This is a genomic window from Methylobacterium sp. Leaf85, from assembly GCF_001422125.1.
Classification (GTDB): Bacteria; Pseudomonadota; Alphaproteobacteria; order Rhizobiales; family Beijerinckiaceae; genus Methylobacterium; species Methylobacterium bullatum.
The window spans coordinates 1-57,671 of sequence record NZ_LMME01000033.1; the positions used below are offsets into that span (position 1 = coordinate 1).

The following is a 57,671-nucleotide window of genomic DNA, read 5'->3' on the forward strand; positions in this document are numbered from 1 at the left end:
CCCTCCCCCCTCTGCGGGGGAGGGTGGCCCTCGCGTGAGCGAGGGTCGGGCCCTCCCCCCTCTGCGGGGGAGGGTGGCCCTCGCGTGAGCGAGGGTCGGGAGAGGGGAGCGCCATCTCCGGAGAGGTCGCCCCCTCTCCCGCCTGCTCCGCAGGCACCCTCCCCCGCAGAGGGGGGAGGGTTCATGATCGGCGTCGCGTCAGGCGCGGAATCGGCCCGCAACATCGGGGCAAGCCCCGCTCACGCCAATTCCCGCGCCAGGCTCGCCGGCAGGAACAGGCGCGTCTGCGCCTCGATCTCGGCGCGGAGTTGATCGGCGCCGGGGCAGGCGGGGATCACGTCCACGGCTTCGCGCACGAGGCGCTTGAGGCGCGCGAGCGCGCCGGCCATGCCGAGCAGGGCGGCGGCGTTGGGCCGGCCCAGCGTGGCGTCGCGGCCCACCGGCTTGCCGATCTCTTCCTGGCGGCAGGCGACGTCCCGCAGGTCGTCGGCGACCTGATAGGCCTCGCCGAGGCATTCCCCCAGAAGCCGCCACGGGAGCGCCTGAGCGCCCGCCGCCGCCGCGCCGGTGACGGTGGCCGCCGCGAACAGCGCGCCGGTCTTGGCCTGCTGGTACTCGGTGAGCCCCACATGGCGCTCCGATTCCCAGGCCTGCCCCGCGGCGATGCCGTTGGGCGAACCGGCCGCGCGGGCGACGAGGCCGACGAGGGCGGCGAGCCGGGCCGGCGAGCGCGCAGCACCCCGCGCCAGGGTCTCGAAAGCGGAGACGATGAGCGCATCCCCGGTCAGCACCGCCAGGGGCTCGCCGAAGGCGGCATGGACCGAGGGTTTCTGCCGCCGCATCGGCGCATCGTCGAAACAGGGCAGGTCGTCATGGACCAGGGAGGCGCAGTGGATGAGTTCGATCGCCGCCGCCGCCGCGTCGGAGGCCGCCGGATCGTCGTCGCCGCAGGCCCTCGCCACCGAGAGGCAGAGCCGGGGCCGGATGCGGTGGCCACCGGGAAAGACCGCGTAGCGGATGGCCTCGGCCAGGAGCGGCGGCGCGCCGGGCGCCTCCGCATGGGCGACGGCAGCGTCGAGAGCCTGCTCGATCCGGCGGTTGGCATCCATGGCGCCACTCCCTGGTGTCTTTTCGTATTGCCATTGCAAAGTGTCAGATAATATTGACACTCGTCAAGGCAGAAACGGGTGACACAGTGGCGGCACAGCGGGTTGCGGTGATCGGAGCGGGGATCGGCGGGCTGGTGGCGGCCCTGCGCCTCGCCCATGCGGGGCTCGACGTCACCGTGCTCGAACGCGCGGCCGCGCCCGGCGGCAAGATGCGCAGCGTCCCGGCGGACGGGGCGCAGGTGGAGGCCGGTCCCACCGTCTTCACCATGCGCTGGGTCTTCGAGGAGATCTTTTCGGAATGCGGCGCCGACCTGGCGGACCGCGTGGAGCTCAGCCCGGCCTCCATCCTCGCCCGCCATGCCTGGGGGGCCGACCAGCGCCTCGACCTGTTCGCCGATCCCGAAGCCTCGGCAGCGGCGATCCGGGCCTTCGCCGGCCCCCGCGAGGAGGACGGCTACCGGCGCTTCCGCGCCCGCGCTGCGGAGGTCTACGGCACGCTGGAAGGGCCGTTCATCCGGGGCGAGCGGCCGAGCCCGGTCGATCTCGGCCGCCGCGTCGGCCTGTCGGGCCTCGGCGGTCTGCTGCGCATCCAGCCCTTCACCACCCTGTGGGGGGCGCTCGGCGAATACTTTCGCGATCCCCGCCTGCGCCAGTTATTCGGGCGCTACGCCACCTATTGCGGCTCCTCGCCCTTCGAGGCCCCGGCGACGCTGATGCTGGTGGCGCATGTGGAGAGCCAGGGCGTCTGGCACGTGGAGGGCGGTCTCAGTCGCCTCGCCGCCATCATCGCCGATCTCGCCGAGGAGCGTGGCGCCCGCATCCGCTATCGCGCCGAGGTGGCCGCCATCGCGGTGGAGAACGGGCGCGGCATCGTCGGTGTCGACCTCGCCGATGGCGAGCGGATCGCGGCCGATCTCGTGGTGGCCAATGCCGATGCGGCGGCCCTCGGCGCGGGCCTGTTCGGATCGCGTGCGGCGCGGGCCGTGGAGGCTGTGCCGTCGAAAGCCCGCTCGCTCTCGGCGGTGACGCTCTGCGCGAAGGCCAAAACTTCCGGCTTCCCGCTGGTGCGGCACAATGTGTTCTTCTCGGGCGATTACGCGAACGAATTCGCGGAGCTCCGCGCCGGTCGGCTCCCGTCCGACCCCACAATCTATGTCTGCGCGCAGGACCGCGCCGACGACGATTCGGCCCTCGACCGACCCGAGCGCCTGCTCTGCCTCGTCAACGCCCCGGCCCTCGGCCTCGAACGCCCCCTCGCCCCCACGGAGATCGCCACATGCGAGACCAATCTGCGTCGCAAGCTGACGGAATGCGGGCTGACGATCGAGGCGACGCCCGGGACGGTGACCACCGATCCGGCGGGGTTCGAGCGGCTGTTTCCGGCGACGGGGGGCGCCCTCTACGGCAGGGCCTCGCACGGCTGGATGGCCTCGTTCAAGCGTCCGGGCGCCAGGACGGCGCTGCCGGGGCTGTATCTCGCGGGGGGCAGCGTCCATCCGGGGCCTGGGGTGCCGATGGCGGCGCAATCGGGGCGGATCGCGGCGGACAGCCTGCTGGCCGATCTCGCCGCGAAGGGCCGCGCTTCGACACGCCGGTTGCCCGGGACGGTTACGTCTGGTGGTATGTCGACGCCCTGAGCGAGGACGGCCGCCAGGGGCTCACGATCATCGCCTTCATCGGCAGCGTGTTCTCGCCCTATTACGCCCTGGACCTCAGCCGCGACCCGTTCGACCACTGCACCATGAACGTCGTGCTCTACGGGGAGCGCGCCAACCGCTTCTGCATGACCGAGCGCGGCCGGGATTCGCTGAGGCGGGACGCGTCGCAGATCCGCATCGGCCCGAGCGGTCTCGCCTGGGACGGCACCACCCTCACCATCACCCTCGACGAGGTGACGGCGCCGATCCCCTCGCGGGTGCGCGGCACGATCCGCCTGCGCCCCAACGGCTTCACGCGGGACACCTTCACCCTCGACGCCGACGGCCGGCACCGCTGGTGGCCGATGGCGCCCTCCTCCCCCGTGGAGGTGACCCTCGACGCCCCGAGCCTGTCCTGGCGCGGCACCGCCTATTTCGACACCAACCACGGCGACACCGCTTTGGGCCGGGATTTCAGCGATTGGACCTGGTGCCGGGCCGACCTCAAGGACGGGTCGGCGATCCTCTACGACGTGCGCCGCCGCGACGGCAGCCTCCAGAACCTCTCCCTGCGCTTTGCCGCCGACGGCGCCCGCCGCGACATCCGCCCGCCCCTCCCCGCCGCTCTGCCGCCGACGCGGTTCTGGCGCATGCCCCGCGCCACCCGCAGCGACGACGGGGCGTCGAGCGTTGTCCGCACCTTCGAGGACACCCCGTTCTACGCCCGCTCACTCCTCGCCTCGACCCTCGACGGCGAGAGCGTGCGCCCGGTCCACGAGAGCCTGTCCCTCGACCGATTCCGCAACCCGCTGGTGCAGTTCATGCTGCCGTTCCGGATGCCGCGGCGGGTGGGGTGATGGGGGAGGCCGTACGCATTGGGTTGGCCTCGAACATTGTCCCCATCGGAGAGGTCTCTCAGGCGACGGCCACCCCGCCATCCGCCATTCGGGTCACCGGCCGGACTGTGTCATCCAGGCAACATGCGCCTTGCTATGATACATGTCTGGAATGTTTCCAGGATTAAAATCGGAAACAATTTTTCCAAATGTTAAGAGAGCATTGGCTGCTTGTTTCGATTCATTCTTAGAATCAATAAAAAATAAAGACCAGGAAAGGTTAGTTCGCCCGCTTGCTATTCCGTCGACCGGTCATGAAGGGACTGTGCATGCCCATAATCTGAATTGAGGGCATAAAATCAGTACAACACGAACCCTCGATCGGGCGACACGACAATGAACACCGGAGCAGCATCGCGGTTCCTTGCAACCCTCCTGTGTAGCACGGTGCTGGCACCGGCCGCGCGGTCGCAACCGGCCGTCCCCGCAGGTGACACCGCGGTGACCCTCGACCAGCTCAGCGTCGAGGGCCTGCGCGGCAACACGGTGGGCTACCTGAGCCGTTCCAGCCGCAGCGCGACCAAGACCGACACGCCGCTCATCGACACGCCGCAATCCGTGACGGTGATCTCGCAGCAGCAGATCCGCGATCAGGGCATGCAGTCCATCGGGGAGGCCGTCCGCTACGTTCCGGGCGTCATCCCGCACCAGGGTGAGGGCAACCGCGACGACGTCGTCATCCGCGGGCAGCGCTCCAACGCCGATTTCTACGTCAATGGCGTGCGCGACGACGTGCAGTACTTCCGCGACCTTTACAACACGCAGCGCATCGAGGTGCTGAAGGGCCCGAACGCCCTCGTGTTCGGCCGTGGCGGCGGTGGCGGCGTCATCAATCGCGTCCTGAAGGAGGCCGACGGCGTTCCGGTCCGCGAGATCGTGGCCCAGGGTGGTCAGTTCGGCAACAAGCGCGTCGCAGTCGATGTGGGCGACCGGGTCAACGAGAACGTCTTCTTCCGCCTGAACGGCATGGTCGAGGATACAGGCACTTACCGCGACTTCGTCGACGTCCGGCGCTACGGCGTCAACCCGACCATGACCTTCCTCCTGAGCCCGGTCACGACGCTCAAGCTGTCCTACGAGTATTTCCACGACGAGCGGAACACGGATCGCGGTATTCCCTCCCAATTCGGGCGCCCATACCGCTACAAGCAGAACGTGTCGACGTATTTCGGCAATCCGGACCTGAGCTACGCCCACATCGAAGCCAATATCGCCACCGCGACCCTCGACCACCTGTTCGAATCCGGCGTGGCGCTCCACAGCACCCTGCGCTTCGCCGATTATCAGAAGTTCTATCAAAATGTGTTTCCGGGCGGCTCGGTCAATGCCGCGGGCACGGCCGTCAACATCACGGCGTACAACAACGCGACGCCGCGGACGAACTACTTCAGCCAGAACGACTTCACCTACAAGTTCGAAACCGCGGGCTTGCGGCATACGCTGCTGGCCGGGTTCGAACTCGGTTATCAGGAGGGCCGCGCCTTCCGCGAGGAGGGGTTCTTCGCCAACGGGACGCAGACCCTCGTGGTCAACCCGCTCAGCCCCGTCACCCGCGCACCGGTCAGCTTCCGCAACACCACCGGCAACAACACGCGCTACGACCTCGGGCTGGCGGCGGTCTACGCCCAGGACCAGATCGAGATCGGACCGCACCTGCAGTTCATCGGCGGCCTGCGCTACGACCATTTCGACTTCACGTCGAACAACCTGAACGCGCGGGCTCCGGTCCCGGTGCAGACCAACCGCATCGACGACCTGCTATCGCCGCGCGCCGGCGTGGTGGTGAAGCCCTTCGAAAATCTCGCCATCTACGGCAGCTACAGCGTCTCCTACCTGCCCTCGGCGGGGGACCAATTCGGTTCCCTGTCCCCGGGCCTCGCCATCGCGCAGCCCGAGCGGTTCGAAAACGCCGAATTCGGCGTCAAGTACGATGTCTCCCCGGTGCTCCAGCTCACGGGCGCCTTGTACAACCTGGACCGCTACAACCAGCGCATCGCCGATCCGAACCGGCCCGGCTTCTTCCTCACGTCAGGGCAGACGAACACGCAGGGCGCGGAGATCGGCGCCAACGGCTTCGTTACGGATTGGTGGCAGGTCGCGGGCGGCTACGCCTTCACCGATGCCCGCATCGTCAGCAACGTCTCGAGCACCATCGTGTCGGGCAACACCGTCGGCCTGGTGCCCTTCAACGCCTTCACGCTCTGGAACAAGTTCGAGGTCTCGCCGGAATTCTCCTTCGGCATCGGCTACATCCAGACCGGGCACGCCTTCGCCTCGTCGGACAACAGCGTGCGGCTTCCGGGCATCACGCGGTTCGACCTCGGCCTGTTCTACCGGGTGAACGAGTTCTGGCGGGCGCAGATCAACATCGAGAACCTGTTCGACCGGCACTACATCGCCACCGCCGACGGCAACAATAACATCAGCCCCGGCGCGCCGCGCCTGATCCGGGCGCAGATCATCGCGCGGTTCTGAGCGGACATAGCGTCGTCGACCGATGTCTTCGACGCTATGCGCTCGCAGGTCCGCGTGTAACGTGCGATTCCGCCGTATCCGGTAAGGTCCCCGGTGCGGTGGCAGGCGAGAGACCCTCGTTCCCGAAGGCCCTGAGTTCGTATGAGAGCTCGGGTCTTCGCCGGCCGTTCCGTCGCATCCGAACAATCGCTTGGGCCGCGCTTCGCGAAGCCCATTTGGCGAGGATGAACGGTATCGTCGTCGGGATCGACGAATTCAAGAATCGGCTGGATGGGATGTTGGGGGGCCCTGCAGCGCGAGCGCGCCGGTCGCTTCGACGTCGCGACAGAGCGTCTCGCCTGCGCCGCCAGCCTCATGGGCGCCAATGCCCTCAACAATCCGGGACGAGGATAGGATCTCAAACAGGCTTCGACATAATGACGACCCAGCGTTCCGGGTTCTGGTTGGCCTTCGGGCCGTCGTTCTTGCCATTCTCATGGTGAACCGACCCACCGAAAGACGGGCCGTCGCTCACGGCCCCGCCAGCGAGGCCGGCCCACTCACCCCTTCCCCATCGAACCGCACCCGCGCCGCCTCGATCTCCGCATGGCTCCGTTCCGCCCAGCGGACGAGGGCCGCCAGGGGCTCCATGAGTGTGCCGCCGAGAGCGGTCAGGCGATACTCCACGCTGGGCGGCTTGGTCGGGTAGACCGTGCGGGCGATGTAGCCGTCGCGTTCGAGGTCGCGCAGGGTCTGGGTCAGCATCCGTTTCGAGAGGTCGGGGATCAGCCGGAGGATCGCGCTGAACCGGTGCGGGCCGCCGGCCAGCGCGGTGAGGATCAGGATCGACCATTTGTCGCCGGTCCGGTCCAGCACGTTGCGGACGGGGCAGCGGGCGGCCTCGAACGCTTTCGTCCGCCAGCCCGCGAAGGTCTGCGCCAATTCGGCCTGAGCCGGTGCGGGGGCGGTTCCCTCGGCGTCACCTTGTCCCAAAATCCTGCCTCCTTCACAGCCGATGCGGTCTCAACTAGTTCCCTTGTACCGAAAGTGAACCCTGGGTAAGCCCGCCATGTCCGACACCCCTCATCCGACGATCTTCGTCACCGGCGCCTCCGGTCAATTGGGGCGCTTCGTCATCGCGGCTCTGCTGGAGCGTGTGCCGGCCGGCGCCGTCGTGGCGGGTGTGCGGTCCCTGGAGAGCGAGGCCGCCCAGGCCCTGCGAGACCGGGGCGTCGCCGTGCGGGTGGCCGATTACGCGCGGCCCGAGACCCTGGTCGAGGCTTTCCGGGGCATCGAGCGCCTGCTGCTGATCTCCTCGAGCGAGGTCGGCCGGCGCGTCGCCCAGCATGGGAACGTCGTCGCGGCGGCGAAGGCGGCCGGGATCGGCCGGCTCGTCTATACCAGCCTCCTTCATGCCGACACCTCGCCGATCAATCTGGCCGGGGAGCATCGCGCCACGGAGGCCGCCATCGCCGCCTCAGGCCTGCCGGCGACGATCCTGCGGAACGGCTGGTACACGGAGAACTACACCGCCTCGATCCCCGGCGCGCTCGCCGGCGGCGCGTTCCTCGGCAGCGCCGGGGCGGGCCGGATCGCCTCCGCCGCGCGGGCCGACTTCGCCGAGGCCGCCGCCCTCGTGCTCACCGGCGACGGCCATGAGGGGCGGACCTACGAACTGGCGGGCGACGCGGCCTATACCCTGGCCGATCTCGCCGCCGAACTCTCGCGCCAGACGGGCCGCGACATCCCCTACCGGGACCTGCCGCAGTCGGACTATGCGTCGCTGCTCAAGAGCTTCGGCCTGCCGGACGTCCTGGCCGATTCCCTCGCCGCGTGGGATGTGGACGCCGCGCACGGCGCCCTGTTCGACGAGGGCCGCCAGCTCTCGACGCTCATCGGCCGCCCGACGACGCCATTGTCCGCCAGCATCGCCGCCGCGCTGGGGTGAGGCCGGCGCCTCGGATCATGCCGTCTCCGGACGATCCATGTGGTCTCGGATGAGCGCGGGTCCCCTCTCCTAGTGGTGAAAATCCGACGTTTGGTACCCGCTGCCGGGGCTGCTTTCGACCCATCTCGGACGTTAGGGATGGGTACCATCCGTCAGATCTGGACCACTAGGAGGAGAGGGACAGGGTGAGGTGCGAGACCTCTCCGGAGATGGACCACACCTCACCCCAGCCCTCTCCTTCCAGGAGAGGGAGCCCGTCGCGCCTCGAGTTGAAACTTCTTGGATAGAGGAACGGCTGTCGAGCGGATGTGTGAATCCGGTAGCCCCAAAGGGGATGGGAACGCCCTCAACCGGCGGGATCGTCCGGGGGGCGGCGGGCGGCGGCGTCCCGGTCCTTGGCGATGCTGCGCCGGACGACGATGAGCTGCCACAGGGCCAGGCCCAGCGCGAGGGCGAAGACGAGGCCGATGTCGAAGGCGGCGAAGAGCCGGTCGCTCACGAGGGGGCGGGCGCGCGGCCGAGCGCCTCGCGCTCGCGCAGGGTCTCCACCAGGTCGAGCACCTGCGCCACCTGCGCCGGCACGTTCCACCAGGGCGGAATCCGGGGCGCCATCGACGGAAGCGCGGCCACCGCCTCGATCAGGAACAGGATTTCCGGCAGGGGTGTTTCACGCAAGGCAGCCCTGTCGTCCGTCGAGACCAGGGCGCGGGCGAGGAGTGTGAGTTTCCTGCGCCCGTCCACGCGGGCGCGGCGGGAGACCGAATCGTAGCCGGCCCGCTCCACCTCGCGGCCGATCTCGGCATAGATCAGCCGCGCCGCGCGGATCGCCGGGCGGCAGGCGGGGGGCAGGCCGGCGATGCCGGATTCCGAGCGCGCGTAGAGAAGCTCCGCCGCCGCCAGCAGGCGCGCCACGACGCCGCCGAGGGCGGGCGTGAATGCGGGGGCGCGCAGGAACGCGTCCGGGTCGATCCCCGCCTCCCTCAGCCAGGCGCGCGGCAGGTAGAGCCGGCCCGCCCGCGCGTCCTCGCCGACATCGCGGGCGATGTTGGTGAATTGCATGGCGATGCCGAGGTCGCAGGCGCGGGCGAGCACGTCGGGATCGCGCACGCCCATGACCAGAGTCATCATCGCCCCCACCGAGGCGGCCACCCGCGCCGCATAGGCGGTGAGGTCGGCAAGCGTCTCGTAGCGCTGCCCGGCCGCGTCCCAGGCGAGGCCCTCGATCAAGGCGGCGGGCAGCGCCTGGGGGATGGCGTGATCGGCAACGATGTCGGCCAGCGCCCGGTCCGCCGGGGCGTCGCAGGGCTGTCCGTCATAGGCGCGGGCGAGGCGCATCCGCAGCCGCGCCACGGCGGGGCGGCGCCCGCTTTCGGCGACGTCGTCCACCGCATCGTCGGAGAGGCGGCAGAAGGCGTAGAGCCCGTAGGCCGGCCGGCGGATGGAGGGCGGCAGCAGGGCGGAGGCGGCAAAGAAGCTGCGCGACCCGGTGCGGATCGCCGCCCGGCAGGCGGCATGATCGGCCGCCTCCGCATGGGGGATCGCCCAGAGGGGCGGCCGAAGTAAGTCAAGCGAAGACGCGCGCATCCGGCACCACGGTATCGAGAATTCGGGCGGAGGAGAGGACGCCGGGCAGGCCGGCGCCGGGATGGGTGCCGGCCCCCACGAGGAAGAGCCGCGCCACGTCCTCGGAGGCGTTGTGCGGCCGGAACCAGGCCGATTGGGTCAGCACCGGTTCGAGGCCGAAGCCCGAGCCGCGAAAGCTCAGGAAATCGGCCGCGAAATCCCCCGGATGGGTCACTTTCGAGGTCACGATGCTCTCCGACAGGCCCGGCATCACGGTGGCCTCGAGATGGCGTTCGATGGCGCGGCGATAGGGCTCCCCCTCCGCCGTCCAGTCCTGGCCGCCGGCGAGGTTGGGCACCGGGGAGAGCACGTAGAACGCATCGCAGCCGGGCGGCGCCAGCAGCGGATCGGTGGCGGTGGGGCGGTGCAGGTAGAGGCTGAAATCCTTCGACAGCACCTTGCGCCGGAAGATGTCGTCGATGAGCCCGCGATAGCGCGGCCCCATCAGGATGGTGTGGTGGGCGATATCCGGGAAGGTCCGGTTCGTGCCGAAATACCAGACGAACAGGCCCATGGAGGAATGCGACCGGTCGAGCCGGCGGTCGGTCCAGCGCCGCCGCACCCCGTCGGGCAGGAGGGTGCGGTGGGTGAAGGCGGAATCGGCGTTGGAGACGACGATGTCGGCGGCGATGCGCTCGCCCGAGGCGAGGGCGACGCCGGTGGCGGCCCCGTTCTCCACCAGGATGCGCGAGACCTCCGCGCCGCAGCGGAGCGCCCCGCCCTGCCCCCGGATCAGCCCGGCGAGCCCGTCCACCAGGCGGCCGGTGCCGCCGAGCGCGAAATGCACGCCCCAGCGCCGTTCGAGATGGGCGATGAGGCAGTAGATCGCGCTCGCCCGGAACGGGCTGCCGCCGATGAGGAGCGGGTGGAAGCTGAAGATCGTCCGCAGGCGCTCGTCGCGGATGTAACTCGCCACCACGTCGTAGACGCTGCGATGCCCGCCCAGCCGCACCAGATCGGGCATGATCCGCAGCATGTCCGAGACCGACGTGAAGGGCACGTGGCCGAGCCGCTCGAACCCGACCTCGCAGATCGCCCGCGAGCGCTCCATGAAGCGCTCGTAGCCGGCCACATCCCCGGGCGAGAACCGCGCGACCTCCTCGCGCATGGCGTCGAGATCGCCGCTGTAATCGAAGGTCGCGCCGTCTTCGAAGCGGATGCGGTAGAACGGCAGCATCGGCGCGAGGACGACATCGTCCTCCATGCGCCGCCCGCACAGGGTCCAGAGTTCCTCGAACAGGAACGGCGCGGTGACGATGGTCGGCCCGGCATCGAAGGTGAAGCCGTCCTGCCGATGCACCCGCGCCCGCCCGCCGGGCTGGTCCAGCCGTTCCAGCACCGTGACCCGGTAGCCCCGCGCCCCGAGCCGGATCGCGGCGGCCAGCCCCCCGAAGCCACTGCCGATCACCACCGCATGGGGGCGCTTGGCCGGCCGGGACGAGGAGGTCGGCACATCGCAGAGTGTCAACATAGGGTGACACTATCAGGGGAAATTGGGGAGGCAAGGGGTGATTTGTGGGGGGCGTGTGGATGTGTTTGGTTGGGTCTTGGTCTACAGTTTAATTTTGGCCACTGATCACTCCCGACCTTTCTCGGCCATCCAACAAATCCGTGCGGCGCCGTCGAAGCTGGTGTTGCAAAGCGAAGTGCTAAAATCTGTTTATAGGTCATTGTGGTGACTTGAAGGTTGATTAAATCAAATCATATTTTGCATAAATTCAGTCGTCAGGCCATTTCAAAGTAAAAATATTAGTGATATTGAATGCGATTGCTTTTTTATAGATCGAAAATTGTTTAATATCTAGAAACCTAACACCTTTCCAATGCTTCGAACGCCCCCCTCAAGCGCTCTGCCCGCCTTTACCGCCTCGTTGTTTGGTCCGGGACCGTTTCTTAGGTCGTTCAGCCCATTATTAATGTGGCGGATCACTTCATGATTTGGGCCCGGTGCCAGAACGTTGTTCTGCCAAAACTCATAGGCATGGTAGGCAACGCTGTTTTCGCCGAGGGAGCGCCGCATCTGATCATCAACGCTTCGCAAGAAACGGCGGTACTCATTATTTGGGCCAAAGCAGCCCTGATTTGTGGCGATGCCGTGCTCCCAGCACTTGGTTAGCTCTCGCTCAAGCAGACGTCCACCGGTGCAGACTGCAAAAGCTTTGGGATTGCCGCCAGTGGACATCGCACACGACAGGGCAATCTGCTGTTCTGGAGTAAGGTCTTTAGCGAGAGCACATACAACCGCCGTTTTAGGGTCGCCCTTGTTCTTTGTTACGCATCCCATGTAATATCGCTCGTTTTGCCCAAGCGTATTATTGCCGATACACTGAGTGATATCCCACTCGTCATTGTCATCTTGCTTAGCGCAGTCGCTTACCTCTTTAAAGCGGTCGTAACTGCGAGCGAGGTCTTGATTACCCGTCGAGCACACCAGCGCACGCCCACTGTCGTCAGCATGATCTTCCAAGCACTGCTTTGTCAGCCGGTATTCCCGAGGCATCGCACGATCAACGAGGCACTCGAAGAACGCATCTTGCTGATCGCTTTGGGCATAGCACTGCCGTAACTGCTGTTCGTCAGGAAGTGGGGGCCGGGCGAGCTGAATGCCAGGATGGAGGCCTGCGGGTAACGAGCCGCCTGGTGCGCGAGGGATATTAACTTGAAGGGTTGGATTTAACTGCCCAAAACCGGCCTGTGCGGGATCCATCGGCGGGAGCGCGGGGCCGGCGATGATCGGTGGGCAGGTGAGGGCACCCGGCGAGCCACAAGGGAGGCCGGCTATACACGCAGGGAACGGCGGAGCACCGCAGGCTGGGGCCACTGGGAAAGGTGGCCAAGGATATCCAGGGGGAGGCGGGCACTGAATCGTTCCCGGCTGTCCGCATGCGCGTGCTTGTGGGCAGGGGGCCTGCCCGGAGCCACCGCAAAATGGCATGCCCGAGGACGCAGAACTTGATCCGCCTCCTCCTAGCGCTGTCATGCCGCCCGGCTCGCCAAGGCATGGGCCACCCTGCATGCACGTGATGAATGTTGTCGTGTCGACAACGAGGCCGCCTGTGCAAATCTGCATCATCGGCGTGTTGATCGCGCCAGCTTGCCAGCACTGCGCAATCCGCTGTCGCGCCGACAGCATCTGTGCATCAGCCGGCGAGGGCCATGTGGGAATAAAAGCGCTTAGCAGTAAGAGGAGCATTGCGCGAACATGGCACGACATAATGAACCCTCGTGTTGTTCGACCGGTTTGTCTCTTAAATGCCGCTGACGCGTTTATGCGCAGTTCAGGCACTTTCGCTTGCAAGCAATGACCTGACAAGCCCTCATCCACAGGGATATTTGCTAATCATCTTTCTCCAGCGCATGTCGCTACACAGGTTCGCAAGTGTCTGAGGGGTATCTACGGCAAATGGATAACATCAAAATATCGAATAGAGATGATGTTAACATCTAATTATGCAGTATAAATCCTAAATAGATTAATTTAAAGCATGTAACATATATTATTATTCAATGAAAATATAGTATTCTAGCTAAATTTGCTGTAATAGTGTGCGCCTAATTACTTAAAGGATAGATATATTTAAGATTTTAGAAAATTTACTTGGTAAAATAGTAAACTCTGTGTTAATTTCCGCCCTGTTTCTAGTATGTATTAAGTAATTTTAGATTATTACAAGCGAAGATATGCGTCAGGCTGAATATATTGGGTCAGTCGCAGTCGTTCAGCGCCATTTCGCTGAAATTCCGCTTACAGGCCAAGACATAGCAATGGCTTCCGTCTACTAAAGACCCCACCCTCGAATCCAAAACTGAGACACCGTCTACATTTCGTCACGGCAATGCGGTGGCGGGGGCGGCATGCCCTCTCGTCAAAACCATCGCCCCAAAAATCACCTCCGCCACCTTCTCCGGCGCTTCCTCGTGCGCGAGGTGGCCGAGGCCGCGGAGCAGCTCCACGCGGGCGTGGGGCAGGCGTGTCTTCAGGGCGAAGGCGGTGTCGGGGGCGATGGCCTTGTCCTCGCTGCCGACCACGAGGAGCGTCGGGGTGGCGAGGCGGGGGATGGCGCGGTCGAGGGTGGCGAGGTCCCAGTTCGCCATCATGCCGAGCGCCCCGGCCACGTGGCCGGGTGTGCGGAACAGGCGTCGGTAGAGATCGAGCCCCTGTGGATCGAGGCGGGAGCCGGTGCCGCGAATCAGGCGCTCCACCGCCGGGCGGTCGGCGGTCCAGGCGAAGAGTTTGGGGGTGACCGGGTTGAGGAAGAGCAGCCTTGCCATGCTGGGGAACAGCACCGAGGCGAGGCCGGGAAACGGGGTGAGCGCGCCGTTGAGCGCCACCAGGAGGTCGGGCGCGATCCGCCCGTCGAGGCAGAGCCGGACCAGGATCGCCGCCCCCGCCGAATGGCCGACGACCAGGGTCGGGCGCAGGGCGAGGCTGTCGAGGAGGTCGCCCACGGCCGAGGCCATCCCCGGCAGGGAGAGTCTTGCGGCGGGGAGCGGGTCGGTGAAGCCGTGGCCCGGCAGGTCCGGGGCGAGAACCCGGAACCGCGTCGCCAGGAGGGGCATCAGCCCGCGCCAGGAATGGGTGGCGGCCCCCGTGCCGTGGAGGAGTAGCACGGTCGGTGCCCCGTCCTCCCCCATCTCCTGGATGTGCCAGTTGAGGCCGGAGGCCGTGACGAAGCGGCTCGCCTCCCGGTGCGGCCAGTCGGCGCCCTCGCGCTCCCAGCGGGGTCGTTCGGCGGGCGCGCGCATGCTGGAACCCCTATCCTCGCGCCGACCGGATCGCGGCGCTCATCGCCCCAGCATCGGCATGGGGCAGGGGCAGATAGCGCGCCCCCATGGCGGCGGCGAGGCGGCGTGCCGACTCCTGCGGCCTCGGGGCGGTGTCGATGAGGATGGCGCGGACATCCGCCTCGCGGAAAAGGCGGGCGGCTTTGAGCGAATCCTCGCCCGCGCGCTCCCGCCCGGCGATTCCAGAGCGGGCGACGTTGGCCCGTCCATCGGTGAGCATCACCACCACCGGCGTCCCGCCGCCGCGCCTGACCCCGAGGGCCACCTGGCCGGCGGCGTCGATGCCGGCGGCGAGCGGCGTCCCGCCGCCTCCGGGCAGGGCGGCGAGCCCGCGCCGCGCCCGCACCAGGGAGCGCGTCGGCGCGAGGACCAGCTCCGCGCCCGCACCCCGAAAGGCGACGAGGGCGACTTTGTCCCGCCGCGTATAGGCCTCGGCGAGGAGGAGCTCGACGGCGCCCTTGGCCTCGGCCAGCCGCTCCAGGGCGGAGGAGCCGGAGGCGTCCACGGTGAAGATCGTCGTGGTCTCGGTCCGCTGCCGGAACCGGGTGATTCGGATGTCGTCGGGGCGGATCATGAGACAGGTGCCGCCCCCCTCCGCCCGCCGGCGGATGCCCTGCCAGGGGGCTGCGGCGCGCAAGGTCGCGATGAGATCGAGCCGGCCCCGGCGGGGATCGCCCGGCCGCGCCCCCATGGGCCGGCCGGAGCGGGCGGAGACGGCCTTCGCCCCGGCCTTGCCGGCCCTCGGCATCCGCAGGCGCGGGCCGTCCCGCAGCAGCAGCGCCAGGAGCCCGGCGGGAATCGCGGCGCGGGCGGCCTCGACGATGCGGTCGTCGGGGGTGGACGCGGTGCCCTCCTCCGGGTCGGGGCCGGGGGCCGCCCCGTCCGGGGGCGGCGGCGTCTCCGGCGCGCCCTCCTCCCGCTCCTCCTCCTCGGGGGACGACTCGCGTTCCGGCAGGCGGGTGGCGCGGTGGCCGAGGACGAGGCGCGCGGCCTCCCGCACATCCGCCTCGGTGATCTCGGCGCGCCCGTCGAGCCGGGCGAGGAGGCGGGCGACCCGGAGGGCGAGGAGCGGCGCGCGTAAGGAATCGATGCCGAGCCGGGCCGCGACCTCGCTCAGTTCCGCGACGGGGTCGTGGTCGCTTCGCCCACCGCCATGCGGCGGCTTGTCGGATTCCGGCGAAAGGCCGTCGCATGGCGGTCGAAGCACCGGTCGCATGGCGCTCGGCGGCACGCTCGTGAGGTCGAGATGGAAGGCCAGCCGATCGGCGAGAGCCGCCGGGGCGGCCTCGTCCTCGCCGATCCCCTCGTCGAGGAGGACGAGCCCGAACCTCGCCGGCCGGGTCTCCGCCAGCCCGTCCCGCTCCACCCTCAGCCGCCCGGTATCGAGGGCGGCGGCGAGATGCGCGGCGGTGCCCTGCCCCATCCGCTCGGCCATCGCGGCCACGAGAAGTCCCCCATGGGCCTCGGCCAGCAGCCCGGCCTGGGCCACCGGCCGCCCGGCGGAGAGCGTCGCCGCGAGGTCGAGCCCGCCGACGAGCCGGTCCTCGGCGATGCCCGCCGGCATTCGCCGTAACGGCTTGCCGGGATTGAGGTTTTCGCGAAGGATCTCGAGCCAGCGGTCGCGCACCGGACCGGCCCCGGCGCGCAAAACCACGCCGCCGCAGCCATGCGGGTCGGCGGCCACGAGCCGGGCGACAAGCAGGGCGTCGGCCCAGATCGCCGAGGTCTCGCTCACGAGCCCAGCACCTCCGTCACCGCCCGCGCGACGCGGGCGGTGGAGCCGGATTCGTCGAGCGGGTTGCGGCGCAGGCGGTGGCGCAGGGCCGATGGCGCGACCTGTCGGAGATGGTCGATTCCCACGGTGTCGGCCCCCTCATAGGCGGCCAGCGCCCGGGCGGTGCGCATCAGGGTCAGCTCGCCGCGCAGGCCGTCGGTGCCCAGAGCGAGGCAGAGCCGGGCCGCGGCCTCCAGGGTCGCATCGGGCATGTCGAGGGTGGGAAGACGCGCCCTGGCGGCGGTGAGGCGCTTCTGCAGCGCCCGGTCGGCCTTGGCATAGCCGGCGCAGAACCCCGCGGGGTCGCGCTCGTAGGCGTCGCGCCGGCGCACCACGTCGATGCGGGTGGGCAGGTCGGTGGGCGTCGTCACCTCCACGGCGAGGCCGAACCGGTCGAGGAGCTGGGGCCGCAGCTCGCCCTCCTCCGGGTTGCCGCTGCCCACCAGAACGAACTTCGCCGGGTGCCGGATGCTCAACCCCTCGCGCTCCACGGTGTTGATCCCGGAGGCCGCCACGTCGAGGAGGAGATCGACGAGGTGGTCGTCGAGGAGGTTGACCTCGTCGATGTAGAGGAAGCCGCGATTGGCCCGGGCCAGCAGGCCGGGCTCGAACGCCTTCTCGCCACGGGTGAGCGCCCGTTCGAGGTCGAGGGCGCCCACCACCCGGTCCTCGGTGGCGCCGAGCGGCAGGTCCACCACCGGCACCGGCGCGAGGTGGCTTCGCCGCGCATCGGCGCGGCCGGAGCAATGCGGGCACTCGCCGGCGGCTTTCGCTGGATCGCAGGAATAGGGACAGCCGATCACCGCCTTCATCGGCGGCAGCAGGGCGGCGAGGCCCCGGATCGCGGTGGACTTGCCGGTGCCCCGGTCGCCGAAGACGAGGACGCCGCCCACGGACGGGTCCACCGCCGCGATCATCAGAGCGCGCCGCATTTCGTCCTGGCCGACGATGGCGGAGAAGGGGAAGGTGATGGGCGGTGCCGTGATGGACGGGTCGGGGTCGCCTCGGGGCTTCCGGAGGATTCCTTGGCTCGTGTCGCGCTCCGGCGCCTCGGGACGAGGGTGGGCGTTTGACGGGAGGGATGTGGTTCGGGCCGTTCCGTTGACGATCATCGACAGTCTCCCGGTGACCCGATTCAAGCTCTGGATGGTCCCCTCTCCCCGCCTGCGGGGAGAGGGGTTCGGACCCCTTGTCGGGTCCGAAACGAGGCGGCAGCCGAGGGTGAGGGGGCGCTGTCGAAGGAGCCCCGTCCGGAGGGACCCCCTCACCTTCGCCCTGCCGGGCTCACCTCTCCCCGCCCGGCGGGGGGAGGACGAGGCCCTCTCCCCGCCCGGCGGGGTGAGGGGAATGCTACTCCGCCGCCGCCTGCTCCACGCCCATCCGCGTCCAGATGGCGGACAGCGCCCCGACGAGATGGTCGATGTCGGCGTCCGAATGCAGCGGCGACGGGGTGATGCGCAGGCGCTCGGTCCCGCGCGGCACGGTGGGGTAGTTGATCGGCTGGACGTAGATGCCGAACTCGTCGAGCAGCGTGTCGCTGATCGCCTTGCACAGGACAGGGTCGCCGACCATCACGGGCACGATGTGGCTGTCGTTGGGGAGGTAGGGGATGCCGGCGGCGTCGAGCCGGGCGCGGACCTGGGCGACCCGCTCCTGATGCCGGGCGCGCTCGGTGCCGCTGGCCTTCAGGTGCTTGATGCTCGCCGCGGCCCCCGCCGCCACGGCCGGCGGCAGCGAGGTGGTGAAGATGAAGCCCGAGGCGAAGCTGCGGACGAAATCGCAGAGCTTGGCCGAGCCGGTGATGTAGCCCCCATGCACCGCGAAGGCCTTGCCGAGGGTCCCCTCGATGACGTCGAGGCGATGGGCGAGGCCCTCCCGCTCGGAGATGCCGCCGCCGCGCGGGCCGTAGAGTCCCACCGCGTGGACCTCGTCGAGATAGGTGAGCGCGCCGTGAGCGTCCGCCACGTCGCAGATCTCGGCGATGGGGGCGATGTCACCGTCCATGGAATAGACCGACTCGAAGGCCACGAGCTTGGGCCGCGACGGGTCGATCATCCGCAGCTTGCGGTCCAGGTCTTCCGGGTCGTTGTGGCGGAAGATGTGGCGCTCGGCGCGGGACGCCTTGATGCCTTCGATCATCGAGGCGTGGTTCTCGGCATCCGACAGCACGACGCAGCCCGGCAGCTTGCCGGCGAGCGTGCCCAGCGCCGCCCAGTTCGAGACGTAGCCGGAGGTGAAGAGCAGGGCCGCCTCCTTGCGGTGGAGGTCGGCGAGCTCCTGCTCCAGAAGCACGTGGTAATGGTTGGTGCCGGAGATGTTGCGGGTACCGCCCGCCCCGGCGCCGCAGCGGTCGAGCGCCTCGTGCATGGCGTCGAGCACGACCGGGTTCTGGCCCATGCCGAGATAGTCGTTCGAGCACCAGACGGTCACCGGGCGCTGCCCGCCCGGGCTGTGATGGGTGGCGTGGGGAAAGCGGCCGTTCCGGCGCTCCAGATCGGTGAAGACGCGGTAACGGCCCTCGCGGTGGAGACCGGACAAGGCATCGCCGAAGAAGTCTTCGTAGTTCATGGCCGTCCCCTTCCCTATGGATCGCGATATTTCGCGTTGGCTGCTTGAGACTCGTCGTGCTGGAGCGTCAGAGAGCGTTCCCTCCCCCCTCTGCGGGGGAAGGTGGCCCTCGCGTGAGCGAAGGTCGGGAGAGGGGAGCCGCCTCTCCGGAAAAGCCTGTGCCGACCCCCCTCACGCCCGTTCCGCAGGCACCCTCCCCCGCATAGGCGGGAGGGTTCGGGGTGCCCGCAGCCTTCGGCAGGCTCCAGGCCCACAGGGCCGCCGAGGGCAGGGGCAGCATCAGGAAGCCGTGCTCCAGGGTCGCCAGCGCCATCAGCGTGGTGACGATGGTGAAGCCGGCCACCTCGTGGGCGCCGATCCCCTCCCCCATCGCGGCCCACGCGAGCAGGATCGTCACGAGGGCGGCGATGCCGACCGAGAACGGGAAGAGCGCGTTCATGCGCCGGTTCCTGAGGAAGCAGGCGAGGTAGCCGAGGCGTTCGGGCAGGAACTCGGCGTTGAGGTTGCGCACGCCGAGGAACATGTTGAGCCGCGCCGAGAGGTTCATTCCCCAGAGGATCAGGTAGGTCCACAGGGCGAATTTGTTGGGCTCAGCCCAGGTCAGGGCGAGAATGCCGGCCATCCCGGCGACGATGGCCGCCTCGTGCCACAGGCTCGTGGCCGCCGCCGCCCGGAACAGGGCGAACCCCGTCGTCGTGGGAGGGCAGCCGGTTTTGCGCGGCCCCGCGACGTAGCCCATGTAATAGCTCATCTCCTGCCAGCCCCAGACGAGGAGTGCCGCCGTGAACGCCGTGTAGGCGCCCGCCTCGCTGGTGTCCCCGGCGCTGGCGCCGATGGCGTAGAGCGCGGCCACCAGCACCAGGGTGCCGGCCGCCATGCTCCAGGGGTGGGTGTGGCGGGGGCGGTGATCGAGCAGGATGATGAGACCGGTGGAGAACCACCAGATCAGCACCGCGTAGAGCGCGGGAACGGCGTGGGCGGCCATCCTCCCGCGTCCTACCAGACCGGCTCGAGGCGGATTTCGGCGGGCATCGGGTTGTCGATGGTGGGCAGGGCATAGAGCCGGACGAAGTTCACCGCCGAGGCCGCGATCCAGGCGCCCTGTTTCAGCCTGCCCACGATCCCGCCCTGCGCCTTGGCGTCGCCGAGCTTGTTGGAACAGACGAGAAGCCGGTCGAGAGCCGCCTTGAACTTCGGATTGTCGAGATCGAGGGTGAGCGGGAATGTCTGTTTAGAGATGTCGGAGGTGATCTGGAAGACCTTGAAGTCGTAATCGGTCGGATCGACCCCGAGCGCCTTGTGGAAATGCGGCCGGCAGTGATCGCGCACATACATGGTCGCGAAGACGGCGAGCAGGAAGAACTTGATCCAGTAGCGGTTGATGCCGGTGGTCAGCTTGGGGTTGGCGCGCATCAGCAGCGCGAAAGCCTCGCCGTGGCGGAACTCGTCGTTGCACCACTTCTCGAACCACTTGAAGATCGGGTGGAAGCGTCTTTCCGTGTTGCGCTCCAGCTCCCTGAAGATCGTGATGTAGCGGGCGTAGCCGATTTTCTCGGAGAGATAGGTAGCGTAGAAGATGAACTTCGGCCGGAAGAAGGTGTACTTCTTCGACTTCGTCAGGAATCCCAAGTCGACGCCGATACCGAAATCCTTGAGCACGTCGTTGATGAAGCCGGCATGCCGCGCCTCGTCCCGGCTCATGAAGCCGAACAGCTCGCGGATGTCTGGGTTCTTGGCGCGCTTTCTCATCTCCGCATAGAGCACGCAGCCCGAGAACTCGGCGGTGATCGACGAGACGAGGAAATCCATGAATTCCTTGCGCAGGTCCGGGTCGAGGCCGGACATGTCGAGGTCGAACTCCTCGTTGCGGGTGAAGTGGCGCTTGTTCGGGTCGGCGCGCAGTTCCGCGATCAGGATGTCCCATTGCTTGCGCACGGGCTCCACATCGGTGCGGTCGAGTTCCTCGAAATCGGTGGTGTAGAAGCGGGGTGAAAGGAAGGTCGTCTCCTGGGCGGCCTTGGTGCCCTCGTTCATGGGCAGCTTGGGCGTGACGCCCTTCGGGCCTTGGTGCTGGATCGAGACGTTCACAGGCGCCTCCTCTCTGAGAAGCTGACTTCGTAGAGTTCGGTGAGCTCGAAATGGCCGGTGAACTTGGTCCAGAGCCGCTCCAGGATGCCGGCACGGGTGACCGTGGCGGTGCGGCGGACCACGAGGCGCTCGCCGTAGGGCACGGAGGTCGGCGCGTCGTGGACCTGGACCTCGTCGCCCGGCTCGATCTCGAACGCGGCGTCCAGGGTCACATGGGCGTGGAGCGTCTCGGGGGTCTGCTCGATCTCGACGGTGCAGGGCACCTCGACAATGCGACGTCCGAACGACGCGATCATCGGACCGCTCCGCTGTCGGCGAGCCTCGTCTCGGGGAGGAGCCTCGTGAAGGCGACGAAGTTCGACGGGCCGAAGGCGCCGAGATTGACGGCGCGGCCCGTCGACGGGTCGGAGAGTTCGAGGCCGCCGTCTGTCAGGCGCGTCAGGCGGAAGGGCTGCTCCCGGCCGAGGCCGGCGCGCAGGCGGGCCTGGCCGAAACCGCGCAGGGTGGCGCGGACGAAATTGTCCTGGCCGGGCTCGACGGTGGTGATGACGTCCTGGGTCCGGGCATCCCGGATGACGATTGCGCCGTCGGCACGGTCCTCCGGGGTCAGATCGACGGAGCGGACGATCCGGGCCGGCGGCATGTGCGAGAGGCCGATCCCCTCGCTGCGGCCGACCCCCACCACGACGGTCACGAACCCCATGAGCCCGAGCGCCCCGATGACCAGCGGTCGCGGAATCCGGGCGGCATCAGCCTTCGCCGTCATCGCGTCTCCTCCCTGATTTCAACTCGCGTTGGCGAGGCGCGGCGGGCGAACGGGCCGTTGCCGCGCGATAACCATAGGAGTCCCAGTTTCCTCGGTTGTGTCAAGTGCGCTTGACAGTGCGCGGGCAAGGATTTCGGCGGCACGCTTCGCATCCGGCACCGATCGCATCATCGGTTCGGGGTTGGTGACGGTCCAGGGACGGGCATGGGGCCACAGGTGAAGGTAGGCGACGCGGTTGCCCCTGCGCAGGCGTAAAGGCAGGTCACCACTCCCGTCCGTAAAGACCTTGCACCCCGCCCCCTCGACCAGGCTGAAGGGCAGGTTGAGGGTCATCGGCAGGGCGATGCCGAGGCGCATCACCACCCGGCGGTTGGTGATGGTGTAGGTGGTCGAGCGCGCCGAGAGCCAGCCGAGGAGGCCGAGGAGCGCGACCGCGCCGGCACCGACGAGGAGGGTGGGACCGGCGAGAAGCACCGCCTGTCCGAAGGCACCCTCGCCGAGGGGCGGGATCGCCGCCCACAGGGCCAGCCCGACGAACCAGAGGCCGACGAGGCGGGCATGCAGCGCCCTTGCGGCGATGCCGAAGGCGCAGGGGCGGCCCTGCCAGAGGATGTGTTCTCCGGGTGGCAGAGGCGCGGGCAGGCCCGGCGGCGCGTCGAAGGCGTTGGCGGGCACGCCGAGGGGGGATTTCACGGCGCGGCTCACAGGAACGGCTCCTGGCGTTCGGCCGTGGCGTAGAGGGTGCCGGCGCCGAAGAAGGCCATGATCCGCTCCTCCTCGTAGAGGGTCACCGAATCAGGGTCCTTCTGGCCGGGGATGTCGGCGAATTGGTGGGCCAGCAGGGCCTCGGTCTTCACCGTGCGCGAGAACCGCCCGGTCCGGCAGAAGGTGTTGGGCATCAGCACCCGGCGCCCGCCCGAGCCGAGCTCGACCTCGATGTAGCGGACCATGGATTCGCCGCGGTCGATCCAGAGGTCGGTGACCGTGCCGGCCACCTGCCGGTCGGCGCCGAACACGGTCATGCCTATCGGGTTCGGGCCGTCCTCGTGGACCACGAAATGCTCGGCGACCCGAAGCGGAACGATCCGCTTCTCGTCGTCCCATGTGCGGTCGTGGTGATCGTCGCGATCGGCGTAGGAGCCGGGGCCGATCTGGTCGTGCAGGCCGTCGCCGTCCGGCTCGAGCGGCGAGCCGGGCCAGACCTCGCGCTTGTGGCCCTTGTAGTTCCAGGCCGGCTGCATGTCGGTCTGGGGGGCGGTCTTCACCAGGCCGTTGGAGAGCAGGAACTGCTTCGGGCTCGGGATCAGGATCGGGTCGGGGCGCTTGAGGCGGCCGGCCGCCTCGCTCTCCAGGGGATAGCCTTCGCGGCGGTCCTCCTGGCGCAGGTAGAAGACGAGGCCGGCGAAGAAGATCCAGAACGCGTAGAGCACGACCTGGGCGACATCGACATAGCCCGTGATTTCACCTCTTGGCATGATCAGGCTCCTTGACCGGGGACAGGGGACGGCAGGAGGGCGCGTGCCTCCCTGCCGCGTGTGGCGGTGTCACGACTGCCGGTGTCGCGGACCAGCGGTCCGATGGCGAGGAGGGTCGCGAACAGCAGGGCGATCTCGATGTGGTAGACGATGAGGTAGCCGACGGACGGATCGCTCATGGCCTCGCCGAGCGCGCCTGATGCCGAGAGGCTGGAGCCCACGTCCCGCAGGATGCCGCTCGCGGCGATGGCGATGCCGGCCGCACTGGCCTGGACCGCGCCCCAGGCGCCGAGCGCCAGGCCGGTATCCTCCGGCCCCGCCTTCGCCATGGAGGCGGTGAGCGTGCCGTGGGCGAACAATCCGCCGCCGAGGCCGATCAGGGTGACGCCGGTGGCGAAGAGCTGGGCCGAGGCGAGGGGAGCCGCGAAGATCACTGCCGAGAAGGCCATGATGCCGACCCCGCTGCCGGCGGCCGCCACCCGGAACGGATCGCCGCCCCGGTTGAGCCAGCGCGCGGCCAGAAGCAGGCCGACCCCGCCCCCGGCCGCGAGCATGGCGGTGAGCGCCGTGGTGGCGGCGACCGGCAGGTGCAGGATCTGGCCGCCATAGGGTTCGAGCAGGATGTCCTGCATCGAGAAGGCGGCGGTGCCCAGCCCCGTGGCCACGAGGCGCCGGCGGGCGAGGCCGCTGCCGGCATAGGCGGCCCAGGATTGCGAGAAACTCGGGCGCGGCAGGTCCGTCGCCGTGCGTCCGGGCCGTCGCGCCTCCTGCTTCCAAAGGGCGATGCCGTTGAGAACGATGGTCACGACGGCCGCGCCCTGGATCACCTGGATCAGCCGCAGGGCCGAGAAGTTCGCCAACAGCAGGCCAAAGGCGATGGCGCTGACCATCATGCCGGCCAGCAGCATGGCGCAGAGGAGCGCCACCACCCTCGGCCGGGCATGGGCGGGGGCGAGATCGGTGGCGAGCGCCAGCCCGACGGTCTGGGTGGTGTGGAGGCCGGCCCCCACCATGACGAAAGAGAGCGCCGCCGCCACATGGCCGGGCCAGACCGGGCCGGTGGTGTCGCCCGACAGGATCAGAAGGGAGAACGGCATGATGGCGAGCCCGCCGAACTGCAGCAGCGTGCCGAACCAGATGTAGGGGACGCGCCGCCAGCCGAGGACCGAGCGGTGCCTGTCCGAGCGGAAGCCGACCAGGGTCCGCAAGGGGGCGAAGACCAGGGGCAGCGACAGCATCACGGCCACGATCCAGGCCGGGACTTCGAGCTCGACGATCATCACCCGGTTCAGCGTACCGATGAGGAGCACGGCGGCCATGCCCACCGTCACCTGGAACAGCGACAGCCGCAGGAGCCGACCCAGCGGCAGTTCCGGCGTCGCCGCATCGGCGAAGGGCAGGAACGGCATCAGGCCGGGGCCGAGGCGCGTGAGCAGGCGGGCGGTGAGGTCGGCGGGTTTCATGACAGGCGCCCTCCCCCTTGCGGGAAGGGTTGGGGAGGGTCGAGGCGCTTTAGTTCGACGGCGTTCGAGAGGTAGAACCCGCTGTTGACCCGCTGCGTCCGCCCCACGGCGAACCCGGCGAGCGCGGCCTCCCCGCCGATCCGGCGGCGCAGGCCGCCTTCGGTGATCGGCACGATGGCGGGCGCCCGGTCGCCGCGCGGGAAGAGCCGGCCGGCGGCATGCATCAGCGTGAGGAGCGCCGTGCGCGGGGCCACGGTGAAGACCAGGGACCCGTCGGTGCGCAGGCCGAGTTCGGCGAGGGCGCGGAAGATGTCGCCGGCGCTGTAATGGATGAGCGAGTCCATCGCCACCACGTGGTCGAAGTGCCCGAGCCGGGGGTCGAGCATGTCGCCGACGCGGAAGTCGATGCGATGGCCGCCGAGAAGCTCGGCGCTGCGCTCGCGGGCCAGATCCACCAGCGTCGGCGAGACGTCGATGGCGACCACCTCCGCTCCCCGCCGGGCAGCCTCGACGCTGAGGGCTCCCGTCCCGCAGCCGGCATCGAGGATGCGCCGGCCCGTGAGATCATTGGGCAGCCAGGAGAGCAGGTTCGCCCGCATGGCGTCCCGCCCCGCCCGCACCGTGGCGCGGATCTTCGAGACCGGGGCGTCGGTGGTGAGGCGCGCCCAGGCCTCCACCGCCGTGCGGTCGAAATAGGTTGTCAGTTGCGACCGGCGCGCCGCGTAGCTGGTGCTCGTCATGGCGCTTAACCCTCAATCGAACCCTAGGAACTCGAACAGGTCGCGGTCCTTCATCGGCATCGCCGAGAGCGGCTTGCCGCCGGCCCAGAGATGGGCGGCCAGCCGCATGTACTCGTCCGTCACCGCGATGAGTTCCGGCGTCGGCTCCATCTCGAACAGGGTCGATTTCTTAAGGCGCGAGCGCCGGACCACGTCGAGATCGGGGAAATGCGCGATGCGCTCCAGGCCGACGGCGGCGTTGAAGCGGTCGATCTCGTCGGTCTTGGCCGAGCGGTTGGCGATGACGCCCCCCAGCCGCACCGGATAATTCTTCGACTTCGAATGGATCGCGGCCACGATCCGGTTCATGGCGAAGATCGAATCGAAGTCGTTGGCGGTGACGATCAGCGCCTGGTCGGCATGCTGGAGCGGCGAGGCGAAGCCGCCGCAGACCACGTCGCCGAGCACGTCGAAGATGACCACGTCGGTGTCTTCGAGAAGGTGATGCTCCTTGAGGAGCTTCACCGTCTGGCCGACCACGTAGCCACCGCAGCCGGTGCCCGCGGGGGGGCCGCCGGCCTCGACGCACATGACGCCGTTATAGCCCTCGGCCACGAAATCCTCGATCCGCAATTCCTCGGAATGGAACTGCACCGCCTCCAGGGCATCGATCACCGTGGGGGCGAGGCGCTTCGTCAGGGTGAAGGTCGAATCGTGTTTCGGGTCGCAGCCGATCTGCAGCACGCGTTTCCCGAGCTTCGAGAACGCCACCGACAGGTTCGACGAGGTGGTGGACTTCCCGATTCCGCCCTTGCCGTAGACGGCAAAGACTTTGGCGGTGCCGATCTTCAGCGCCGGATCGAGCTCGACCTGGAGGCTGCCTTCCTCGCGGCGCGAGGCCACGGGATTACGGATGGCGATGTTCATGCGGCGACCCCTGCGGTGATGCCTTCGAGACGGTCTTCGAGCTCCTCCTCGGCACGGTCGAGCGCGTCGCGCGTGGCCGCGTCGGGAGTCCAGAAGCCGCGCTGGTGCGCCTCGATCAGCCGATGCGCGACCTTGGCGGACGCGGTCGGGTTGAGGGCGGCGAGGCGCTCGCGCATCGCCGGATCGAGGAGGTAGGTTTCGGTGATGCGCTGGTAGATCCAGGGCGCGACGGCGTTGGAGGTGGCCGACCAGCCCATGGTGTTGGTGAGATGCGCCTCGATCTGGCGCACGCCCTCGTAGCCGTGGCCGAGCATGCCCTCGGTCCATTTCGGGTTGAGCATGCGGGTCCGGGTCTCCAGGGAGACCTGCTCGGAGAGGGAGCGCACGACGCCCTCCCCCCGTGTCTGGTCGCTGATGAAGATCGGCACGGCCTCGCCCTTGGCGCGGGCCACCGCCCGGCCCATCCCGCCCAGACCGTCGAAGTAATGGTCGACGGAGGTCACCCCGACCTCCACCGAATCGAGGTTCTGGTAAGCGAGATCGACCTTGGCGAGCACGCTGCCCATCAGGGCCCGCTGGGCGGTGGGCCGGCCGTTGCGGCCATAGGCGAAGGATTTACGCCGCGAAAAGGTCTCGCTGATCTCGTCCTCGTCCTCCCAGCGGCCGGATTCGACGAGGTTGTTGACGTTGGCGCCGTAGGTGCCCTCGGCGTTGGAGAACACCCGCAGGGCGGCGGTCTCCATGTCGATGCCGTGCTCGTCCATGTGGGCGAGGGCATGCTTGCGCACGAAGTTCCGCTCCGACGGCTCGTCGGCGGTGGCCGCGAGATAGGAGGCTTCCGCCAGCAGCTTGGTCTGGAGAGGGAGCAGATCGCGAAAGATGCCCGACAGGGTCACCACCACGTCGATGCGTGGGCGGCCGAGCTCTTCGAGGGGGATCAGCGTGGCGCCGCAGAGGCGGCCGTAGCCGTCGAAGCGCGGGCTCGCGCCGATCAGGGCCAGGGCCTGGGCGATGGGGCCGCCCTCGCTCTTCAGGTTGTCGGTGCCCCAGAGGACCAGGGCGATGCTCTCGGGCAGGGGCGCGCCGTCGTCGCGGTAGCGGGCGAGGATGCGGGCGACCTGCCGCGTGCCGTCGGCCACCGCGAAGGCGGAGGGCAGGCGGTAGGGGTCGAAGCCGTGGATGTTGCGTCCCGTGGGCAGTACGGACGGGTTGCGCAGGAGGTCGCCGCCGGCGACCGGGGCGATGAAGCGGCCGTCGAGCGCCCGCAGCAGGGCGGGAAGCTCGTGGTCTTGCGCCAGCAGGGCGTCGGTGTCGCGCAGGGCGGCGAAGGCGGCGCGGTGCTCCTCGTCGAGGGGCAGGCCCGCTTCGGCCAGCGCCCGGTCGAGGGGGGCGCCCGCCACCAGGGCCTCGATGCCGGCGCGGTCGGGCTTCAGGCCGCCCGACGCGTCGGCCAGGGCGAGCAGCAAGTCGATCCGCTCCTCGGGGGGCGTGCCTTCCCCGACCACGTGCATCCCGTGCGGGATCAGAGTGTGTTCGAGTTCACTGAGTGCGAGGCCCAGCGCCAGGACCCTGCCGGACATGTCCCCGGACCAGGCCGGCTCGGCCGATGTCAGGTCGAGGGCGGAACCCTGCGCCTGGATCATCTGGCCGAGGTCGCGGCGCTCGGCTTCCGCCTCGGGCTCCAGGCCGCGCCAGCGCTCGATGGAAGCCTTGAGGTCGATGAGGCCCCGGTAGAGCCCGGCCTGGGTGAGACTCGGGGTGAGGTAGCTCACCATGGTGGCGGCCGAGCGGCGCTTGGCGATCATGCCCTCGGAGGGGTTGTTGGCGGCGTAGAGGTAGACGTTGGGCAGTGGCCCGATCAGGCGCTCGGGCCAGCAGGAATCCGACAGGCCGGTCTGCTTGCCGGGCATGAATTCGAGCGCCCCGTGGGTGCCGAAATGCAGAACGGCGTCGGCGCGGAAATCCTCGCGCAGGTACCGGTAGAAGGCGGAGAAGGCGTGGGTCGGGGCAAAGCCGCGCTCGAACAGCAGCCGCATCGGGTCGCCCTCGTAGCCGAAGCCCGGCTGCACGCCGACGAAGACGTTGCCGAACTGCGCGCCCAGCACGAAGATCTGTGAGCCGTTGCTGTTCTGGCGCCCCGGCGCCGGACCCCATTGCGCCTCGATCTCGGAGAGATGCCGCTCGCGCCGGACATGGTCGTCGGCCGGGATGCGGTGATGGACGTTGGCGCTGGTGCCATAGCGGGCGGCGTTGCCGGCCAGCACCGCGTTGCGCAAATCGTCGACGCTGTCGGGCACCGCGACGTCGTAGCCGTCGGCCTTCAGGCCCTTCAGGGTGTTGTGGAGGGACTGGTAGACCGAGAGGAAGGCGGCGGTGCCGATGCTCCCGGCATTGGGCGGGAAGCCGAACAGGACGATGGCCACCTTGCGCGCGGCCCTGTCCTTGCGGCGCAGGGAGACGAGGCGCTCGACACGGGCGGCGAGCATGTCGGCCCGCTCGGAATGGACGCTCATGTCTCGGGCATTGGCTCCGGGCGAGCGGCTGGAACGGCCGCCGAACACCATCGGCGCGGTGGCCCCGTCGAGTTCGGGGATCGCCACCATCATGGTGGCTTCCACGGGGGAGAGGCCGCGGTCGGAGGCCTCCCACTGCTCCACGGTCTGGAATTCGAGGGCGTGCGCGGCGAGGTAGGGGACGTCGAGGTCGCGCAGGGTGGTCTCGGCCGCGGCCGCGTCGTTGTAGGCGGGGCCGCCCACCAGGGAGAACCCGGTGAGCGAGACGAGGGCGTCGATGGCGGGCCGGCCGTCGCTCCGGAAGAACGCCTCCACCGCCGGACGGTTGTCGAGGCCGCTGGCGAAGGCCGGCACGACACTGAGCCCGCGCGCCTCGAGGGCGGCGATGACGCCGTCGTAATGGGCGGTGTTCCCGGCGAGCACGTAGGAGCGCATCACCAGCAGGCCGACGCGGCCCTTCATCCCTGCGGTCGGGACCGGCAGCCGCGAGGGATCCTCGCCGATCCGGCCCTTCATGCGCGGATGGTAGAGACCGGTCTCGGGGTAGCTCAGGGGCGCCGGCGCGGCGGCGATCCGGCGCCAGTTCTCGCGCGGCCCGGCGGCGTAGCGGCCGACGAGGAAGCGCACGAGGTTGGCGATGTTCTCGTCCGAGCCCGAGAGCCAGTATTGCAGGGTGAGGAAATAGGCCCTGACATCCTGGGCCGAGCCGGGGATGAAGCGCAGGATCTTGGGCAGCCGGCGGATCATCGCCATCTGGCGGGCGCCGTTGCCCTGGGCACCGGTCTTGCCGCGCAGCTTCTTCAGGAATTCGAGGGCGCCGCTTTTGGTGCCGTCCATGTCGAAGCGGTTGAGGCGGGTGGTCTTGACGATCTCGCTGGCCGAGAGGCAGCCGATCATCGCGTCGCAATGCGGGCGGCGGGCGAGCAGCGCCGGATGGATGGCGCGGACGTGCTCGTCCATGAACAGCATGGTGGAGACCACGATGTCGGCGCGGGCGATGTCGGCCTTGCAGGCGGCCAAAGCCGCCGGGTCGGTGTCCCATTCCGCCGCCGCGTGGAAGCAGAGCGTGAGCCCCGGCATCTCGTCGCGCAGCCTGTGGCGGGCGCGCTCCAGGGCGCTGGCCATGTGGTTGTCCATCGTCACGACGACGAGGCTGAGGGCGGGACGCTCAGCGTCCGAAATGCGCTTTGGCATCGTACAGCGTCTCGACGGTGATGAGGGGGAGCGCCCGCTCCCGGGCGAAGCGTTCGGTGTTGGCGCGGGCTTTGCCCCGCACGAAGAACGGGATTTTTTTCAGTTCTTTCTCGGCATCGGGAGCCCACGTGCTGTGTGCGGAACCGGAACTCCCTCCCCCCTCTGCGGGGGAGGGTGCCTGCGGAGCAGGCGGGAGAGGGGGCGACCTCTCCGGAACTGGCGCTCCCCTCTCCCGACCCTCGCTGACGCGAGGGCCACCCTCCCCCGCAGAGGGGGGAGGTAGCGGCTGGTGACCGGGGCCGAGATGGGAGGGCGCGGCGTCGGCGTGGAACTCGGAATCCTCGCGGAACATGCCGAGCAGATGCTCTTCGAGCCCCATCATCAGAGGATGGACCCAGGTGTCGAACAGGACGTTGGCGCCCTCGAACCCCATCTGCGGCGAGTGCCGGGCGGGGAAATCCTGGACATGGATCGGGGCCGAGATCACCGCGCAGGGCAGGCCCAGACGCTTGGCGATGTGGCGCTCCATCTGCGTGCCGAGAACCAGTTCGGCGGCGCTGGCCTGGATCGCCGCCTCCACCTCGAGGTAATCGTCGGTGATCGTCGCCTCGATGCCGTGGAGCGCCGCCTCCGCCCGGATCTCGCGGGCGAATTCGCGGGCATAGCTGCCGAGACCCACCACCTTGAAGCCGAGTTCGGTGGCGGCGATCCGGGCGGCGGCGAGGGCATGGGTGGCATCGCCGAAAACGAAGACGCGTTTCCCCGTGAGATAGGTCGAATCGACCGAGCGCGAATACCAGGGTAGCCGCGAGGGCGCGCCGGACAGGACCGGGGCCGGATCGACACCGGCGACCGCCGCCACCTCCTCCACGAAGCGGATCGTGGCGGCGACACCGATCGGCACGGTCTCGACCATCGGCTGGCCGAAGGTCTTTTGGAGGTGCTGCCCGGCGGCGCGCGCGATCTCGGGATAGAGCACCACGTTGAAATCGGCCTCGCCGAGGCGGCCGAGATCGGCGGGGCTCGCGCCGAGCGGCGCCACCACGTTCACGTCGACGCCGAGGGCGTCGAGAAGCGTCCGGATCTCCACGAGGTCGTCGCGGTGGCGGAAGCCCAGGGCCGTGGGGCCGAGGATGTTGCAGGACGGGCGCCGTCCGGCCTTCCCGACCGTCTCCGCCTTCGGGCCGCACAGGGTCCGCACCAGCCGATAGAACGTTTCCGAGGCGCCCCAGTTCTCCTTCTTCTGGTAGGCGGGCAGGTCCAGCGGGATCACCGGGATCGGCAGGGCCAGGGCCTTGGCGAGACCGCCCGGATCGTCCTGGATCAGCTCCGCCGTGCAGGAGGCGCCGACGATCATCGCCTCGGGGCGGAAGCGCTCGTAGGCGGCCGCGACCGCGTCCTTGAAGATCGCGGCGGTGTCCGAGCCGAGGTCGCGCGCCTGGAAGGTGGTGTAGGTCACCGGCGGGCGGGCGTCGCGCCGCTCGATCATGGTGAACAGCAAATCGGCATAGGTGTCGCCCTGGGGGGCGTGCAGCACGTAGTGCAGGCCGCGCATCGCGGTGGCGACGCGCATGGCGCCGATATGGGGCGGTCCCTCGTAGGTCCAGACGGTGAGCTGCATCGGGCTACACCTCCAGCCGGGTACGGCGGACGAGGGGGCGCGCGAACAGCTCGGCGAGATCGCCGGCCTGGTCGTAGCCCTGGATCGGAGTGAACAGCAGCTCGATCGACCATTTGGTCGCGAGCCCTTCCGCCTCCAGCGGGTTGGCGAGGCCGAGCCCGCAGACGGTGAGGTCGGGGCGGGCCTGCCGGCAGCGGTCCATCTGGTCGTCGAGGCTCTGCCCTTCCACGATCCGGGTGCCGCGCGGCAGCAGGACCATCTCGCGGTCGAGATGCCCGCGATGGAGGTAGGGGGTGCCGACTTCCACCAGTTCGGCGCCCATCTCCCGCGAGAGGAAGCGCGCCAGGGGGATTTCCAGCTGCGAATCGGGAAAGAAGAAGATCCGGCGCTGCGCCAGCATCGCCCGGTAGGGGGCGAGCGCCTGCTCGGCCCGGCGCAGCCCCGGCGCGGTGGCGGCCTCGAACCGTCCGGCCGACACGCCGAAGGCTTCCGCCGCCGCCTTGAGCCAGCCCGTGGTGCCTTCGGCTCCCAGTGGGAACGGAGCGGCGAGCCGTGTGGCGCCCCGCTCTTCCAGCGCCCGCGCCGTGTCGGCGAGGAAGGGCTGGGCCAGGAGGTAGCGGGTGTTTTCCCCGACAGGCGGCATCGCCCCGGCCCGGCGCGCGGGTAGAAACCGCACGGGGCCGATTCCCATCTCCGAGAATATCCGGGAGAACTGGTCCTCGACCACGTCGGCGAGCGCGCCGACCACGAGGAGCGAGGTCTCGGCATTGGCCGCCTCGGCGGCCGGCATCTCGGGCACGAGGGAGGCGAGGCAGGCATCCTCCCCTTGCGTGAAGGTGGTCTCGATGCCGCTCCCGGAATAGCTCAGCACCCGCACGTCGGGCGCGAGGTTGCGCGACAGCCTCTGGGCGGCGCGCGACAGGTCGAGCTTGATCACTTCCGAGGGGCACGACCCCACCAGGAACAGGAGCTTGATCTCGGGCCGGCGCGCCACGAGGCGGCCCACCACCGCGTCGAGTTCGTCGTTCATGTCGGCGAGGCCGGCGAGGTCGCGCTCGTCCATGATGGCGGTGGCGAAGCGCGGCTCGGCGAAGATCATCACCCCGGCCGCCGACTGGATGAGATGCGCGCAGGTGCGCGACCCCACCACGAGGAAGAAGGCGTCCTGGATCTTGCGGTGAAGCCAGACGATGCCGGTGAGCCCGCAGAACACCGCCCGCTGGCCGCGTTCCTGCCGGATCTCCAGGCCGTGCTCGTTCTCGAACGCCGTGACGGGAGCGTGGGCATTCATCGCGCGCCCTCCGTGAAGAGGACGACGTGGGGCGACGCCTGCAGGCGGGCGGCCCGCAGCTTCAGCAGGAATTGCGCGGCGTTGACGGCGTAGGAGGCGTAGGCGGCCAGCGCCAGGAGCATCAGCCCCGCCGTGTCGAGGGCGCCCGTGGCCAGCGCCACGAGATAGGCGGTGTGGAGGGCCAGCACGAGCATGCTGACCATGTCTTCCCAGTAGAAGGCGGGGGCGAACAGGTAGCGCCCGAAGACGTCCTTCTCCCAGATCGAGCCGGTGACCATGATCGCGTAGAGGACGAGGGTCTTGACCACGATGGAGGTGTTGGCGGCCGACGCGCCCTCCCCCGTCGCCAACGTGCGCAGGACGAGGCCGAGGCTGACGAGGAAGACCAGGAACTGGAGCGGCGCGAGGATGCCCTGAACCAGAGTCCAGGCGGAGGCGTCGCGCCGGGCGCGCTCGGCCGGCGAATAGAGAGGTCGTCTCGGCTGGCCTCCTCTTGCAGGCATCGGCTCCACCCCGTCTTGACCCGGCCCCGCATGGTCGGAGGCTCGTTGAGAGGGAGGTTAGGAACCCGCCGGAAGAGTGTCAAGCTAGCTTTACGTCGTTTTCATTTTACAGATTTGATGCAGAATAATGTGAGGGGCGGGATTGCCAAATCGTTGGCAACCGGTATCGTCATCGTCAAGGCCCGCTTGTAACCATTTTCATGTTGCTCGCAGCGTCAAAGGCATTCGCAAGTCGATGATGCGAAGTTCGACACTCAAGATCGAGCTGGATCAAGAAGCCGTCAGCAACATTGGGAGGTTCCAATGGATGACGTCAGTTCGCTTCGGGCGGCCTCGATGTTTGAGAGGTCGTCCAGCGAAGTCCATCCGCAACGTAATAATGCATTATATCCCGATCGACCGTTTCAGGATCGGAGCCCGGCTTGGGATCGTGACCTCGCCAGCGTGGTCGAAGCCGAGATCATCCCGCGGTTGATGCTGGCCCACCGGGCCGACCCCCGCTCCGAGCGTCCCGGCATCCTGCCGACGCCGGACCAGATCGCCGAGTTCGCCGCCCTGGTGCTCGCGCCCGATTGCGACGATGTGGAGAGCCGGATCGTCGTCCTCATCGAGGACGGCCTCTCCCTCGACAGCCTGCTCCTCGACCTCCTCGCCCCCACGGCACGCCATCTCGGCCACCTGTGGGAGGAGGATCTCTGCGATTTCGCGGAGCTCACCATCGCCATGGGGCGCCTCCAGCGCATCATGCACGACCTCACAGCCCGGTTCCGCTCGGAGCCGGCGCCGGATCCGCACGGGCGTAGCATCTTCCTGATGGCCTGCCCGGGCGAGACGCACAGCTTCGGCCTCTCCCTCATCGAGCGGTTCTTCCGCGATGCCGGATGGGACGTCACGAGCGCGGCGCACGAGCTCCACCCCGACCCGATCCGGACCGCCCGCACGGGCTGGTTCGACGTGATCGGGGTGTCGCTCGGCTCCGAAACCCTCCTTCCGGCCCTCGCGAACATGGTGGCGGAGCTTCGGCGCGCCTCGCGCAATCCGTCGGTTCGTGTCATGGTCGGTGGGCCGATCTTCACCGAAAACCCCGACCATTCGGTTCTCGTCGGCGCTGACGCGACGGCGAGCGATGCCCGTCTCGCCATTTCCATTGCCGAGAGCTTGCTTGATCCGCGGGCCAGACCCTGCTGAAAGACCGGCTCGACGTCGTCACATCGTGGTGATCCTTGACCAGTCTGGCACTCCCTGCAGCGGCGGAAACGTTCGCAGCGCTTCGCAAAACCCTCGGTCCCCTCGATGCGGAGGCGGCCGGGCTCCTCGTCGCCGCGGCGACGGACCTCGCGTTGATCGTCGACGCGGACGGGGTCATCCGCGATGCGGCCTTCGGCAATGCCGATTTCACCGACGAGGGTTGCGAGACCTGGCTCGGCCAGCTCTGGGTGGACACCGTCACCGTCGAGAGCCGGCCCAAGATCGCCGCCCTCCTGCGTGACGCGGCCCCCGGCGCGGTCACGCGCTGGCGCCAGGTGAACCATCCCTCCGCCACGGGCATCGACCTGCCGGTGCGCTACTCGGCCATGCGCCTGGAGACCGGCGGCCCGGTGATCGTCATCGGCCGCAACCTGCGTGCGATGGCGGCGCTGCAGCGCAAGCTCGCCGAGACCCAGCAGGCGCTGGAGCGCGACTACCTGCGCCTGCGCGGCGCCGAGACCCGTTACCGCCTGCTGTTCCAGCTCGCCGGCGAGCCGGTCCTGGTGGTGGATGCCGCCACGCGCCGGGTCACCGAGGTGAACCCGGCCGCCGCCCGCCTCATCGGCCGCGTGGAGAAGCGCATCATCGGTCAGGACGTGGTGGACCTGTTCGATGCGGGCAGTACCCGCGAGCTCGAATCGCTCTTCGCCGGCCTGCGCGTGACCGGACAGGCGGGCGACCTCGTCGCCCGTCTCGGCAACGGTCGCGGCGAGACCCGCGTCGCCGCCTCGCTGTTCCGGCAGGAAAACGCCACCAGCGCCCTCCTGCGGCTGTCGGCCGAGCCCACCGACGCGGCCCCCCCGAGCCGGACCGGGGCCTCGGCCCTCGACGTGATCCAGAGCCTGCCGGAGGGCTTCGTCGTCACCGATCCGCAGCGGCGCATCCTCGCGGCCAACGCCGCCTTCCTCGATCTGGTGCAGCTCGCCACCGAGGAACAGGTGCGCGGCGAGCCCCTCGACCGCTGGCTCGGGCGCGAGGAGACCGAGGCCGCCGCCCTGTTCTCGACCCTCGGCCATCACGGCTCCGTGCGCCACTACGCGACGAGCCTGCGCGGCGAGTATGGGTCGGTGGAAGAGGTCGAGGTCGCCGCCGTCTCGGTCCCGGGCGGCGGCCAGCCGTGCCTCGGCTTCACCATCCGCTCGACCCCCCGCCGCACCGCCGCCGCCCCCGGCGGGCGGGAATTGCCGCGGTCCGTCGAGCAGATGACCGAGCTGGTCGGGCGGGTCTCCATGAAGAACCTGGTGCGCGAATCGACGGACCTGATCGAGCGCCTGTGTATCGAGGCCGCCCTGCGCATCACCCGCGACAACCGCGCCTCGGCCGCCGAGATGCTGGGCCTCAGCCGCCAGGGGCTCTACGCCAAGCTGCGCCGCTACGGGATCGGTGACCTCGACGGGCCGGATCTCGCCGACGACGAATGAGCCTAGGCGACGGGCGGCCTGCGTCCGACTGTCGCCTTTATTTGTCGGCCCAAGTGTAAATCAAACTTGACACGTCGAGGCGTCGGAACCTAGCTTCGATGTCATGGCAACGTCGGTCTCTCCCGCTCCTTCCGCCATCCGCGGACTGCCCGCTCCCAGCGCCTTGCTGGAGCTGTTGAAGCCGATCACCTGGTTCGCGCCGATGTGGGCCTTTGCCTGCGGGGTGGTCTCTTCCGGGGTTCCGGCGAGCGGGCACTGGCCGGTCATCGTCGCCGGGATCGTGCTCGCCGGCCCCCTGGTCTGCGCCACCTCGCAGGCGGCCAACGACTGGTACGACCGCCATGTCGACGCGATCAACGAGCCGAACCGGCCGATCCCGTCCGGCCGGATGCCTGGCCGCTGGGGCCTCTACGTGGCACTGGCCTGGACCGCCCTCTCCCTCTCCGTCGCTGCCGCCCTGGGGGTCTGGATCCTCTATGCCGCCCTGTTCGGGCTGGTCCTCGCCTGGATCTACAGCGCGCCGCCCTTGAGGCTGAAGCAGAACGGGTGGTGGGGCAACGCCGCGGTGGGGCTCTGCTACGAGGGCCTGCCCTGGTTCACCGGTGCCGCCGTGATGGCCGGCGCCCTGCCCGACCACCGCATCCTCACCGTGGCCTTTCTCTATTCCGTGGGCGCTCACGGCATCATGACCCTCAACGATTTCAAGTCGGTGGAAGGGGATGCGCGCATGAATCTCCGCTCGCTGCCGGTCCAGCTCGGGACCGACCGGGCCGCCCGCCTCGCCTGCCTCGTCATGGCCCTGCCCCAGCTGGCGGTGATCGCCCTCCTCTACGCCTGGGACCGGTCCGGGCATGCGGTCTTCGTTGCCGGCCTGCTCGCCGCGCAACTCGTCCTGATGTCCCGCCTGTTGAAGGATCCCCGCGGACGGGCGGCCTGGTACAACGGCACCGGCACCACCCTCTACGTGCTCGGCATGCTGGTGGCGGCCTTCGCCCTGAGAGCCATCGCGCAGCAGGGAGCCGCGTGATGGCGCCGACCTTGGGCTGGCTCGCCATCGTCCGCCTCGGCCTCGTCCAGACCGCTTTGGGTGCCGTGGTCGTCCTCATGACCTCGACCCTCAACCGGGTCATGGTGGTGGAGCTCGCCTTGCCGGCGATGATTCCCGGCGCCCTCGTGACCCTCCATTACGCCGTCCAGGTCCTGCGCCCGCGCTGGGGCTACGGCTCGGATATGGGCGGGCGACGCACGCCCTGGATCGTCGGCGGCATGGCCGCGCTGTGCCTCGGCGGCTTCGGCGCGGCGGCGGCGACCGCCCTCATGGAAACCCATCTTTCCGCCGGCATCGCTCTGGCGATCCTGTCCTTCCTCACCGTGGGCATGGGGGCGGGTGCCGCGGGCACCTCCCTCCTCGTGCTCCTGGCCGGCGGCGTCGAGGCGCGCCGCCGGGGGGCTGCGGCCACCATCGTCTGGGTGATGATGATCGCGGGCTTTGCCATCACCGCGCCGATCGCCGGACATTTCCTCGATCCGTTCTCCGGCGCCCGGCTGGTGGCCGTGTCGGGCACGGTCTCGCTCCTCGCTTTCCTCCTGGCCGTGCTCGCGGTCGGCGGCATCGAGCCGGAGCGCGCTCCGTCCAGCCACGCGGAGGGCGCCCCGAAGCGGCCGTTCCGCGAGGTGCTGGCACGGGTCTGGTCCGAGCCGGCCTCGCGCCGCTTCACCGTTTTCATCTTCGTGGCGATGCTGGCCTACAGCGCGCAGGAACTCATCCTCGAACCCTTCGCCGGCCTCGTCTTCGCGATGACGCCCGGCGTCACCACCAAGCTCTCGGGTCTGCAGCATGGCGGCGTGCTCGCCGGCATGCTCACGGTGGCCGGCCTCACCATGGGGATCGGCGGCCCGTATCTCGGCTCGCTGAAACTGTGGACCGCCACCGGCTGCGCCGGTTCGGCCCTGGCGCTGGCGGGGATCGCCGGCGGCGGCCTCATCGGCCCGGACTTTCCCCTGCGCGTCGCGGTCTTCGCCCTCGGCCTGTTCAACGGCATGTTCGCCGTGGCCGCCATCGGCTCGATGATGGGCCTGGCGGGTGCCGGCGGCGAGGCCGAGCGCGGCACCCGGATGGGGGTCTGGGGCGCGGCCCAGGGCGTCGCCTTCGGGGCCGGCGGCTTCCTCGGGACCATGGCGGTGGATCTCGCCCGTCTCGTCAGCCCCGAGCCGGTCCATGCCTATGCCGCCGTGTTCCTGGCCGAGGCCGCCCTGTTCCTGGTGGGCGCGCTCCTGGCTCTTAAGATCGAGCACGCGGGCGCGACGCTGCTGCGCCGTGCCGCCCGCCCACGACGGCCCGTGCTTCAACCCCGCTATCGCTGAGGTGAGTCCCATGCCGGAGCCGGAGACCTTCGACGTCGTGGTGGTGGGGGGCGGCCCGGCCGGGGCCACCGCCGCCACCGATCTCGCCCGGATGGGGCGCCGCGTCCTGCTCCTCGACAAGCCGGGCCGGATCAAGCCCTGCGGCGGCGCGATTCCCCCGCGCCTGATCCGCGACTTCGCGATTCCCGACCATCTGCTCGTCGCACGCGTGCGCTCGGCGCGGATGGTCTCGCCCAAGGACAAGCGTGTCGACATGCCCATCGGCGACGGTTTCGTCGGCATGGTCGACCGCGAGCATTTCGACCCCTGGCTGCGCGACCGCGCGGCCCTGGCCGGGGCCGACCACCGCCCCGGCAGCTTCACCCGCATCGTCCGAGACGACGACGGCGGGGCCACCGTGCATTACCGCTCCGGCGAGGCCGAGCACCGGGTCCGCGCCCGCCTCGTCATCGGCGCTGACGGGGCGAGTTCCGTGGTCGGGCGGGCCGAGATTCCCGGCCATGCGGCCATGAAACAGGTCTTCGCCTATCACGAGATCGTCCGGCGTCCGGCGGATGGGAGCGGCGACGTCGAGGGGACGCGCTGCGACGTCTATTACCAGGGCAAGCTCTCGCCGGATTTCTACGCCTGGGTCTTCCCCCATGGCGACACGATCAGCATCGGCACCGGCAGCGCCCGCAAGGGCTTCTCCCTGCGCGGGGCGATCCGGGCCTTGCGCGCCTCCACCGGCCTCGATGCCGGGGAAACCCTGCGCCGCGAGGGCGCGCCGCTGCCGCTGAAACCGCTCAGGCGCTGGGACAATGGCCGCGACGTGCTGCTCACCGGGGACGCCGCCGGCATCGTCGCCCCGGCCTCGGGCGAGGGCATCTACTACGCCATGCTCGGCGGCCGTCTCGCGGCGGAGGCGGCCGACACCTTCCTCGCCACCGGCAAGGCCGCCTCCCTGGCCCTGGCCCGGCGTCGTTTCATGCGCCTGCACGGGCGCGTCTTCCTGATCCTGCGGATGATGCAGTGGGTCTGGTACCGCAACGATGCCCTGCGCGAGCGCTTCGTCTCGATCTGCAAGGACAAGGATGTCCAGCAGCTCACCTGGGATTCCTACATGAACAAGGAGCTGGTGCGGGCAAAGCCCGCCGCCCATGTGCGGATCTTCTTCAAGGATCTGGCGCACCTGTTCCGCTGGGTCTCCCCATGATCGGCGGGTTCGAGACCGGCCCGGTCGTGACCGCGGCGGCCGCCGCCCTCGTCACCGCCCTGGCCGGCGGGCTCCTGACGACCACCGGCCCCTGGTATCAATCCCTGCGGCGGCCCTCGTGGAAGCCGCCGGACTGGGCCTTCGGCCCGGTCTGGACCACGATCTTCACCCTCACGGCGATCTCCGCCGTGATGGCCTGGCACGCGGAGGCCGGAACCTCGGCGCGCGCTGCATTGCTCGCCGCCTACGGCGTCAACCTCGTCCTCAACATCGCCTGGAGCGGCATCTTCTTCCGCCTGCGCCGGCCGGACTGGGCCTATCTCGAGGTGATCGCCCTGTGGCTCTCCATCGTGGCGCTGATCGCCGTGACGGCCCAGGTCTCGGGGATCGCGGCCCTCCTGCTCGCGCCCTACCTCGCCTGGGTCAGCGTCGCGACACTGCTCAACCGGGCGATCGTGCGGCTGAACGGGCCGTTCGGTGAGGCCCGCCCCGCTCGCAGTATCGGAAGCCGCGCATGATTCCGGATGCGGCGACCCTGGCGGCATTGTTCGCCTCCGGGCGGATCATCGACGTGATCCTCGGTCTCGTGGCCCTGGAGGCCGCCGCCCTCGTGGCATGGCGCCTCTACGGGGGGGATCGCCCGCTCCTTGCGCCCCTTTTCTGCAACCTCGCCTCGGGCGCGGCCCTGATGCTGGCGATCCGCGCCGCGCTGATCGGCTCGGATTGGACGGTGGTGGCGCTCTGCCTCATCGCCTCTCTGATGGCGCATCTAGGGGAGGTCGCGTTGCGCATGTTCGGGGGGTCGCGTTCCGCATCCGATCCGGCCATGCCCGACCTTGGCCAACCGGGCAGAACGGTCACGAGGCGTGCCTGAATTGCAGCTGTCCAACCTTCGGCTTCATGAGTGGAGAACCGGCTTCATGCGTCGCATATCTGCCCTCCTGCTCGGTTCGGCCGGCCTCATGGCCGCCGCGACCTGTGCCTCGGCCCAAGATGCGGAACAGATCAAGCGGGGTGAATACTTGGCGACGGCGGGCGATTGCGTCGCCTGCCATTCGGCGCCGGGGGGCAAGCCGTTCGCGGGGAACTACGTTCTCAACACGCCGATCGGGAAGATCCGCACGCCGAACCTCACACCGGACGACGAGACCGGGCTCGGAAAATGGACCGCCGACGACTTCTACCGCGCCCTGCACGAAGGCATCGACAACGAGGGCAGCTATCTCTATCCGGCCTTCCCCTTCGCCTGGTACACCAAAGTCACGCGCGAGGATTCCGACGCGATCTTTGCTTACCTGCGCTCCCTCGAACCGGTGAAGGAGCCGCGCAAGCCTTCCGAGATCCCGTTCCCGTTCAATATTCGCACGGCGCTCATCACCTGGCGCACCGCGTTCTTCACCGCCGGCGAATTCAAGCCGGATCCGAACGCCAGCGCCGAGGTCAATCGCGGCGGCTATCTCGTGGAGGGGCTCGGCCATTGCGGCATGTGCCACAACGCCAACAAGATCGTCGGAAACAGCGGGCTGGCCGGAAAACTCGGCGGCGGGGTCATCGACGGCTGGTACGCCCCCAACATCACCCCCGACGACCACACCGGCATCGGCTCCTGGAGCGACGATCAAGTGGTCGAATACCTCAAAACCGGCGCCGCTCCGGGCAACCAGCCGGGCGTCGCGGCAGGGCCGATGCGTCAGACCATCGAGGAATCCCTCTCCAAGCTGACCGACGCCGATCTGAAGGCGATGGTCGCCTACCTGCGCACGCAGAAAGCGAAAGAAAGCTATAAAGTCAAGGATCTTCAGGCGTTTAACCAGGCCGATGCGCCGGGTGCCGCGACCTATCTCAGCTATTGCTCCTCCTGCCACAAGCCGGACGGCAAGGGGGTCGAGGGGGCGATCCCGGCGCTCGCCGGCAACACGTCCGTCCAGGCGGAAGGCCCCGAGACGGTGATCCGCGTCGTTCTCGGCGGGCTCGCCGCCCAGAACGGCTATGCGCCGATGCCGGCTGTGGGTGCGGGCATGACCGATCAGGAGGTCGCCGACGTGACCGATTACATCCGCAACGCCTGGGGCAACAGCGCCCCCGTCATCGCCGAGCGCGGCATCGTCGGCACCGCCCGCGCCGCCACGCAGACCATGCTGGCGGGAACGGCACCCTGCGCCGTCATCGCCCAACCGAACGTGGCCAAAGCCATCGCCAACACCCCCGCCGCGACGAGCCTGAAGGGGTTGGCGCAGGAGAACTTCATCCCGGTCGTCGACGCTCTGCTGCCCAAGGTGAAGGCCGTGGCCGGCGGCGCCAAAGATGACGACATCGTCAACGGACTGACCACAGCGTTCTGCCAGGCCGCCCGCAACGACCCGGCCTACGGCAAGCCCGGCTGGCACGCGGTGATCGGAAGCTTCTCCAGCATCGTCTACAGCCAGATCAGGAACCCCGAAAAACGGGTCGCCTTGCCGGGTCCCGCGGGTGCCGAGCCGACGCCGTGATCGATACGGGCCGACGTTGCCTTCTTCGGCGCAGGTGGAGACTGCAAGCCTGCCGCTAATGACTTTCGCCGGCGTATCGGGTTAAGTCACCGTGGATAATAATACAAATATCTATATTGTAAGATAAAATAAAAATTGATTGCTTTATTCCCTGTTGACTTGCTCGTCAAGCGGCGGGCTATACAAATGTGACCTTTGGGCGACAACGCCGCTACGATTGAGGGACGGAGGGAATGGGATCCGGTGCTGGTGCGTCGATGAGGGAGAGCTTGCTCGAATGCGGCACTTTCCCTGTCGCGCTCCCGGAAGAGGCACTGGATGATTCACGGTTTTCGCTACGCAGCCTCCACGCTCGGTCTCACCCTGTGCGTTGGGCTCGGCCTGACGACCCTCGCCTCCGGGCCGGCCCAGGCCGGTTCGGCGGCGCAACCCGGGCAGACGGTCGGCCTTCCGGTCGGCGCCCAGCTCCCCGTCGGCCTTTATTTCGTCAACACGTCAAGCTTCGGCATCCGCGACACCCGACCGTTCGATTCCGAATCGAACATCAACTTGCCTACCTTCCTCTGGGCGACGCCGTGGAGCCTGCTGGGCGCGCGGCTCAACCTCGTGGCGATCCAGCCAGTTGTGGCATCGAGCCCGCGCGGCACTCCCTGCCAGAGTGGTATCGGCCAGCCTCTGCTCGCCGCCCAGCTCGCCTGGAATCTCGGCAACGATATCGGGGTGAGCTATCTCTTCGGCGGATACCTACCGATTGAGACGAGTTTCCTGACTCAGAACGCGTCGCTGAGCCACCGTTTTGCCGCGACGTATAGTGGCAACGGTTTCAACCTCACCGCCAATCTGCTCTACGGGGTCTTCGTCGATCCGGTGACCGCGCAGGGCGTAGTCTTTCCCGACTATCTCAACATCGATCTCACTGCGACGAAGAAGTTCAAAAAGTGGGAGGTCGGCCCTGTGGCCTTTGCCTCCACCGATCTGCCCACGCGTTTCCCGGGCTATCGCCGCCAGGGTCAGGTCGCGGTGGGCGGCCTCGTCGGCTACAATTTCGGGCCGGTGAACGTCCAGGCCTACGTCACCCGAGACGTGGCCGAGCGCAATTATGGTGGCCGCGAGACACGCGGCTGGCTGCGGTTGATCGTGCCGATCTACAAGGAAAGTATCAATTCGGCGGCGCCCTCGATTCCGCTGAGCGGGCGGCAATCCCTGCGGTAGGGCATCGTCACAGGGCGGCGACAGGCGCGCGGCATGCGATCCGTCTCCCTGCTCCGCAGGCCGTCGGTGCTCCATCGAGACAAGCCCGGCGTTTACCGTAAACCGCCCATTAATCCGACTCGTCGAAACCTAGCGATCGTCGGGGCCGCAGCGGCGTTCGCTGGTCCCCACGTGTGGTTTCAAGGGTAACGGTGTATGCGTAGCGTTCACACGGCGATCGACAACGTGGTCCCTTTCCGGCGTCCTGGTAGGCCCCAGCCCCAGGCTCCTGTCGTCTCGCCCTCCCTCGCCGCGAGGCGTGTGGACCAGCGCGCACTTATGGATGCGGTCTATGCTAGCGGGACGCTCGCGGTCGCGGCCGGAGACCGCGAGACCAAGCTGATCGCTGCCCGTCTGCAGGTCTATGGTTTTCTCACCGTGGAGGAATTGGGAGAGGATAGCGCATTACGGCGCCTGCGTCCGTCTGAGGCCATCCGCGCGCAGGTCGATCGTCCATGGCGCCTGTCGAAGGCCGCCTACGGTTCGGGCCTGTCCGTCACGGTCCCGGCCGCCGATGATTTCCTGTTCGATTCTTCCGCCGGCGCCTCGGCCTGATCTCTCCGCGAAACGGACCCTCTCACGGCCCGTCGAGACAGGCTCGTTGCCGCGTCCTGCTGGGATGTGACAACTGGGTCATCGAGCACAGTCGCGCTCCATGACCCGGTAAAATATCCCTCGATCAGTAATGATCCCCTCCTCAGCCTGCCGACCCTGGCAGTCTGATCCTCCTGGCCCAAGCCTATGACCGTGGTGGCCCTCACTAAGCTACACCACGTCCAGGGACACGACCCGGCCGCCGGAGTAAATTTTAGCGGTCGCGCTTGTCTACCACGGCGCATCCGGTCATCGGTCCGCGGCTTCCGTTCGTCACCGAGCACGTGACGAGGGCTGTCGCCGCATCTGCGTGACTATGTCGGGTGACGACCGCCTGCTCGCGGGCGCGGCGCGCGGCCGCCTCGATCAGGTCGGCCCCGATGCCGGTGGCGATCCGCCCGGCCCGGCCGAACAGGCCATAATAGGCATCCCCTGGCGTCTCGCCCTTGAACTGTACGCCGACCGCTGACGGGTCACCGCAGGCGAGTGTCAGCGTCATCCCGTCTGTCGACGACATCTCGGCGAAATCGATAGTGCGGTTGACGAGGGTGGCTTTCGTTTCGGCGACCACGCTGTCGATGAGATCACCGCAGGAATCGGCGCGTGCCGACAGGACTGAGAGCGAGAGCACGGCGGCGGTCAGGATGATGAGGCGCATGACAGGTAAAATAGGCGCGCCGCTCGCCCTGTCGAGGTGGACCATCGCACACGCCCCGACGCCATTGAATGATCGTTCATTGACTCATGAATGAACGTTCAATAGGCATTGAGGGAACGGGGGGGGCGTCATGGGCGAGTTCAGTTGTTATGACGATGTCGATGCGCCGCGCGGGTGGGATGCCGGGCGCGTCCTGGCTTCGATCCGTTCCGCCTGTGGGCCGTCAACCCTTCTGCCGGGGCTTCTGATCCTGGTTGGTTGGCTCGCTTTCCTTGGCTGGACCGGTGCGGGCTCCGACGGCTGGCAGGCGCGCGTCTGCGCCGATCACGCCGAGCAATCCTGGTCCTGGCAGGCACGGTCCTGCGGAATGACCCAACCGGAAGGTTCTAGTCTCGGCGCGGACGGGAGGTCGGCATCGTGAGCGCCGGTGCCGCCATCGAAGTGAAGTCCGGCCCCTCGGCCAGGCGCCAGGACATCCTCGATGCCGCCGAGACCTGCTTCGTGCGGAACGGTTTCCATCGGACGACGATGCAGGATCTTGCGCGCCAGGCCGGCATGACGGCCGGCAACATCTACCACTACTTCAAGTCGAAGGAGGCCGTGGTCCTCGGGCTCGCCGAGCGTGAGCGCGGGCATGGCATGACCCTCGTCGAGGAAATGGAGCGGGCCGGCGATCGCCGCGGCGCCCTGATGAGGATCCTCGAACGCTACTTCGCCCAGGCGACCCGCGAGAGTGCGGTCCTGCGCGTCGATCTCTGGTCCGAAGCTACCCGCAATCCCGACATCGCCGCCATGATCGATCGGGGCGAGACCGAGGCCCGCCTCTGGTTCGTCGAGACCCTCGCGTCCCTGGCCACCTCGCCGGCCTGCGATGCCGCCGCCCTCTACGACGAGACGCTGAATCCGCTGATGAAAGGCATCCTCGTCAACCTGGCCCTTCGGCCGGACTTCGATCCGGCCCCGGCAGTGGCGCATCTGTGTGTTCTGATCGAAGCGGGTTTGGCCGGACGGCTGCCGACGGCGTCACTCGAATCAGAATCCAGCGTCCTGCTCGCCTCCCCCGGTCATCCATCACGAACCGTCTTGGAGAGCAGCCTATGAGTGCCGTCCTCAAGGTCGTCCGTCCCGCGATCCTCATCCTCGGCCTCGGCCTGCCCTCGGGGTCGGTCATCGCCGAAGTGACGCCCACCCCGGTCAGACTGGCGCCGGCAGTGAGCACCGTCGAGGCCCGGCGCCGCGAGATCGTCGAGCAGGTCGTCGTTACCGGAACCCTCGTCCCCCGCGACGAGATCCTGGTGACCCCCGAGATCGAGGGCTATCGGGTGACCGAAGTCCTCGTCGAAGAGGGTATGCGCGTGGAGAGCGGTCAGGTCCTCGCCCGGCTCTCGCGCGACCTCATCGACCGCCAGATCGCTCAGCAGAACGCCCTCGTCGACAAGGCCGCCGCCGTCGTGCCGCAGGCTCAGAGCAGCATCGAGCAGGCGCAAGCCGCCGAGATGGAGGCGCGCCTCTCCCACGACCGGGCGAAGCAACTCATGCAGAGCGGCAACGGCACGGCAGTGATCATGGAGGGGCGCATCTCCACCCTGCGCCAGGCCGAAGGCAAGCTCGCCTTCGCCCGCAACGGCCTCGTCATCGCCAGGGCAGAGCTCGCCCAGGCGAGGGCCTTGCGCGACGAACTCGATCTGCGTCTCGCCCGCACCGAGATCCGTGCACCCGAGGCCGGGATCGTCAGCCGCCGCGTCGCCCGCGTGGGCATGGCCGCCTCGTCCTCCACCGAGCCCCTGTTCCGGTTGATCGCGCGCGGCGAGATCGAACTCGAAGGCGAGGTCATCGAGACCAAGCTGCCGCTGCTGCGCGAGGGCACGCCCGCCTCAATGGAGCTCCCCAATGGTGAGCGGGTGCGGGGCAGCGTGCGCGCGGTCTATCCGGAAGTCGACAGGGCGAGCCGCCTCGGCAAGGTCCGCGTCCGGCTCGATCCCGATCCCCGCCTGCGCATCGGCACCTTCGCCCGTGGCGCCATCGAGATCGCCCGGACCCGCGGCGTAACCGTGCCCCAGGCCTCCGTCCTCTATGGCGGGCCGAAGCGTAGCAGCGTCCTTGTGGTGACGGACGGGGTCGTTGAGGCACGCGAGGTCCGCGCTGGCCTCTCCGACGACGACGACATAGAGATCCGGGCCGGTCTTGCTGAAGGCGAGGCCGTGGTCGCGCGCGCCGGCAGCTTCCTGCGCGACGGCGACCGGGTCCGCGCCGTCCCCGTCGCGCTATCGGCACCGGCCATGGTGGCCGCTCCGTCGCGCAAGGAGACCGCGGAGGCGGGCCAGCCCTAGGGCTTGCGCCTGCCTTCCCCCCCCTCCCGCACCATCAGAACGGGTTGCCGCGATGCGCCTCAACATCTCCGCCTGGGCGATCCGCAAGCCGATCGGCCCGCTGGTCCTGTTCCTCGTCCTGATTGTGCTCGGCCTTAACAGCTTCCGGGGGCTGCCGGTCACGCGGATGCCCAACATCGATGTTCCCATCGTTTCCGTGGCGATCACGCAGTCGGGGGCGGCGCCCTCCGAGTTGCAGACCCAGGTCACGAAGTGGGTCGAGGATTCGATTGCCGGCGTGCGCGGGGTGAAGCACATCACCTCGGCCATCACCGAGGGCTCGTCCGTGACCACGGTCGAGTTTCGCCTTGAGGTGAACACCGACCGCGCCGTTAACGACGTGAAGGACGCGGTCTCCAAGATCCGCATCAACCTGCCCCGTACCATCGACGAGCCGGTAATCAGCCGCGTGGAGATCGCGGGCCTGCCGATCCTGATCTACGGGGTGAAGGCGCTGGCCATGACCCCCGCCGAGCTGTCCTGGCTGGTGGAGGACAAGATCGCCCGCACGCTCCAGGGGGTGAAGGGCGTCGGCGGCGTCGAGCGCGTGGGCGGCGTCGCCCGCGAGATGCGAGTTGTGCTCCAGCCCGACCGTCTCCTGGCGCTCGGCATCACCGCTGCGGAGGTCAACCGCCAGCTGCGACTCACCTCTGCGGACATGGCGGGCGGGCGCGGCGAGGTCGGCGGGCGCGAGCAGTCGATCCGGACGCTGGCCGCCTCCCGCACCGTGCGCGATCTCAAGGCGACCTCCATCGTCCTCGCCGGCGGCCGCAAGGTGCGTCTCGACGATCTCGCCCTGGTGCAGGACGACATCGAGGAGCCGCGCACCTTCGCCCGCTTCAACGGCGAGCCGGTGGTGGCCTTCGCGGTGTCGCGCGGCTCGGGCGCCAGCGACGCCGAAGTGGCGGCGGGCGTCGAGAAGCGGATCGCGGAGTTCCGCCGGACCTATCCGGACCTCGAATTCGAGACGATCGATTCCTCGGTCTCGGCCACCATCGGCAGCTACGATTCGGCCATGCACACGCTGATCGAGGGCGCCGTGCTCGCCGTCATCGTGGTGTTCCTGTTCCTGAGCGACTGGCGCGCCACCCTCATCGCCGCCGTCGCTCTGCCGCTCTCGGTCTTCCCGACCTTCTGGGCCATGGACGCGATGGGTTTCACCCTCAACGGCATCAGCCTGCTGGCCATTACCCTCGTCACCGGCATTCTGGTGGACGACGCCATCGTCGAGATCGAGAACATCGTTCGGCACATGCGGATGGGGAAATCCGCCTATCGCGCCGCCCTCGAAGGCGCCGACGAGATCGGGCTCGCCGTCATCGCCATCACCGCGACGCTCATCGCGGTGTTCGCCCCGGTCTCGTTCATGGGCGGCATCGCCGGCCGCTACTTCATGCAGTTCGGGCTTACTATTGCCGTCTCGGTGTTCATGTCGCTGCTGGTGGCGCGGCTGATCACGCCGATGCTCGCAGCCTACTTCCTGCGCGACCACAGCCACCACGATGAGCGTGAGGGATGGGTGATGCGCGCCTATGGCCGGCTGGTGGGCTGGTCCGTGCGCCACCGGGTGATCACGCTGATCGTCGGCCTCGCGCTTTTTGCCGCGTCGCTGGCCTCCACCGGGTTGCTGCCCTCGGGCTTCGTGCCGAAGCAGGACAACGCCCGAACCCTCTTCATGGTGGAACTCGCCCCCGGCGCCCGGCTGCCCGACACGATCGCCGTGTCCGACCGCCTCGTCGCCCGCATCCGCTCCCTGCCGGAAGTCACCTCGGTCTTCGTCGATGGCGGACGCCAGGTCGGCGGCAAGAAGGAAACGCGGCTCGCCACCCTCATCGTCAACCTCACCCCGAAGAACGGCCGCGCGAAGAAGCAGGCGGCCGTGGAGACCGACATTTCCGCCCTTATCGCCGAGGAGCCCGATATCCGCTCTTGGTTCCTGCGCGATTCCGGCCAGCGCGACCTCGCCTTGGTGGTCGGCGGCCCCGATGCCGAGGTGGTGGCCGAGGTGGCCGCCCGGCTCCAGCGCGACATGGCGGCGATACCCCACCTCGTCTCGGTGATGTCCACCGCTCCCCTCAACCGCACGGAGGTTCGGATCCGCCCCAAGGAGGGCTCGGCCGCCGATCTCGGCGTCTCCACCGACACCATCGCCGAGACGGTGCGGGTCGGCACCATCGGCGACATCGGTTTGAATCTCGCCAAGTTCAACGCCGCCGACCGCCAAATTCCGATTCGGGTTCAATTGCCCGAGAGCGCGCGGGGCGCGGTCTCGCGCCTTGAGAATCTCAAGGTTCCGGCCAAGAACGGCACCGCGGTGCCCCTCTCCGCCGTGGCCGACATCGAACTCGACCAGGGCCCCGGCGCCATCGAGCGCTACGACCGCGTGATCCGCGTGGCGGTGGAGGCCAACATGGAGGGGTCGGACGCCCTGGGCTCCCTCATCGCCCAGGCCCTGGAGACGCCGACCGCGAAGTCGCTGCCGCCGGGCGTCACCATCCGCCAGACCGGCGATGCCGAGATCATGGGCGAGGTCTTCTCGGGCTTCCTCCTCGCCATGGGAGCCGGGATCATGATGGTCTACGCCGTGCTGGTGCTGCTCTTCGGCAACTTCCTGCAACCGCTCACCATCCTGTTCTCCTTGCCCCTCTCCATCGGGGGCGCGATCCTCGGCCTCCTCATCCTCAACATGCCGATCTCGATGCCCGTGGTCATCGGTATCTTGATGCTGATGGGGCTGGTGACGAAGAACGCGATCATGCTCGTGGACTTCGCCGTCGAGGAGATGGCGCGGGGCGTCGATCGTGTCACCGCCATCGTCGATGCGGGGCGCAAGCGTGCGCGCCCCATCGTGATGACCACCATCGCCATGGCCGCCGGTATGGTGCCTTCGGCGTTGGCGCTCGGTGTCGGTGGCGAGTTCCGCGCGCCGATGGCGGTGGCGGTGATCTCCGGTCTCATCGTCTCGACCCTGCTGTCCCTGGTCTTCGTGCCGGCCGTGTTCCTGCTGATGGACAGCCTCGGCGCGCTCATCGGGCGCCTGTTCGGCCGCTTCGTCGGCGCCCGCGACGAGGCGGTACCCGACCCCGCCCCGAGCGCTGCCCGCTGACGCGGCGGCGAGGCCGGGATCAGGAACTTTCCCGAACCATCCGTCGGGCGAGATCTCCGGCCTGCCGATTACGGGACATTTGGAAGCACATTTCGCGCGCCCCCGCCTATAGTCCGGCTTGTCGACACGTCTATCGGCCCGTTGCCGATGCGAGGGCGAAATGAAGAGCCTCAACCTCAAACACAACCGTTGCCGCAATGCGTGTCTCGCCGATCTCGGCGGTGCTCATCATGGGACGATTCTGGCGAATGAGGTTGATGGTCATGGGTTATCACGACACACGATTTGAGGCGGTTGGGTCCGGTCCCGCATTTGCTTTCGGTGGCGGCATCGCGCCGAGGCACTTTCGCCGCGCCTATGGCAGGGCGGCGGTGGCGGCTGCCATCGAGAACGGGCTGATGCCCGAGGAGCTGTCCGAAGTGCTGGGCGGCCGCCGCGTCGTCGAGGCTTTCCCGGTCGATGGCGGAGAGAGCGTCTCCGACTACGCCCACCGGGCGGTGGCCGAGATGATGGTCGCCTATCTCAGCTACGCCCCGGCCTGACCCGCCGCCAGCCTCCTCGACATTCCATCGATCCATGAAGGCGGGCCGCTCGCGGCCCTGGAGACGACCATGACCGAAGACCTGCTGTCCCGTCGCCGCCTGCTGAGAGCGGGCGCGACCGTCGCGGCCGCCCTTCCCCTCGGCCTCACCGCGACGGCGGGGCGTGCCTGGGTTCCCGGCCCCGCCGCGCCCTTCGATCCCGGTCCCCTCTGCGCGCCGGCGGCGGCCACCGAGGCGTGGAGCGGCCCGCTCCGGCCCATCAAGCTTGCCTGGAACGCCAATGCCGTCTGCACGGCCGCCGCCCCGGTCGCCAAGGAGCGGGGGATCTTCGCCGCCCACGGGCTCGACGTGGAGTTCATCAATTTCGGCGGATCCACAGAAGCCCTGCTGGAGGCCATCGCCACCGGCAAGGCCGATGCCGGGATCGGCATGGCCCTGCGCTGGCTGAAGCCCCTCGAACAAGGCTTCGACGTCAAGATCACCGCTGGCCTGCATGGCGGCTGCCTGAGGCTGCTCGGCGCGAAATCCGCCGGTATCAGTGACATCACCTCCCTGAAGGGCAAGACCATCGCCATCAGCGACCATGCCAGCCCGGCCAAGAACTTCTTCGCCCTGCTGCTGTCCGATGCCGGCATCGATCCCGACCGGGAGGTGGAGTGGCGGCAATACCCGGCCGATCTCCTCAACCTCGCCGTGGAGAAGGGCGAGGCCCAGGCCCTGGCCGATGCCGACCCGCGTACCTTCATCTGGCTCAAGGACCCGCGCTTCACGGAAGTGGCCACCAATCTGACGGGCACCTTCGCCACGCGTTCCTGCTGCGTCGTGGCCCTGCGCGGCAGCCTGATCCGCAACGACCGGGCGGTGGCCACCGCCCTCACCCGCGCCATCCTGGAGGGCGGCCACCGCGTCGCCACCGATCCGCAGGACGCCGCCGGTATCTTCTCGAATTACGGAGGCAAGGGCTCTGTGGAGGATCTGGCGGCGATGCTGCGCAGCCATACCCACGATCACCGGCCGGTGGGTGTCACCCTCAAGCAGGAAATCGCCCTCTACGGCGACGAGTTGAAGCGCGTGAACGTGATCCGCCGCTCCACCGACACGGCGAAGTTCGCCGACCGGGTCTATGCCGACGTTCTGAGCTGAGGGGCATCCATGTCGAGTTCATTGACGGGGGCGTTCGGCGGCGGCTTCCGCCGGGCGACCGATGCGGAGGACACGTCCTCGAACGGCTCAGCATGGCGGATCCGTCTCGCTGCCCTGTGGTGGGTCGGCCTTGTCGCCGGTTCCCTCTGGCTCGCCCTCGCGGGCCTGACCCTCGTTCTGCCGGAGAACGGCGACTTTCCCTATTCCGCCACGTTCGGCCATGGCGCCGGACTGATCGGGGCCGTCCTCCTCCTGGCGAGCCTTCTCCTCCCGGTCCTCGGCCGGGTGGGAGCCCGCCTGCGCCATTGGGGGCCTTGGATCGTCGCCCTCGCCTTCGCCTTCACCGTCTGGGAGCTGGCGACGGCCAAGCTCGAATGGCTGCCGATGCCGTTCTTCCCGCCGCCCCAGGCGATCCTCGAAGTCTTCGCCGAGGATTGGCCGAAGCTGGGCGGCAGCATCGTCAATTCGCTGATCCTGCTGTCGGGCGGCTACCTGATCGGGGCCACGGTCGGCTTCGTTCTCGGCGTGGCGGTGGGCTGGTCGCGCGCGGCCGGGTACTGGGTCCATCCGGTCCTGCGCTTCGTCGGGCCGCTGCCGGCCACCGCCTGGCTGCCGCTGGCCTTCTTCGTGTTCCCTTCATCTTGGTCGGCGAGCACCTTCCTCGTGGCTCTGGCGACGGGTTTTCCGGTGACGGTGCTGACCTGGTCGGGAATCGCGGCCGCCAACAAGTCCTACTACGACGTCGCCCGCACTCTCGGCGCCTCGCAGAGCTTCCTCATCCGCAAGGTCGCGATCCCGGCCGCCCTGCCCCACGTCTTCGTCGGCCTCTTCATGGGCCTCGGCGCTTCCTTCGCGGTCCTCGTCGTCGCCGAGATGCTGGGCGTGAAATCCGGCCTCGGCTGGTACCTGCAATGGGCACAAGGGTGGGCGGCCTATGCCAACATGTATGCCGCCCTCATCGCCATGGCGCTGATGTGCTCGACCCTCATCACCCTGCTGTTCCGCCTGCGCGACCGTGTCTTGTCCTGGCAGAAGGGGCTCGTCCAATGGTAGCGGCCACCCTCGAAGCGCCGAACGGCGCCTCCGCGATCGACCGGGGCGGAGCCCTCATCGTCAGGCGCGTCTCCCACGCCTTCGACATCGGCGGCACGCGCCTGCCCGTCCTCGATGACATCGATCTCACCATCGCGCCGGGCTCCTTCGTCGCCCTGCTCGGCCCTTCGGGCTGCGGGAAGTCGACGCTGCTGCGCCTCGCCGCCGGCCTCGAACCTCCTGAATCCGGTACCCTCGCCCTCGACGGGGAGACGATCGCCGGACCCGATCCGGAACGGCTCCTCGTGTTCCAGGACCCGACGCTCTATCCCTGGCGCACGGTGCGGGGGAATGTCTCCCTGGGCCTGGAGGCGCGCGGGTTGCTGCGCCGTCATCGGCACCGCATCGACGAGGCGCTGGACCTCGTCGGGCTATCCGACTTTGCTGAGGCTTATCCCCACCAGCTCTCCGGCGGCATGGCCCAGCGCACGGCGCTCGCCCGGGCTCTCGTCAACGACCCGCGCCTGCTCCTCCTCGACGAGCCCCTGGGCAAGCTCGACGCTCTCACCCGCCTCGCCATGCAGGGCGAACTCGTCCGGCTCTGGCAGGAGAGCCGTTTCACGGCGCTCCTCGTCACCCACGATGTCGAGGAGGCGCTGATCCTCGCCCAGCGGGTGATCGTGCTGAGCGACCGGCCGGCCCGGATCAGGACCGAGATCGCGGTGGATGCCCCCTATCCGCGCCGCCGCGACGACCCGAAGCTCCTGAGCCTGCGCACCGAGATCCTCGGCATCCTCGGGCAGAAGTGACCGCCATCCGAGGGGGCAAACGACCGCCATCGGAGGGGGGCTTCATGCGCCATGCGGCGGGCTTTACTCCAAAGCGGGCGATCCGCCGGATTCACCCTGTTTCGCGCTCGAAACCGGCCGGGATTCACGCGGGCGGAGGGTTGTGTGAGCCATAGGTCGAGAACGGGGAGGATTGCCCCGCCCGGCCATGGAGGACGCCCTCGTCCACCCCATCGTCCCGCGCTCGGTACGGTCTGCGACAAACTGGGGACAGGCCGGGATTCGACGGAGCAGAGTCGCGTCGGCCCACGTTTGCCGACTCCCGACACTAGTGATGGGCAGCGCACTCCCCGATGGCAAAACGCCGGACTAGGACGTCTCCCGACAGCGCCTCCGAAGAGGTCGTCGCTCCCCTCGTTCCCACCGGCGCCCTGGCGGTGGCGCTCCTCGACCTCGTGACTCGGAACAAGCCTCTGATCCACATGGTGCGCGAGACGCACCGGCAGGAGGCCATCGCGGCGATCCTGCGCGCCCTGGCCCCGGATCGCAGTGTCGCGATCTACCCGGAATGGGATTGCCTGCCTTTCGACCGGACCTCGCCGTCGCGCGGCGTCATGGGGCAGCGCACGGGCGTGTTGCGCTGGCTCACGGACGCCGCCGCCCTCCCCGACATCGTCCTGACGACCGCCCCTGCCCTGATCCAGCGTGTTCCGCCGCCCGAGACCTGGGCGGACGCCCATCTCGAGATCCGGGTCGGCGATGATTTCGATCCTCACGCGATCACCGCGACGTTGCAGCGCCTCGGCTACATCCTCGACGACCGGGTCGACGAGCCCGGCGAAGTCGCGATCTGGGGCCGAACGGTGGACGTGTTCCCCGCCGCCGCACCGCGCCCCTGCCGGATCGAGCACGAGGGCGGCCGTGTCACCGCCATCCGGTCCTACGATCCGGTGTCCCAGCGCTCCCTGGCGGAGGCCGAGCGCCTGGTCGTCGACCCGGCCACGGAAATCCTCCTGCCCGAGGGATCCGAGACCGGGCTGCGGCCCTTCACCGGCCAGGAGCACCAGCTTTCCCGCTTCTACCCCGCCCTGACGACGGTGCTCGACTACGTCCCCGATGCCCGCCTCGTGGTGGAGACCGGCGCCGAGGAGCGCGCCGCCGCCTTCTTCGAACAGATCGCCGAGGGGCAGGACACCGGCAGTCGTAACGGCGGCAGTCGTAACGGCGACTTGGACGAGCTCTACCTCGATCCCCGGAGCTGGGCCTCGCTTCAGGAGGCGCGCCGCGTCGCTACGGCCTCGGCGGAGGAATCCGAAGATCTGGCGATTCCCGCCTTCGTGCGGAAGGCCCGTCCCAACGCGGCCCTGGCCGAGACCCTGCGCCGGCACCTGGAGGCGGGCGACCGCATCCTGCTGACAGGCCCAGAGGAGCCCCTCGGTCGCCTGATCCGCGTCGCCGAGCGGGTGATGGGGCGTAAGGCCCGGCGCGTCGCGAGCTGGATGGATGTGGCCCGCGCCAGGTCCGGTGCGATCCTGGCGCTGGCCGCGCCCATCGAGGCGGGGTTCAGGGTGCCGGGACAGGGTGTCTGTGTCATCGCCGCCGCCGACCTGTTCGGGAGCCGGGCCGCCGTCGCGGAGGGCGAGCCCGTCGCGAGCCTTCCCATCGGCGAGGTGGAGCTGCGCGTCGGCGACGTGGCGGTGGATCGCGACAACGGTCTCTGCGTCTTCGAGGGGCTGGAGCGCGTCGTCACCGGAGAGGATGGCGGTGAGGACGCTCTCCGGCTGCGCTTTGCCGGGAACGCGATCCTGATGGTTCCGGTCTCCCAGGCCGACCGGATCTGGCGCTACGGCTCGGAGGCCGAGGCGGTGACCCTCGACAAGCTCGAGGGCGGGTCCTGGGGCCGTCGGCGCCTCGAAGCCGAAGCGTGCATGGCAAAAGCCGCCCGCATGATGCTCGCCGCCGCCGAGGCGCGTCGGGCGGTCGAGGCGCCGGTCCTGTCGCCCCCGCTGCGGGAGATGGAGCGCTTTGCCGCCGGGTTCGGGTTCAACCTCACCGCCGATCAGGCGAGGGCGGTGAACGGGGTCCTGGGCGACCTCGCCTCGGGGCGGCCGATGGACCGGCTCGTCTGCGGCGATGTCGGCTTCGGGAAGACCGAAGTGGCCCTGCGCGCCGCCGCCGCTGCGATCTTCGCCGGTCGCCAGGTGGCGGTGGTGGCGCCCACCACCGTTCTGGCCCGGCAGCATGTGCAGACCTTCACCCGGCGCTTCGCCCGGTTCGGCATCGAGGTCGCCCATCTCTCCCGCCTCGTCTCGCCGGCCGAGGCGAAGCGCGTGAAGGCGGGGCTCGCCGACGGCAGCATCCGTCTCGTCATCGGCACCCATTGCCTCACCGCCAAGGGCGTCGCCTTCTCCGATCTCGGCCTCGTGGTGATCGACGAGGAGCAGCGCTTCGGGGCCAAGATGAAGGAGGCCCTGCGCAAGACGGCGGGAGACGGCCACGTCCTCACGCTCACGGCGACGCCGATCCCCCGCACCCTGCAATCCGCCCTCGTCGGACTGCAATCCCTGAGCGTCATCGCCACGCCGCCGGCGGTGCGCCAGCCCATCCGCACGGTGATCTCGCCGTTCGACGCCGATGGCCTGCGGGACGCGCTCCTGCGCGAGCATCGCCGGGGCGGACAGAGCTTCGTCGTGTGCCCGCGGATCGAGGATATCGGCCCCATGGCGGAGCGTCTCGCCAAGCTCGTCCCCGACCTGCGCACGATGATCGCCCATGGCGAGCTCAAGGCAGCGGACATGGACGATGTTATGGTGCGCTTCGCCGATGGCGAGGGCGACGTGCTGCTGGCCACCAGCATCATCGAGAGCGGCCTCGACGTGCCCCGCGCCAACACGATGCTGGTCTGGGACGCGGAGCGTTTCGGCCTGTCGCAGCTGCACCAGCTGCGGGGCCGGGTCGGTCGCGGCCAGCGCCGGGGCGTCGTCCACCTGCTCCACCAGCCGGAGAAGCCGCTGAGCCCGGCCACGGAGAAGCGCCTGCGCACCCTGGAGGCCCTCGACCGGCTCGGTGCGGGCTTCGCCATCAGCGCCCGCGACCTCGATCTGCGCGGAGCCGGCGACCTCGTGGGCGAGAACCAGGCGGGCCACGTCAAGCTGATCGGGCTCGGCCTCTATCAGCACCTCCTGCATCTCGCCCTGCGGGCCGCGAAGGGGGAAGCCGCCGAGGATTGGATGCCCGAGATCCGGATCGGTCTCTCCGGCGGCGTGCCGGCCGATTACGTACCGGAGCCGGACGTGCGCCTGAGCCTCTACACCCGCCTCCTGCGCCTCACGACCCCGGACGAGGTCGAGGCCCTCCGCCACGAGGTGGCCGACCGGTTCGGTCCGCCGCCGGAGGCGTTCGAGGCCCTCGTCACCCTGGCCCGCCTCCGGGTCGGCTGCCTCGAACTCGGGATCGCGCGGTTGAGCGGCGGCCCGCAGGGGCTGGCGGCGGATTTCCGTGCCAATGCCCCTCCGATCCTGCTGCCGGTCAACGCGCATATCGAGCGCCGCGACCGCCGCGTGCTGCTGCGCGCCGGCTGTGACGATGCGGTCGAGCGCGGTCGCCTCGCCGCCCGGTTCCTCGAACGCCTGCGGGAGGCCAGCACGCGGCGCCCGGCGGGGTGAGATCGCCCCGCTCGGGTCTTCACCGGGCGGCGCCGGCGGAGATGGGGCTACGGCGCCCGCGAGGCTGCGTGGCGGCGGTGACGGGGGCGCTGGAGGCCGAGATTCTCGCGCAGGGTGGTGCCCTCGTATTCCGTGCGGAACAGGCCTCGCCGCTGCAATTCGGGGATCACCAGGGTGGCGAAATCGTCGAGCCCGCCGGGGAGCGTCGGGGGCATGATGTTGAACCCGTCGGCGCCATAAGCTTCGAACCGCTCCTGAAGGGCGTCGGCGATCCGGGCGGGTGTTCCGATCAGGGTCCAGTGGCCGCGCGCTCCGGCGATGCGCAGGTAGAGCTCGCGGATGGTCAGGCCTTCGCGCCGGGCGATGGTGACGAGGAGGTCCTGCCGGCTCTTGCCGCCCTCCGTCCCGCTGGCCTCCGGAACGGGCGCGTCGTCGGGATGTCCGGAGAGGTC

48 protein-coding genes (1 of these 48 running past the window's edge) are annotated in these 57,671 nt (G+C 68.8%); 22 read left to right on the forward strand and 26 right to left on the reverse strand.

What is annotated here, in order from left to right; genetic code table 11:
• Positions 1-239 precede the first annotated feature (239 nt).
• On the reverse strand, positions 240-1,109 hold the full coding sequence (locus ASF08_RS19705) for a polyprenyl synthetase family protein (RefSeq protein WP_056148878.1): 870 nt from the start codon (positions 1,107-1,109) through the stop codon (positions 240-242).
• An 86-nt stretch (positions 1,110-1,195) separates the two neighbouring features.
• Between ASF08_RS19705 and crtD the strand changes: the two genes are divergently transcribed.
• The 3 genes from crtD (at position 1,196) to ASF08_RS19720 (ending at position 6,117) form a co-directional block, all read left to right on the forward strand.
• Positions 1,196-2,746 carry a 1-hydroxycarotenoid 3,4-desaturase CrtD gene (gene crtD / locus ASF08_RS19710; RefSeq protein WP_056148880.1) on the forward strand — a complete coding sequence of 517 codons (1,551 nt, stop codon included), beginning with the start codon at positions 1,196-1,198 and terminating at the stop codon, positions 2,744-2,746.
• Positions 2,743-3,603: a carotenoid 1,2-hydratase gene (locus tag ASF08_RS19715; RefSeq protein WP_056149222.1), complete on the forward strand. Its 861-nt coding sequence runs from the start codon at positions 2,743-2,745 to the stop codon at positions 3,601-3,603. The genes crtD and ASF08_RS19715 overlap by 4 nt, the downstream gene beginning before the upstream one ends.
• 375 nt (positions 3,604-3,978) lie before the next feature.
• On the forward strand, positions 3,979-6,117 hold the full coding sequence (locus ASF08_RS19720) for a TonB-dependent receptor (protein WP_056148882.1): 2,139 nt from the start codon (positions 3,979-3,981) through the stop codon (positions 6,115-6,117).
• A 510-nt stretch (positions 6,118-6,627) separates the two neighbouring features.
• Here ASF08_RS19720 and ASF08_RS19725 read toward each other — a convergent pair.
• The gene (locus tag ASF08_RS19725) at positions 6,628-7,089 is read right to left on the reverse strand and encodes a winged helix-turn-helix transcriptional regulator (protein WP_056148884.1); all 462 of its coding nucleotides are present in this window, start codon (positions 7,087-7,089) and stop codon (positions 6,628-6,630) included.
• A 76-nt stretch (positions 7,090-7,165) separates the two neighbouring features.
• Here ASF08_RS19725 and ASF08_RS19730 point away from each other — a divergent pair, with 76 nt between their 5' ends.
• A complete protein-coding gene (locus ASF08_RS19730) occupies positions 7,166-8,044 on the forward strand; it encodes an SDR family oxidoreductase (RefSeq protein WP_056148886.1) in 879 nt (292 codons plus the stop codon).
• A 346-nt stretch (positions 8,045-8,390) separates the two neighbouring features.
• Here the strand turns inward: ASF08_RS19730 and ASF08_RS25420 are convergent, their stop codons facing one another.
• The 21 genes from ASF08_RS25420 to bchF all read right to left on the reverse strand — a co-directional run bounded on the left by ASF08_RS25420 (position 8,391) and on the right by bchF (position 33,354).
• Positions 8,391-8,543, reverse strand: coding sequence for a hypothetical protein (locus ASF08_RS25420; RefSeq protein ID WP_018043277.1), 153 nt, complete (start codon positions 8,541-8,543; stop codon positions 8,391-8,393).
• The gene (locus ASF08_RS19735; RefSeq protein ID WP_056148888.1) at positions 8,540-9,628 is read right to left on the reverse strand and encodes a phytoene/squalene synthase family protein; all 1,089 of its coding nucleotides are present in this window, start codon (positions 9,626-9,628) and stop codon (positions 8,540-8,542) included. The genes ASF08_RS25420 and ASF08_RS19735 overlap by 4 nt, the downstream gene beginning before the upstream one ends.
• Positions 9,609-11,138, reverse strand: coding sequence for a phytoene desaturase (locus ASF08_RS19740; protein ID WP_056148890.1), 1,530 nt, complete (start codon positions 11,136-11,138; stop codon positions 9,609-9,611). Before ASF08_RS19740 ends, ASF08_RS19735 begins: the two co-directional genes overlap by 20 nt.
• Before the next feature lie 330 nt (positions 11,139-11,468).
• Complete coding sequence (locus ASF08_RS24310; RefSeq protein ID WP_156629663.1) at positions 11,469-12,374, reverse strand: hypothetical protein; 906 nt, start codon at positions 12,372-12,374, stop codon at positions 11,469-11,471.
• A 1,121-nt stretch (positions 12,375-13,495) separates the two neighbouring features.
• Positions 13,496-14,413 (reverse strand): alpha/beta fold hydrolase BchO, encoded by a 918-nt coding sequence (gene bchO / locus ASF08_RS19750; protein WP_056148898.1) that lies wholly within the window; start codon positions 14,411-14,413, stop codon positions 13,496-13,498.
• Between the two features lie 10 nt (positions 14,414-14,423).
• Entirely contained in the window at positions 14,424-16,187 is a 1,764-nt protein-coding gene (locus tag ASF08_RS19755) for a magnesium chelatase subunit D (RefSeq protein WP_056148900.1), read from the reverse strand.
• Entirely contained in the window at positions 16,184-17,338 is a 1,155-nt protein-coding gene (bchI, locus tag ASF08_RS19760) for a magnesium chelatase ATPase subunit I (protein ID WP_443136828.1), read from the reverse strand. The genes ASF08_RS19755 and bchI overlap by 4 nt, the downstream gene beginning before the upstream one ends.
• Positions 17,339-17,576: 238 nt before the next feature.
• Positions 17,577-18,794, reverse strand: coding sequence for a 5-aminolevulinate synthase (gene hemA / locus ASF08_RS19765; protein ID WP_056148902.1), 1,218 nt, complete (start codon positions 18,792-18,794; stop codon positions 17,577-17,579).
• A 67-nt stretch (positions 18,795-18,861) separates the two neighbouring features.
• Positions 18,862-19,779, reverse strand: a complete 918-nt coding sequence (gene puhE, locus ASF08_RS19770; protein ID WP_056148904.1) for a putative photosynthetic complex assembly protein PuhE — start codon at positions 19,777-19,779, stop codon at positions 18,862-18,864.
• 11 nt (positions 19,780-19,790) lie between these two features.
• Entirely contained in the window at positions 19,791-20,828 is a 1,038-nt protein-coding gene (acsF, locus tag ASF08_RS19775) for a magnesium-protoporphyrin IX monomethyl ester (oxidative) cyclase (RefSeq protein WP_156629685.1), read from the reverse strand.
• 50 nt (positions 20,829-20,878) lie between these two features.
• Positions 20,879-21,178 carry a hypothetical protein gene (locus ASF08_RS19780; RefSeq protein ID WP_018043264.1) on the reverse strand — a complete coding sequence of 100 codons (300 nt, stop codon included), beginning with the start codon at positions 21,176-21,178 and terminating at the stop codon, positions 20,879-20,881.
• A complete protein-coding gene (gene puhC / locus ASF08_RS19785; RefSeq protein ID WP_018043263.1) occupies positions 21,175-21,648 on the reverse strand; it encodes a photosynthetic complex assembly protein PuhC in 474 nt (157 codons plus the stop codon). Before puhC ends, ASF08_RS19780 begins: the two co-directional genes overlap by 4 nt.
• Before the next feature lie 18 nt (positions 21,649-21,666).
• Entirely contained in the window at positions 21,667-22,353 is a 687-nt protein-coding gene (puhB, locus tag ASF08_RS19790) for a photosynthetic complex putative assembly protein PuhB (protein WP_056148910.1), read from the reverse strand.
• On the reverse strand, positions 22,350-23,123 hold the full coding sequence (gene puhA / locus ASF08_RS19795; protein WP_018043261.1) for a photosynthetic reaction center subunit H: 774 nt from the start codon (positions 23,121-23,123) through the stop codon (positions 22,350-22,352). Before puhA ends, puhB begins: the two co-directional genes overlap by 4 nt.
• Positions 23,124-23,125: 2 nt before the next feature.
• Positions 23,126-24,586: a BCD family MFS transporter gene (locus tag ASF08_RS19800; protein ID WP_056148912.1), complete on the reverse strand. Its 1,461-nt coding sequence runs from the start codon at positions 24,584-24,586 to the stop codon at positions 23,126-23,128.
• The gene (gene bchM / locus ASF08_RS19805) at positions 24,583-25,326 is read right to left on the reverse strand and encodes a magnesium protoporphyrin IX methyltransferase (RefSeq protein ID WP_056148913.1); all 744 of its coding nucleotides are present in this window, start codon (positions 25,324-25,326) and stop codon (positions 24,583-24,585) included. Before bchM ends, ASF08_RS19800 begins: the two co-directional genes overlap by 4 nt.
• Before the next feature lie 12 nt (positions 25,327-25,338).
• Positions 25,339-26,232 (reverse strand): ferredoxin:protochlorophyllide reductase (ATP-dependent) iron-sulfur ATP-binding protein, encoded by an 894-nt coding sequence (gene bchL / locus ASF08_RS19810; protein ID WP_018043258.1) that lies wholly within the window; start codon positions 26,230-26,232, stop codon positions 25,339-25,341.
• The gene (locus ASF08_RS19815) at positions 26,229-29,939 is read right to left on the reverse strand and encodes a magnesium chelatase subunit H (RefSeq protein ID WP_056148915.1); all 3,711 of its coding nucleotides are present in this window, start codon (positions 29,937-29,939) and stop codon (positions 26,229-26,231) included. The genes bchL and ASF08_RS19815 overlap by 4 nt, the downstream gene beginning before the upstream one ends.
• Positions 29,914-31,560, reverse strand: a complete 1,647-nt coding sequence (gene bchB, locus ASF08_RS19820; RefSeq protein WP_056148916.1) for a ferredoxin:protochlorophyllide reductase (ATP-dependent) subunit B — start codon at positions 31,558-31,560, stop codon at positions 29,914-29,916. Before bchB ends, ASF08_RS19815 begins: the two co-directional genes overlap by 26 nt.
• A gap of 4 nt (positions 31,561-31,564) precedes the next feature.
• Positions 31,565-32,851 (reverse strand): ferredoxin:protochlorophyllide reductase (ATP-dependent) subunit N, encoded by a 1,287-nt coding sequence (locus tag ASF08_RS19825; protein ID WP_056148918.1) that lies wholly within the window; start codon positions 32,849-32,851, stop codon positions 31,565-31,567.
• Positions 32,848-33,354, reverse strand: a complete 507-nt coding sequence (bchF, locus tag ASF08_RS19830; RefSeq protein ID WP_056148920.1) for a 2-vinyl bacteriochlorophyllide hydratase — start codon at positions 33,352-33,354, stop codon at positions 32,848-32,850. The genes ASF08_RS19825 and bchF overlap by 4 nt, the downstream gene beginning before the upstream one ends.
• Before the next feature lie 444 nt (positions 33,355-33,798).
• Between bchF and ASF08_RS19835 the strand changes: the two genes are divergently transcribed.
• The 10 genes from ASF08_RS19835 (at position 33,799) to ASF08_RS19880 (ending at position 43,877) form a co-directional block, all read left to right on the forward strand.
• Positions 33,799-34,542 carry a cobalamin B12-binding domain-containing protein gene (locus ASF08_RS19835; RefSeq protein WP_056148922.1) on the forward strand — a complete coding sequence of 248 codons (744 nt, stop codon included), beginning with the start codon at positions 33,799-33,801 and terminating at the stop codon, positions 34,540-34,542.
• A gap of 35 nt (positions 34,543-34,577) precedes the next feature.
• Complete coding sequence (ppsR, locus tag ASF08_RS19840) at positions 34,578-36,023, forward strand: transcriptional regulator PpsR (protein ID WP_056148924.1); 1,446 nt, start codon at positions 34,578-34,580, stop codon at positions 36,021-36,023.
• A gap of 103 nt (positions 36,024-36,126) precedes the next feature.
• Positions 36,127-37,050, forward strand: coding sequence for a chlorophyll synthase ChlG (gene chlG / locus ASF08_RS19845; protein WP_056148926.1), 924 nt, complete (start codon positions 36,127-36,129; stop codon positions 37,048-37,050).
• Positions 37,050-38,387 carry a BCD family MFS transporter gene (locus tag ASF08_RS19850; protein ID WP_056148928.1) on the forward strand — a complete coding sequence of 446 codons (1,338 nt, stop codon included), beginning with the start codon at positions 37,050-37,052 and terminating at the stop codon, positions 38,385-38,387. The genes chlG and ASF08_RS19850 overlap by 1 nt, the downstream gene beginning before the upstream one ends.
• Before the next feature lie 10 nt (positions 38,388-38,397).
• A complete protein-coding gene (locus tag ASF08_RS19855) occupies positions 38,398-39,582 on the forward strand; it encodes a geranylgeranyl diphosphate reductase (protein ID WP_056148931.1) in 1,185 nt (394 codons plus the stop codon).
• Positions 39,579-40,100, forward strand: coding sequence for a TspO/MBR family protein (locus ASF08_RS19860; RefSeq protein WP_056148933.1), 522 nt, complete (start codon positions 39,579-39,581; stop codon positions 40,098-40,100). Before ASF08_RS19855 ends, ASF08_RS19860 begins: the two co-directional genes overlap by 4 nt.
• Positions 40,097-40,456 carry a hypothetical protein gene (locus tag ASF08_RS19865; RefSeq protein ID WP_056148935.1) on the forward strand — a complete coding sequence of 120 codons (360 nt, stop codon included), beginning with the start codon at positions 40,097-40,099 and terminating at the stop codon, positions 40,454-40,456. Before ASF08_RS19860 ends, ASF08_RS19865 begins: the two co-directional genes overlap by 4 nt.
• Positions 40,457-40,502: 46 nt before the next feature.
• Positions 40,503-42,071 carry a c-type cytochrome gene (locus tag ASF08_RS19870; RefSeq protein WP_056148937.1) on the forward strand — a complete coding sequence of 523 codons (1,569 nt, stop codon included), beginning with the start codon at positions 40,503-40,505 and terminating at the stop codon, positions 42,069-42,071.
• Between the two features lie 318 nt (positions 42,072-42,389).
• Positions 42,390-43,283, forward strand: a complete 894-nt coding sequence (locus ASF08_RS19875; protein WP_056148939.1) for a transporter — start codon at positions 42,390-42,392, stop codon at positions 43,281-43,283.
• Positions 43,284-43,478: 195 nt separating this feature from the next.
• Positions 43,479-43,877 carry a hypothetical protein gene (locus ASF08_RS19880; protein ID WP_026175835.1) on the forward strand — a complete coding sequence of 133 codons (399 nt, stop codon included), beginning with the start codon at positions 43,479-43,481 and terminating at the stop codon, positions 43,875-43,877.
• A 253-nt stretch (positions 43,878-44,130) separates the two neighbouring features.
• Here ASF08_RS19880 and ASF08_RS19885 read toward each other — a convergent pair whose 3' ends face one another.
• Positions 44,131-44,619, reverse strand: coding sequence for a hypothetical protein (locus ASF08_RS19885; protein ID WP_244474592.1), 489 nt, complete (start codon positions 44,617-44,619; stop codon positions 44,131-44,133).
• A 372-nt stretch (positions 44,620-44,991) separates the two neighbouring features.
• Here ASF08_RS19885 and ASF08_RS19890 point away from each other — a divergent pair, with 372 nt between their 5' ends.
• Genes ASF08_RS19890 through ASF08_RS19900 form a run of 3 tightly spaced genes read left to right on the forward strand, consistent with a single transcriptional unit; the run spans position 44,992 to position 50,049 of the window.
• On the forward strand, positions 44,992-45,675 hold the full coding sequence (locus tag ASF08_RS19890; protein WP_056148943.1) for a TetR/AcrR family transcriptional regulator: 684 nt from the start codon (positions 44,992-44,994) through the stop codon (positions 45,673-45,675).
• Positions 45,672-46,904: an efflux RND transporter periplasmic adaptor subunit gene (locus ASF08_RS19895; RefSeq protein ID WP_056148945.1), complete on the forward strand. Its 1,233-nt coding sequence runs from the start codon at positions 45,672-45,674 to the stop codon at positions 46,902-46,904. Before ASF08_RS19890 ends, ASF08_RS19895 begins: the two co-directional genes overlap by 4 nt.
• Before the next feature lie 52 nt (positions 46,905-46,956).
• Positions 46,957-50,049 carry an efflux RND transporter permease subunit gene (locus ASF08_RS19900; RefSeq protein WP_056148947.1) on the forward strand — a complete coding sequence of 1,031 codons (3,093 nt, stop codon included), beginning with the start codon at positions 46,957-46,959 and terminating at the stop codon, positions 50,047-50,049.
• A 130-nt stretch (positions 50,050-50,179) separates the two neighbouring features.
• On the opposite strand, the gene ASF08_RS26055 is transcribed toward ASF08_RS19900, so the two are convergent.
• Complete coding sequence (locus ASF08_RS26055; protein WP_274534506.1) at positions 50,180-50,314, reverse strand: hypothetical protein; 135 nt, start codon at positions 50,312-50,314, stop codon at positions 50,180-50,182.
• Between ASF08_RS26055 and ASF08_RS19905 the strand changes: the two genes are divergently transcribed.
• The 5 genes from ASF08_RS19905 to ASF08_RS19925 all read left to right on the forward strand — a co-directional run bounded on the left by ASF08_RS19905 (position 50,313) and on the right by ASF08_RS19925 (position 57,219).
• On the forward strand, positions 50,313-50,591 hold the full coding sequence (locus ASF08_RS19905; RefSeq protein WP_056149226.1) for a hypothetical protein: 279 nt from the start codon (positions 50,313-50,315) through the stop codon (positions 50,589-50,591). The two genes, ASF08_RS26055 and ASF08_RS19905, sit on opposite strands and share 2 nt — an antisense overlap.
• A gap of 69 nt (positions 50,592-50,660) precedes the next feature.
• Complete coding sequence (locus ASF08_RS19910) at positions 50,661-51,734, forward strand: ABC transporter substrate-binding protein (protein WP_056148949.1); 1,074 nt, start codon at positions 50,661-50,663, stop codon at positions 51,732-51,734.
• A gap of 9 nt (positions 51,735-51,743) precedes the next feature.
• On the forward strand, positions 51,744-52,787 hold the full coding sequence (locus tag ASF08_RS19915; protein ID WP_156629664.1) for an ABC transporter permease: 1,044 nt from the start codon (positions 51,744-51,746) through the stop codon (positions 52,785-52,787).
• Positions 52,781-53,575, forward strand: a complete 795-nt coding sequence (locus ASF08_RS19920) for an ABC transporter ATP-binding protein (RefSeq protein WP_056148951.1) — start codon at positions 52,781-52,783, stop codon at positions 53,573-53,575. Before ASF08_RS19915 ends, ASF08_RS19920 begins: the two co-directional genes overlap by 7 nt.
• A gap of 332 nt (positions 53,576-53,907) precedes the next feature.
• Positions 53,908-57,219, forward strand: a complete 3,312-nt coding sequence (locus tag ASF08_RS19925) for a DEAD/DEAH box helicase (RefSeq protein ID WP_056148957.1) — start codon at positions 53,908-53,910, stop codon at positions 57,217-57,219.
• Positions 57,220-57,266: 47 nt separating this feature from the next.
• On the opposite strand, the gene ASF08_RS19930 is transcribed toward ASF08_RS19925, so the two are convergent.
• On the reverse strand, positions 57,267-57,671 hold the final stretch of the coding sequence (locus ASF08_RS19930; RefSeq protein WP_056148958.1) for an LLM class flavin-dependent oxidoreductase. It continues 948 nt past the right edge of the window; the window shows 405 of its 1,353 coding nt (coding positions 949-1,353); its start codon lies off the right edge, out of view — the gene reads right to left on this strand; its stop codon occupies positions 57,267-57,269.

Coding starts and splice junctions, on each gene's coding strand:
- ASF08_RS19705 (WP_056148878.1), bottom strand. CDS start 1,109: ATGGATGCCAACCGCCGGATCGAGCAGGCTCTCGACGCTGCCGTCGCC.
- ASF08_RS19720 (WP_056148882.1), top strand. CDS start 3,979: ATGAACACCGGAGCAGCATCGCGGTTCCTTGCAACCCTCCTGTGTAGC.
- ASF08_RS19730 (WP_056148886.1), top strand. CDS start 7,166: ATGTCCGACACCCCTCATCCGACGATCTTCGTCACCGGCGCCTCCGGT.
- ASF08_RS19735 (WP_056148888.1), bottom strand. CDS start 9,628: ATGCGCGCGTCTTCGCTTGACTTACTTCGGCCGCCCCTCTGGGCGATC.
- ASF08_RS19740 (WP_056148890.1), bottom strand. CDS start 11,138: ATGTTGACACTCTGCGATGTGCCGACCTCCTCGTCCCGGCCGGCCAAG.
- ASF08_RS24310 (WP_156629663.1), bottom strand. CDS start 12,374: ATGGATCCCGCACAGGCCGGTTTTGGGCAGTTAAATCCAACCCTTCAA.
- bchO (WP_056148898.1), bottom strand. CDS start 14,413: ATGCGCGCGCCCGCCGAACGACCCCGCTGGGAGCGCGAGGGCGCCGAC.
- bchI (WP_443136828.1), bottom strand. CDS start 17,338: ATGATCGTCAACGGAACGGCCCGAACCACATCCCTCCCGTCAAACGCC.
- hemA (WP_056148902.1), bottom strand. CDS start 18,794: ATGAACTACGAAGACTTCTTCGGCGATGCCTTGTCCGGTCTCCACCGC.
- puhE (WP_056148904.1), bottom strand. CDS start 19,779: ATGGCCGCCCACGCCGTTCCCGCGCTCTACGCGGTGCTGATCTGGTGG.
- acsF (WP_156629685.1), bottom strand. CDS start 20,828: ATGAACGAGGGCACCAAGGCCGCCCAGGAGACGACCTTCCTTTCACCC.
- ASF08_RS19780 (WP_018043264.1), bottom strand. CDS start 21,178: ATGATCGCGTCGTTCGGACGTCGCATTGTCGAGGTGCCCTGCACCGTC.
- puhC (WP_018043263.1), bottom strand. CDS start 21,648: ATGACGGCGAAGGCTGATGCCGCCCGGATTCCGCGACCGCTGGTCATC.
- puhA (WP_018043261.1), bottom strand. CDS start 23,123: ATGCCAAGAGGTGAAATCACGGGCTATGTCGATGTCGCCCAGGTCGTG.
- ASF08_RS19800 (WP_056148912.1), bottom strand. CDS start 24,586: ATGAAACCCGCCGACCTCACCGCCCGCCTGCTCACGCGCCTCGGCCCC.
- bchM (WP_056148913.1), bottom strand. CDS start 25,326: ATGACGAGCACCAGCTACGCGGCGCGCCGGTCGCAACTGACAACCTAT.
- bchL (WP_018043258.1), bottom strand. CDS start 26,232: ATGAACATCGCCATCCGTAATCCCGTGGCCTCGCGCCGCGAGGAAGGC.
- ASF08_RS19815 (WP_056148915.1), bottom strand. CDS start 29,939: ATGCCAAAGCGCATTTCGGACGCTGAGCGTCCCGCCCTCAGCCTCGTC.
- bchB (WP_056148916.1), bottom strand. CDS start 31,560: ATGCAGCTCACCGTCTGGACCTACGAGGGACCGCCCCATATCGGCGCC.
- ASF08_RS19825 (WP_056148918.1), bottom strand. CDS start 32,851: ATGAATGCCCACGCTCCCGTCACGGCGTTCGAGAACGAGCACGGCCTG.
- bchF (WP_056148920.1), bottom strand. CDS start 33,354: ATGCCTGCAAGAGGAGGCCAGCCGAGACGACCTCTCTATTCGCCGGCC.
- chlG (WP_056148926.1), top strand. CDS start 36,127: ATGGCAACGTCGGTCTCTCCCGCTCCTTCCGCCATCCGCGGACTGCCC.
- ASF08_RS19850 (WP_056148928.1), top strand. CDS start 37,050: ATGGCGCCGACCTTGGGCTGGCTCGCCATCGTCCGCCTCGGCCTCGTC.
- ASF08_RS19855 (WP_056148931.1), top strand. CDS start 38,398: ATGCCGGAGCCGGAGACCTTCGACGTCGTGGTGGTGGGGGGCGGCCCG.
- ASF08_RS19860 (WP_056148933.1), top strand. CDS start 39,579: ATGATCGGCGGGTTCGAGACCGGCCCGGTCGTGACCGCGGCGGCCGCC.
- ASF08_RS19865 (WP_056148935.1), top strand. CDS start 40,097: ATGATTCCGGATGCGGCGACCCTGGCGGCATTGTTCGCCTCCGGGCGG.
- ASF08_RS19870 (WP_056148937.1), top strand. CDS start 40,503: ATGCGTCGCATATCTGCCCTCCTGCTCGGTTCGGCCGGCCTCATGGCC.
- ASF08_RS19875 (WP_056148939.1), top strand. CDS start 42,390: ATGATTCACGGTTTTCGCTACGCAGCCTCCACGCTCGGTCTCACCCTG.
- ASF08_RS19880 (WP_026175835.1), top strand. CDS start 43,479: ATGCGTAGCGTTCACACGGCGATCGACAACGTGGTCCCTTTCCGGCGT.
- ASF08_RS19885 (WP_244474592.1), bottom strand. CDS start 44,619: ATGGTCCACCTCGACAGGGCGAGCGGCGCGCCTATTTTACCTGTCATG.
- ASF08_RS19895 (WP_056148945.1), top strand. CDS start 45,672: ATGAGTGCCGTCCTCAAGGTCGTCCGTCCCGCGATCCTCATCCTCGGC.
- ASF08_RS19900 (WP_056148947.1), top strand. CDS start 46,957: ATGCGCCTCAACATCTCCGCCTGGGCGATCCGCAAGCCGATCGGCCCG.
- ASF08_RS19905 (WP_056149226.1), top strand. CDS start 50,313: ATGGGTTATCACGACACACGATTTGAGGCGGTTGGGTCCGGTCCCGCA.
- ASF08_RS26055 (WP_274534506.1), bottom strand. CDS start 50,314: ATGACCATCAACCTCATTCGCCAGAATCGTCCCATGATGAGCACCGCC.
- ASF08_RS19910 (WP_056148949.1), top strand. CDS start 50,661: ATGACCGAAGACCTGCTGTCCCGTCGCCGCCTGCTGAGAGCGGGCGCG.
- ASF08_RS19915 (WP_156629664.1), top strand. CDS start 51,744: ATGTCGAGTTCATTGACGGGGGCGTTCGGCGGCGGCTTCCGCCGGGCG.
- ASF08_RS19920 (WP_056148951.1), top strand. CDS start 52,781: ATGGTAGCGGCCACCCTCGAAGCGCCGAACGGCGCCTCCGCGATCGAC.
- ASF08_RS19925 (WP_056148957.1), top strand. CDS start 53,908: ATGGCAAAACGCCGGACTAGGACGTCTCCCGACAGCGCCTCCGAAGAG.